The 47,118-nt window shown below is 65.9% G+C and carries 39 protein-coding genes and 1 pseudogene; 10 read left to right on the top strand and 30 right to left on the bottom strand.

Annotated elements, in window-relative coordinates; all coding sequences use genetic code 11:
• The 7 genes and pseudogenes from HWX22_RS29060 to HWX22_RS29030 all read right to left on the bottom strand — a co-directional run.
• Positions 1 to 117, bottom strand: a pseudogene (locus HWX22_RS29060) (IS5/IS1182 family transposase); the annotation flags it as partial.
• Positions 118 to 249: 132 nt separating this feature from the next.
• On the bottom strand, positions 250 to 3,534 hold the full coding sequence (locus tag HWX22_RS29055) for a UvrD-helicase domain-containing protein (RefSeq protein WP_175916885.1): 3,285 nt from the start codon (positions 3,532 to 3,534) through the stop codon (positions 250 to 252).
• Positions 3,535 to 3,557: 23 nt separating this feature from the next.
• Positions 3,558 to 4,205, bottom strand: coding sequence for a hypothetical protein (locus tag HWX22_RS29050; RefSeq protein WP_175916884.1), 648 nt, complete (start codon positions 4,203 to 4,205; stop codon positions 3,558 to 3,560).
• Entirely contained in the window at positions 4,198 to 4,935 is a 738-nt protein-coding gene (locus HWX22_RS29045) for a sigma-70 family RNA polymerase sigma factor (protein WP_175916883.1), read from the bottom strand. The genes HWX22_RS29050 and HWX22_RS29045 overlap by 8 nt, the downstream gene beginning before the upstream one ends.
• Before the next feature lie 674 nt (positions 4,936 to 5,609).
• Positions 5,610 to 6,965: an integrase family protein gene (locus tag HWX22_RS29040; protein ID WP_175916882.1), complete on the bottom strand. Its 1,356-nt coding sequence runs from the start codon at positions 6,963 to 6,965 to the stop codon at positions 5,610 to 5,612.
• Between the two features lie 294 nt (positions 6,966 to 7,259).
• On the bottom strand, positions 7,260 to 8,657 hold the full coding sequence (locus tag HWX22_RS29035) for an enolase C-terminal domain-like protein (RefSeq protein WP_059816664.1): 1,398 nt from the start codon (positions 8,655 to 8,657) through the stop codon (positions 7,260 to 7,262).
• A 62-nt stretch (positions 8,658 to 8,719) separates the two neighbouring features.
• The gene (locus HWX22_RS29030) at positions 8,720 to 10,060 is read right to left on the bottom strand and encodes an MFS transporter (RefSeq protein ID WP_175907708.1); all 1,341 of its coding nucleotides are present in this window, start codon (positions 10,058 to 10,060) and stop codon (positions 8,720 to 8,722) included.
• A 293-nt stretch (positions 10,061 to 10,353) separates the two neighbouring features.
• On the opposite strand from HWX22_RS29030, the gene HWX22_RS29025 reads away from it, so the two are divergent.
• Positions 10,354 to 10,980 carry a DUF2239 family protein gene (locus tag HWX22_RS29025; RefSeq protein WP_175907706.1) on the top strand — a complete coding sequence of 209 codons (627 nt, stop codon included), beginning with the start codon at positions 10,354 to 10,356 and terminating at the stop codon, positions 10,978 to 10,980.
• A 16-nt stretch (positions 10,981 to 10,996) separates the two neighbouring features.
• On the top strand, positions 10,997 to 12,334 hold the full coding sequence (locus tag HWX22_RS29020; RefSeq protein ID WP_175916881.1) for a carotenoid oxygenase family protein: 1,338 nt from the start codon (positions 10,997 to 10,999) through the stop codon (positions 12,332 to 12,334).
• A gap of 13 nt (positions 12,335 to 12,347) precedes the next feature.
• Here the strand turns inward: HWX22_RS29020 and HWX22_RS29015 are convergent, their stop codons facing one another.
• The 4 genes from HWX22_RS29015 to HWX22_RS29000 are packed head-to-tail and all read right to left on the bottom strand — an operon-like array spanning position 12,348 to position 16,606.
• Positions 12,348 to 13,514, bottom strand: coding sequence for an ABC transporter permease (locus tag HWX22_RS29015; protein WP_059533414.1), 1,167 nt, complete (start codon positions 13,512 to 13,514; stop codon positions 12,348 to 12,350).
• A 4-nt stretch (positions 13,515 to 13,518) separates the two neighbouring features.
• Complete coding sequence (locus HWX22_RS29010; RefSeq protein WP_059816601.1) at positions 13,519 to 14,673, bottom strand: ABC transporter permease; 1,155 nt, start codon at positions 14,671 to 14,673, stop codon at positions 13,519 to 13,521.
• 18 nt (positions 14,674 to 14,691) lie between these two features.
• Positions 14,692 to 15,390, bottom strand: a complete 699-nt coding sequence (locus tag HWX22_RS29005) for an ABC transporter ATP-binding protein (protein ID WP_059816669.1) — start codon at positions 15,388 to 15,390, stop codon at positions 14,692 to 14,694.
• Positions 15,391 to 15,400: 10 nt separating this feature from the next.
• The gene (locus tag HWX22_RS29000; protein WP_175916880.1) at positions 15,401 to 16,606 is read right to left on the bottom strand and encodes an efflux RND transporter periplasmic adaptor subunit; all 1,206 of its coding nucleotides are present in this window, start codon (positions 16,604 to 16,606) and stop codon (positions 15,401 to 15,403) included.
• Between the two features lie 367 nt (positions 16,607 to 16,973).
• Here HWX22_RS29000 and HWX22_RS28995 point away from each other — a divergent pair, with 367 nt between their 5' ends.
• On the top strand, positions 16,974 to 17,207 hold the full coding sequence (locus HWX22_RS28995) for a hypothetical protein (protein ID WP_175907699.1): 234 nt from the start codon (positions 16,974 to 16,976) through the stop codon (positions 17,205 to 17,207).
• Positions 17,208 to 17,286: 79 nt separating this feature from the next.
• On the opposite strand, the gene HWX22_RS28990 is transcribed toward HWX22_RS28995, so the two are convergent.
• Positions 17,287 to 18,054 carry a Mut7-C RNAse domain-containing protein gene (locus HWX22_RS28990; RefSeq protein WP_059816609.1) on the bottom strand — a complete coding sequence of 256 codons (768 nt, stop codon included), beginning with the start codon at positions 18,052 to 18,054 and terminating at the stop codon, positions 17,287 to 17,289.
• Positions 18,055 to 18,157: 103 nt separating this feature from the next.
• Here HWX22_RS28990 and HWX22_RS28985 point away from each other — a divergent pair, with 103 nt between their 5' ends.
• Together HWX22_RS28985 and HWX22_RS28980 are read left to right on the top strand one after the other, a co-directional pair.
• On the top strand, positions 18,158 to 19,027 hold the full coding sequence (locus HWX22_RS28985) for an NAD(P)-dependent oxidoreductase (RefSeq protein WP_059682869.1): 870 nt from the start codon (positions 18,158 to 18,160) through the stop codon (positions 19,025 to 19,027).
• Positions 19,028 to 19,098: 71 nt separating this feature from the next.
• The gene (locus tag HWX22_RS28980) at positions 19,099 to 19,740 is read left to right on the top strand and encodes a LysE family translocator (RefSeq protein WP_059816613.1); all 642 of its coding nucleotides are present in this window, start codon (positions 19,099 to 19,101) and stop codon (positions 19,738 to 19,740) included.
• Between the two features lie 73 nt (positions 19,741 to 19,813).
• Here HWX22_RS28980 and HWX22_RS28975 read toward each other — a convergent pair whose 3' ends face one another.
• Positions 19,814 to 21,091, bottom strand: coding sequence for an MFS transporter (locus HWX22_RS28975; RefSeq protein ID WP_175916879.1), 1,278 nt, complete (start codon positions 21,089 to 21,091; stop codon positions 19,814 to 19,816).
• Positions 21,092 to 21,188: 97 nt separating this feature from the next.
• Here HWX22_RS28975 and HWX22_RS28970 point away from each other — a divergent pair, with 97 nt between their 5' ends.
• Positions 21,189 to 22,109 (top strand): LysR family transcriptional regulator, encoded by a 921-nt coding sequence (locus HWX22_RS28970; RefSeq protein WP_059533398.1) that lies wholly within the window; start codon positions 21,189 to 21,191, stop codon positions 22,107 to 22,109.
• A 204-nt stretch (positions 22,110 to 22,313) separates the two neighbouring features.
• Here the strand turns inward: HWX22_RS28970 and HWX22_RS28965 are convergent, their stop codons facing one another.
• The 7 genes from HWX22_RS28965 to HWX22_RS28935 all read right to left on the bottom strand — a co-directional run bounded on the left by HWX22_RS28965 (position 22,314) and on the right by HWX22_RS28935 (position 29,875).
• On the bottom strand, positions 22,314 to 23,147 hold the full coding sequence (locus tag HWX22_RS28965; RefSeq protein ID WP_059533397.1) for an OmpW family outer membrane protein: 834 nt from the start codon (positions 23,145 to 23,147) through the stop codon (positions 22,314 to 22,316).
• A 16-nt stretch (positions 23,148 to 23,163) separates the two neighbouring features.
• On the bottom strand, positions 23,164 to 24,405 hold the full coding sequence (locus tag HWX22_RS28960) for a DUF2957 domain-containing protein (protein WP_059691563.1): 1,242 nt from the start codon (positions 24,403 to 24,405) through the stop codon (positions 23,164 to 23,166).
• 155 nt (positions 24,406 to 24,560) lie between these two features.
• Positions 24,561 to 25,979, bottom strand: coding sequence for a DUF2957 domain-containing protein (locus HWX22_RS28955; protein ID WP_175916878.1), 1,419 nt, complete (start codon positions 25,977 to 25,979; stop codon positions 24,561 to 24,563).
• 427 nt (positions 25,980 to 26,406) lie between these two features.
• Complete coding sequence (gene argC, locus HWX22_RS28950; RefSeq protein WP_175916877.1) at positions 26,407 to 27,357, bottom strand: N-acetyl-gamma-glutamyl-phosphate reductase; 951 nt, start codon at positions 27,355 to 27,357, stop codon at positions 26,407 to 26,409.
• Positions 27,358 to 27,544: 187 nt separating this feature from the next.
• Positions 27,545 to 28,117: a flavodoxin family protein gene (locus HWX22_RS28945; RefSeq protein WP_059533389.1), complete on the bottom strand. Its 573-nt coding sequence runs from the start codon at positions 28,115 to 28,117 to the stop codon at positions 27,545 to 27,547.
• A gap of 229 nt (positions 28,118 to 28,346) precedes the next feature.
• Complete coding sequence (locus tag HWX22_RS28940; protein WP_175916876.1) at positions 28,347 to 28,949, bottom strand: YbhB/YbcL family Raf kinase inhibitor-like protein; 603 nt, start codon at positions 28,947 to 28,949, stop codon at positions 28,347 to 28,349.
• A 239-nt stretch (positions 28,950 to 29,188) separates the two neighbouring features.
• Positions 29,189 to 29,875: an orotate phosphoribosyltransferase gene (locus HWX22_RS28935; RefSeq protein ID WP_006752465.1), complete on the bottom strand. Its 687-nt coding sequence runs from the start codon at positions 29,873 to 29,875 to the stop codon at positions 29,189 to 29,191.
• A gap of 460 nt (positions 29,876 to 30,335) precedes the next feature.
• Here HWX22_RS28935 and HWX22_RS28930 point away from each other — a divergent pair, with 460 nt between their 5' ends.
• Complete coding sequence (locus HWX22_RS28930) at positions 30,336 to 32,606, top strand: NADP-dependent malic enzyme (protein ID WP_175916875.1); 2,271 nt, start codon at positions 30,336 to 30,338, stop codon at positions 32,604 to 32,606.
• 136 nt (positions 32,607 to 32,742) lie between these two features.
• On the opposite strand, the gene HWX22_RS28925 is transcribed toward HWX22_RS28930, so the two are convergent.
• Positions 32,743 to 36,333: an indolepyruvate ferredoxin oxidoreductase family protein gene (locus HWX22_RS28925; protein ID WP_175916874.1), complete on the bottom strand. Its 3,591-nt coding sequence runs from the start codon at positions 36,331 to 36,333 to the stop codon at positions 32,743 to 32,745.
• Positions 36,334 to 36,652: 319 nt separating this feature from the next.
• Between HWX22_RS28925 and HWX22_RS28920 the strand changes: the two genes are divergently transcribed.
• Positions 36,653 to 36,847, top strand: coding sequence for a hypothetical protein (locus tag HWX22_RS28920; RefSeq protein WP_059533382.1), 195 nt, complete (start codon positions 36,653 to 36,655; stop codon positions 36,845 to 36,847).
• 138 nt (positions 36,848 to 36,985) lie between these two features.
• On the opposite strand, the gene hppD is transcribed toward HWX22_RS28920, so the two are convergent.
• Complete coding sequence (hppD, locus tag HWX22_RS28915; protein ID WP_175916873.1) at positions 36,986 to 38,083, bottom strand: 4-hydroxyphenylpyruvate dioxygenase; 1,098 nt, start codon at positions 38,081 to 38,083, stop codon at positions 36,986 to 36,988.
• A 213-nt stretch (positions 38,084 to 38,296) separates the two neighbouring features.
• On the opposite strand from hppD, the gene HWX22_RS28910 reads away from it, so the two are divergent.
• Entirely contained in the window at positions 38,297 to 38,821 is a 525-nt protein-coding gene (locus tag HWX22_RS28910) for an Lrp/AsnC family transcriptional regulator (RefSeq protein ID WP_059691570.1), read from the top strand.
• Between the two features lie 70 nt (positions 38,822 to 38,891).
• Here the strand turns inward: HWX22_RS28910 and HWX22_RS28905 are convergent, their stop codons facing one another.
• The 8 genes from HWX22_RS28905 to paaA form a co-directional block, all read right to left on the bottom strand.
• Positions 38,892 to 39,539 (bottom strand): GNAT family N-acetyltransferase, encoded by a 648-nt coding sequence (locus HWX22_RS28905; RefSeq protein ID WP_059533379.1) that lies wholly within the window; start codon positions 39,537 to 39,539, stop codon positions 38,892 to 38,894.
• Between the two features lie 234 nt (positions 39,540 to 39,773).
• Positions 39,774 to 40,379: a TetR/AcrR family transcriptional regulator gene (locus HWX22_RS28900; RefSeq protein WP_059533377.1), complete on the bottom strand. Its 606-nt coding sequence runs from the start codon at positions 40,377 to 40,379 to the stop codon at positions 39,774 to 39,776.
• Positions 40,380 to 40,402: 23 nt separating this feature from the next.
• Entirely contained in the window at positions 40,403 to 41,218 is an 816-nt protein-coding gene (locus HWX22_RS28895) for a DUF1835 domain-containing protein (protein ID WP_059533375.1), read from the bottom strand.
• A 129-nt stretch (positions 41,219 to 41,347) separates the two neighbouring features.
• Complete coding sequence (gene paaE, locus HWX22_RS28890; RefSeq protein ID WP_059533373.1) at positions 41,348 to 42,436, bottom strand: 1,2-phenylacetyl-CoA epoxidase subunit PaaE; 1,089 nt, start codon at positions 42,434 to 42,436, stop codon at positions 41,348 to 41,350.
• 2 nt (positions 42,437 to 42,438) lie between these two features.
• On the bottom strand, positions 42,439 to 43,002 hold the full coding sequence (paaD, locus tag HWX22_RS28885) for a 1,2-phenylacetyl-CoA epoxidase subunit PaaD (RefSeq protein ID WP_059816647.1): 564 nt from the start codon (positions 43,000 to 43,002) through the stop codon (positions 42,439 to 42,441).
• Positions 43,003 to 43,027: 25 nt separating this feature from the next.
• Positions 43,028 to 43,831 (bottom strand): 1,2-phenylacetyl-CoA epoxidase subunit PaaC, encoded by an 804-nt coding sequence (gene paaC / locus HWX22_RS28880; protein WP_059816650.1) that lies wholly within the window; start codon positions 43,829 to 43,831, stop codon positions 43,028 to 43,030.
• A gap of 10 nt (positions 43,832 to 43,841) precedes the next feature.
• Positions 43,842 to 44,126, bottom strand: coding sequence for a 1,2-phenylacetyl-CoA epoxidase subunit PaaB (gene paaB, locus HWX22_RS28875; RefSeq protein WP_006752453.1), 285 nt, complete (start codon positions 44,124 to 44,126; stop codon positions 43,842 to 43,844).
• Positions 44,127 to 44,164: 38 nt separating this feature from the next.
• Complete coding sequence (gene paaA, locus HWX22_RS28870) at positions 44,165 to 45,163, bottom strand: 1,2-phenylacetyl-CoA epoxidase subunit PaaA (protein ID WP_059816653.1); 999 nt, start codon at positions 45,161 to 45,163, stop codon at positions 44,165 to 44,167.
• A 199-nt stretch (positions 45,164 to 45,362) separates the two neighbouring features.
• Between paaA and HWX22_RS28865 the strand changes: the two genes are divergently transcribed.
• Positions 45,363 to 46,628 carry an SGNH/GDSL hydrolase family protein gene (locus HWX22_RS28865; RefSeq protein WP_175916872.1) on the top strand — a complete coding sequence of 422 codons (1,266 nt, stop codon included), beginning with the start codon at positions 45,363 to 45,365 and terminating at the stop codon, positions 46,626 to 46,628.
• Positions 46,629 to 47,118 lie beyond the last annotated feature (490 nt).

Below are 47,118 nucleotides of genomic sequence, written 5' to 3'. Positions count from 1 at the left end.
CGTCAGCAATCGCGACCACGGCACGAGCTTCTCCATCTCTTCCAGGAAACGCTGGCGCCGAGTCATGCGCTTCTTGCCCGTGCTTTCCGCTTCCGCAAAGCTCATTTGCCGTTTCATCGTCGTGGACCCGTTCCGTGAACTATCTTCTACAACGTCCTCGGCTGCGTCAGCGATGACCACAGAGCCGGATAAATCAGTGTTTCCCTAGGTCAATCGGGGTCACAAAAAAAAGCCGTAAATCACCCGCGCTCAATCTGACACGCGCTTGTTGCAGGGGAAGATGAAGGCGCAGTTGTCACAGGTTCGTTCGCTTTCCGGAGAGGCAGGGAAGTGCATCGAGCACAGGCCGATCGCGATTGTCTGGTACTTGGCGCGTGTCGGCGCCTTGATGGTGCCGACGGAAGTGGTTTCCCCGCTCGAAAGCGTTGTCACTTCAATGCTCATTTTCGTTCCGCCCGCCTGATGGTGGGCGTCCAGCAAAGCCGCCAAAGGTTGTTTCATGGACTTCAAACTGCTTTCGTGTGATCGGATGAAGCGCAGACGTTGCGTGCCGTTCGCCTGAAAGATCTGGTCGGGTTCGAGTTCGACCCGCAGCGGTCCAAGCTCCATCGGCACCTTCGCATTTGCCGCACCACCTTCCAGCAACCGGTCTCGCCCACATTTGACCCGCTGCTCCACCTTCTCCCGGATGGCGTTGGCCGAGACATGCTCATGAAGGTTGAAGTGGGCGAGGGCGGCTTGTACCTCCCCCTTCCACTTGTCCTCTAGCAGCAGCGAGGCATCGGCCGACAAGGCCGACATGGCACGGCGGGTTGCTAAATCGACGGCCTGGTACAGCTTCAGGTCGCCACGCTGCACGCGGCCCGCTCTGGCCGACATCTCATGACGTTGGGGACACTTGACGAACTGTAGGTACTCGTCGAGCGACACCGAGGTCTGCACGGACGGGGCGGGTTGCGGAGCCGTTACTTCGCGCGCTTGTTTTTCCCATGCCCCATCTAGCGGCTGCAGCAAGCCACTAAGCGCCTCGGGAAGCTCTTCGACAGCCGTTGCATATATCGTCAGATAGAGCCTCGGGCGGGAGACGGCTACATACAGCAGGTTGTGGCGTTCATTCTTTAAGATGTCTAAGGTCCTGTTGCTGTCCAGGACCGCGTTGGGCAGGAGCTTATTTGATGTAGGTTTCGGCGCTTCGTAGATGCTCTTGGTGACGGATAGGAAATGAACGGCGTCAAACTCGAGCCCTTTGCTCCCGTGTGCTGTGAGTATCCGTATCGCATCCATTCCTTCAGCTTCGGGAGGAACGGCGCGCATGCTACGGTCTTCCCCGAGCCGAATACGATCGCGAATGCGCTGCGATAGATTTTTCACGGTCGACCACCGTCCCGTACCGTCCGGTGATCGGCAGAAATGGACGAATTGCCACACTGCCATTAATGCATTGGCAGCCGCTTGCCCTGGGTGGCCGGCGAGTTCCCTAAGCCACTCGCCGTCATCGAGCAACACCGCAGCCAGGGCATCCCACGGCGACATGTTTTCTTGGAGCAAAGAGCAGAGCCGTCGCAGATTTTGCCAACAAAGGTAGTCGTGCTCGGTCAGCCCCTCGCCGGTGACATCCCGCCACCCCAATTGTTGCTGCCGTGTCTGCGCGAATATCGTATCGGCGCCACTTCTACTGAGCGCTAGGAGCGGCGAGTGCCACTCGCGTACAAGGTTCACTCCGTACGGATCTATAGCTAGCTGCAGAAGGCATATCAGATCTTTGATCTCCTGCCGCTCAAAAATGTTGCCCAGATACAGCACGGGGATACCGAGCTGCTCTAGGCCCATGGCAATATCGGCTGCTGTGGCGTTCTTATAGACAATGATCGCTTGTTCAGCCAACGGGGTATCGTCTGCTCGCAGCTCACGGATTCGCCAAGCCAGCGCGCGCAATTGCTCGTGTTCATTGGAGGTGCTCACGATACGTGGGCCGTGCCCAATATAGCCTCGTTCGGCTTCCAGCGAAACTGTCTGACGGCCTGCAGGGTTTCGACTTGCGACTTTGCCGAAGACATCGACAATTTCCTGAGAACTGCGGTGGTTCAGCAGCAGGGGAATACTTACTGCATCGGGAAAATCCGCCTGAAAATGTTCGAGGTTGCTCGACGACGCCCCCATGAATGCATAGATGGCTTGATTAGCGTCGCCCACAACCCAAAGCGTTTGCGCAGCACGCCTCAGGACCTTGACAAGTAAAGCGCTCGCTCTATTTACGTCTTGATATTCATCCACCATGACGTGGCGGATGCTCGTGAGGAACCGAGTCACGTTCGGGTCATCCGATTGCATGAGCCGGATTGATACGCACAACAGGTCCGTCAGGTCTACAGCTTTGCGGCGCGATAACAGTAGCTCGTATCGTGAAAATATCGTTGCCACATCGCGACGTTTGGCGTCAACTTCCACGTCGCCGCTTGAGGACTGATTCACTGCTGCGGCAAAGTGCTCTGCGTCAAAGACCTCATCCTTGGCCCGTCGGATGGTGTCTACGACATTTTCTAACCATGGCGACGGGTTGGAGAGTGGATCAAACGCTTCGAGGTCGACGCTTGCGACATCGGTCTCCAACATCGCGAGGGTCGCGAGCTTATCTAGTACTGGAAAGCGAGATTCCAGCGCGTGCAGGTTGCCAAATTTGCGTAGGAACTCCAGCCCGAACGCGTGAAAAGTGCCGATCCAGACACGGTCGGCTCCGGGAATGTTTCCGGCGCGAGCGCGCTCGACGAGCTCTCGAGCTGCTTTGTTCGAGAACGTCAGAATGACGATGCTGTTGGGCGATACGCCTTGTTTGATCAGGCGGCGCAAGCGTAGCAGAAGTGTCGTTGTCTTGCCTGTACCGGGGCCGGCTTCCACTAAAGTCGTCGTGGCATCGCTATTAACTGCTGGTTCCTGCGCCTTGGTAGGTCCATCGGGTAGCTTGAACGTTTTGGCCGATACTGATACACGCGGCAACAATACGGCGTCGTAGAGCTGGAGTCGAACGAGCTCTACGGGAAGACCGCGCTGTTGGGCCAAGGCCGTCGCGCCTTGTCTATCGTCTAGGAATGAAGATCGAGCGAAATCTCGTGGCAACAGGAACTCGCGGGCGAATACGTTCGCCTGTAGCTCTTCCCGCTCGCGTGCGCCATAGCTTTCCACTTCTTTGGCGCCGTTCGTCTCAGCGTCACCAGTCAATGCGCTTTGCGTGACCTCCACCGTGCCGGCTGTGGTCGGATGTAGGCGAAGATGTCCAAGCTCATGTGCAATTAGGAAGGCCTTGACCTCGTCGGACACGTCATTTCGCACGAGCGCCCACTTCCTTGCAACATTGATCGTTGCATCGGCACCCTTCAAGAGCGAGATCGATGGTTTGACTTGTTTGAGCGTTACGTCCAGCGCTTTGCAGGTTGCCTCAACAAGCTGATATCCGGTCTGGTGGAGGTCGACGCCCTTAGCTTCCAGTTCATCGCGAAGCTTGGTCGCCTCGATACGCGACGATTCGAATGGATTCACTTCGTAGGCTCCCTAGCAAGAGCTTATGAGCGACTGGACCGCTCCAATATTGATCTCTTAACTGCATCATCGGTAATGCAGTCCTCAACCGCCTGCTCCCATGTGACGGGAGGAGATTCGGCTGGCTTTCCTCTCGTGCTGAATCGCTGTAAGCCTGTAGGTTGTATTCGGGAGCCAAGGCTTGCTTGGATAACCGTTGCTGACAGACTTAGATGTGATCCGAGCTCCTCATAGAACCAATCGGGGACGTGCTGTGCCCCGGATGCTGACTCGGTGATTGACAGAAGAAGCAAATCCTCACCGTGCTCAGAAGACCCGAAGACGGCAGCAGCGACGGCTTGCGTAGCCCTTTCTCCAGAAATGGAGGCTAGCTTGCTCGAAGCTTGCTGGAGGTCCGACGCTGACGGAGCGCCCCGCAACTGCTGCATACGCTGCAACAGCTTGCTTTGTAGGGGCAACATTTCTTCGTCCGATAACGGTTCGTTTTCCACTTCGTCGGCAGTTGCGGGCACGGAGGTAAGCTGGACCTGCGCGTAGCGCTGCAGTGCCCCAGCATGCTCTGGGTACTGCTCAACGAACGTCCGCAGCACCTTTGCATCGAATTCCTGTGATGCGTTTGCGTAGTCGGCGAGAACCTCGTCCAGACTTGCAGTGCGTTTGGTGTTAGTCATTGCTCAACCTCTGCTTGATGATTTTGATGGCTTCATTGATGTATTTGGTCGCGGTCTTTTCCGTGACCCCCATCAGGCTGGTGACGGTTACCTCATCGCTCTTCTTGGATTCAATCTTCATGTGCCCAAAGAAGCGGAAAGTAAAAGCCAGCTTGGGCTTTTCCGGCAGGTCGTCCTGCACGATGCGGCGGATGTTCTCCAGCACTTGCTGATCAGCCAAGTATTCCTCGATGTCGATCAGAACCTGTTCGGGCGACTTCGGCATCGCGGGCAAGTCATCAGGATCAGTATCCTGCGTCACCACCTCGATGGTTTCGTCTTCGCCATCGAGTGACACGCCCGCGCTATGTTTTTTTGCGTATAGCTTCGCCGCCTCGTCGAGACACCGGCGATACACGTAGTTGCCGAAAGCCTGCTCCGCATGACACGGCACTGCGGTATCTCCCAATATGTTCAACACGATAGACTGGCAAAAATCTTCGGTCGCCGCTTTCGAGCCGCCCCCCAGGCTTTGCCAGCCCGGGTTCTTCCGCACATGGGCTCTAACCTGCTTGGTCACGCGGCGCAGGACTTCGCTTGCGTAAGTATTTGCGTCCTGACGGCCTGCATGCCACGCCCTGAGCATTGCCGTTACAACCACTTCGTCATCGATGTGTCCCTTTTTGTCGTAACCGATCGATAGTCGCTGGGCCCGCACCGCTGCATCAAGGGCTTCGAGCTCGGCCAACATTTCCGCCCTCGGGGACGGTTGACTCCAAGTGCCGCGTTGCGGACCATTTCCTTTCATGTTAGAAACCTCGTTCCTACGTTAGCGGGCCTGCCTCTGTACAATCGGGACCACGAGAAAAACCCGTACATTCGATCTACTGCTGTCCGATCCCCGAGCGTTTGACCGGTAGCTAGCCCTCCCGGGTAAGAGCGTCCGGGCTGCAGTCTTTCGTGTGACGATAATTGCCAATCGTAGCTCGCCGAGTCGACTTTTTCGAGGCCGCGCGCAGCGGGCAGAGCGGATAACGTGCGTCGTGCGTGCGCGATATCGGGAAGGTAATGCTTGGGGCTGCGGATAGGGCGAAACGCGTATGCCTTGCAGGGGATGAAGCGTGGGGGCATATTTTGGGGCATCTCCGTCTTCTCGTTCGGATGACGGTTATCTGTATCGTGGTCGGGAGTTCGATCCCGCGTTTGATGCAGCGCAAAAAACTGCGTCCCATTTGCAGGATGCGCATTCCTGTCCGCTTGATCGTCGAAACAGCGGCATCGAGGTGGCGGATTCGCCCAAGAGACGCTCAACCTGGGGTGAATGGGTGACGACAGTTGCGCCCAGATTCCATCAGGCGGCGCGATCGGTTTCCTATCCCCGTCGGCCGCGAGGCGAACAGGCGAACGGTTGCATCACTTCAGGGCTCATACTTGAATGATCTTCGCCTGCTCAAGCATCCACGCTTCAATCTTGTCGTGCCACATTCGTAAAAGATCGAGAGGGCGACGTCGGTAGTGTTTCTCAGCAAGGGCAGACGGTTTATGCCCTTGGATTTGGGCGACAACGCCGACGGGAACCTCGACCCACTCTGACAACGTTCCGAATGATCGGCGCAGGCCATGCAGCGAAATATGAGGTAAACCTGTCGGCGCCAGCGCTCGATTGTGCGCATGACGCGGTTCGGCAATTTTCCCGTCCGATGCCGTTTTGCTGGCGAACACCCACTCGGATGGTTCCCACTGTTCGCCCCTTTCAGCGAGACGGGCGGCTTGGCGCTTATTTGGTGGCATTTCGTTTAGACGTTGAAGATTCCGCAATAGACTTGCCAAGTACGGGGTGAGCGGAATAGTTCGGCCGCCAGTGCCTTCAACTTTGTCGTTCATGGTCAGGCTGCGCCACCGGAAGTCCACGTCCTCCCAACGCAGCGCGGCCAACTCTTCTCGACGGGCGCCGGTGATTAAGAGGCCTTGAAGGTACGCGCTAATTACTGGATTGGCGATGCCACGTACCGCGTTAAACCAAACAGATAGCTGTTCGCGCTGAAGGCAGTCGTCCTTCGCGGCGCTGCGAGGGAGAATGCCCTTGACCTTGGGCGAAGCATAGGCGTCTTGGGGAATGATGCCCGCGTACGTCTCGTGAGTGTCGCACCACCGAATGAACGCCTTGAAAAGACCGAAGGCATGGCCAGCATTCGTTGGTCCCCTGGGTATTTCGGATTCGAGCCACTCGGACATGGATGTTGCCGTGATCTCGGTCAACCTGCGCGGCATGAGCGGAGCCAGTGGTCCACGCACTTTCTCTTTCCCGCCGCGCTTTGCAATACCTCCGCCGGGCGACGAGAGGTTGATATGGTCGAGGATGTATCTCTCCGACCGCGGCTTTTTCGTTTTGGGCGAGATCTTTGTCCGCAGATGCTCCAAGTAATGCTCCCACGCTTCGCCGACAGTCACATCCTGACGGCGCTTCGCTGCCTGCCGAGCTTCGTGCGCAGCCTTCTGCTCGGCCTCTTGTTCGCGCGGATCAACGCCACCATCAATAACCGTCTGGAGACTACGGGCTCGCTCCTGAGCTTGGTCGATCGTCCAGCTTCTCGGATCGCCGATCGTAATCCGCACGGTCGAGCCATGGATCCTCCCTTGGAAAATGTAAGCCTTGGCTCCGCCAGCAGTGGCTCGCAAGCCGAGTCCGGGGGTCTTGCTGTCCCAGAGAAACGACTGCGACTTACCCTGTTCGCAGCGATGCGCCTCTACCCGAGCCGCAGTGAAGTTTACCTTCGCCACCTAGCCTCCGCATTCGTCAGCTGGCGATCCCATGTAACCGCCATGTAACCGAATTATGCGGCAATGAAGGTATGCGGATCAACATCGACCTGAAGGCGTGAAAGATAAAATCGTTTAAATACAATATGTTAATAAATTAGATCAACGCTGATCCAGCTTGAGAAACGTCGACTTGTTCGCATTCGCAATGCGAAGGTCGGGAGTTCGATCCTCCTCCGCTCCACCAACGGAATTCGAAGGGCTCGGTCGCCAGACCGAGCCCTTTTTGTTTTTCGTGTGTCCGCTCCGCCGCCGTCATCCGCGCCCAAAACTCGGCCGCTTCGGATCGTACGTCCACCCCGGCACCAGATACCGCATCGCCATCGCATCGTCGCGCGCCGTGCCGCCGACTTGCCCGTAAAGCGCATGAGCAGCCTCGACCTGCGCCATGTCGAGTTCGATCCCGAGCCCAGGGCGCTCGGGCACGGCCACCTGGCCGCCGACGATCTCCAGCGGCTCGCGCGTGAGCCGCGCGTCGCCTTCCTGCCAGATCCAGTGCGTGTCGATCGCGGTGATCGTGCCGGGCGCCGCCGCGGCCGCATGCGTGAACATCGCCAGCGACACGTCGAAGTGGTTGTTCGAGTGCGAACCCCACGTGAGCCCCCAGTCGCGGCACAGCTGCGCGAGCCGCACCGAACCCTGCATCGTCCAGAAGTGCGGATCGGCGAGCGGAATGTCGACCGCCTGCAGCCGCACCGCGTGATCCATCTGCCGCCAGTCCGTCGCGATCATGTTGGTCGCGGTCGGGATGCCGGTCGCGCGGCGGAATTCGGCCATCACCTCGCGGCCCGAGTAGCCGGCTTCCGGCCCGCACGGGTCCTCCGCATATGCGAGCAGATGACCTTGCCCGCGGCATAGCGCGACGGCTTCGTCGAGCGACCACGCGCCGTTCGGGTCGAGCGTCGCGCGCGCGTCGGGAAAGCGCGCCTTGATCGCCGCGATCGCTTCCATCTCGTCCGCGCCGGCCATCACGCCGCCCTTCAGCTTGAAATCGACGAAGCCGTAGCGCTCGACCGCGGCCTCGGCCTGCCGCGCGATCGCGGCCGGCGTGAGCGCGGCTTCGTTGCGCAGCCGGAACCACGGATCGGCCGCGTGCGTCTCGTCGCGATACGGCAGGTCGGTGCGGCGCCGCTCGCCGATGTAGAACAGGTACGCGAGCATCGGCACCGCGTCGCGCTGCTGGCCTTCGCCGAGCAGCGCCGCGACGGGCACGTCGAGATGCTGGCCGAGCAGGTCCAGCAGCGCGGCCTCGATCGCGGTGATCACGTTGTCGAGCCGCAGGTTGATCTCGTGCGGCTGGCGCAGCACGGCGGCCTCACCGGCCGACGTCACCTCGTGCCGGATCGTGCGTCCTGCCGCCGCGCCGGTGCCGGACAACGCCGCGCGCACCGCATTGAGCGTCGCCTGGTAACGCCCGATCGACTGGCCGACCACGAGATCGGTCATCCGTTCGAGCGCCTGGCGGATGCCTTCGCCGCCGGGTACTTCGCCGACGCCCGTGTGGCCGCTGCTGTCGTCGAGGATCACGAGGTTGCGCGTGAAATACGGTGCGTGCGCGCCGCACAGGTTCAGCAGCATGCTGTCGCGGCCGGCGACGGGAATCACCTGCATGCGCGTGACGCGCGGCGTGCCGGCACGGCGGGATTCGGACATCGGTTCGCTCCTGATTCCGGTCATGCGCGGGGCGCCGGACGCGCCGGCGCGGCCCGCGCCGTTCAGTTCAGCTCGACGCGACGAATTTCGCCGACGACGAACAGGTAGCAGATCACGGCGACGAGCGCGTGCGCGACGACGTACACCAGCGCGCCGTTGAACGAGCCGCTGCGGTCGACGATGTAGCCGATCGCGATCGGCGTCGTGATGCTGGAAAGATTGCCGCACGTGTTGAGCAGCGCGCCGCTCAGGCCGGCGATCTGGCGCGGCGCGGTATCGGCGTTGACGGCCCAGCCGAGCGCGCCGAGACCCTTGCCGAAGAACGACAGCGCCATGAACAGCACGACGAGCACGTGCGAATCGGTGTAGTTGCAGACGATCATCGACATCGACAGCAGCATGCCGATCACGATCGGCACCTTGCGCGCGACCGACAGCGACTGGCCCTGCTTGAGCAGCGCGTCGGACACGATGCCGCCGAGAATCCCGCCGAGGAACCCGCACACGGCCGGGATCGACGCGACGAGCCCCGCGTTGAGGATCGACATCCCGCGCGCCTGCACGAGATAGACGGGAAACCACGTGATGAAGAAGTAGGTGAGGGCGTTGATGCAATACTGCGCGACGTACACGCCGACGAGCATCCGGTTCCTCAGCAGCGCCTTCACGTGACGCATCGACGGGCCGCCGTCGCGCGCGCCGGTCGCCTGGTCGATGTTGACGAGCGCACCGCCTTCGGTGAGGTAGTCGAGCTCCGCGCCGTTGATGCGCGGGTGCGCCTTCGGGTCGTACATCGTGCGGTTCCACACCAACACGAACGCGAAGCCGAGCACGCCCATCACCGCGAACACCGACTGCCAGCCGTACGCGTGCACGAGCCAGCCCATCAGCGGTGCGAACAGGACGGTCGCCGCGTATTGCGCGGCGTTGAAGATCGCCGACGCGGTGCCGCGCTCCGCGGCCGGAAACCACGTGGACACGATCCGGCTGTTGGCCGGGAACGACGGCGCCTCGGCCGCGCCGACCAGGAAGCGCAATCCGAACAGCAGCGCGAACGCGGCCGCGCCGCCGACGAAGCCGATGCCGCCCTGAAGCAGCGTGAACAGCGACCAGAAGAAGATGCTGAACGCATAGACGACGCGCGACCCGAAGCGGTCGAGCAGCCAGCCGCCGGGCAGTTGCGCGATCACGTACGACCAGCCGAACGCCGAGAAGATGAAGCCCATCTGCACATGGCTCAGATGCATCGCGCGGGCCAGCGCCGGGCCCGCGATCGCGATAGCCGCGCGATCCGCGTAGTTGATCGTCGTGACCGCGAACAGCACGGTCAGCACGAGCCAGCGCACGCGGGTGCGCCGGGCCGTTGCCGACGCGGACGCCGGCAATGCGTGAAGCGGATTCATGACTGTCTCCTCCGAAGGGCGGAAGGTGCCGTCGAGCGGCTGCGCGTCGGTGCGCGCGTTTTTTCGTGGTCATCTTGCCGGCCGGAGGCCGGACGCCGATGCGCGGAGGCGGGCGTCCGGGTCATTCTGGCATGGCGAAAATCACGCTTTCATGCCAATTGCTGACTTGATCGATTCAGGAATTGGATCGATCCACGGCGTCGGCATGTTTTTTTTACCCGGGTGATATTGACAATCTATTTATACCCGGATAAAAATGGCGTCATTCCGATTTCTGCCCACGGGCGACCACGATGACGCTTTCCACACTTCTCCCTTCCTACACGGCGTTCGACGGCCATCGGCGCGTCGCGTCGGGCTCGCTCGCGACGGTGGCGATTGCGGTCCGGCAGGCGGACGGCGACGCGATGTCCGGCACGATCGTGATCTTCGACGACGCGACCGGCCGCTCGATCGACCTCGACCTGCGCGGCACGGCGGACGATATTCGTGCGCGTTACGCGCCCGTGCCGGGCGAGGCGTCCGCGCCCGCCGGTGAACCGGCCGGCGCGGCCGAACAACGCGGCCGTGGCCGGCCGAAGCTCGGCGTCGTGTCGCGCGAGGTCACGTTGCTGCCGCGTCACTGGGACTGGCTCGCCGCGCAGCCGGGCGGCGCGTCCGTCGCGCTGCGCAAGCTGGTCGAGGACGCGCGGCGCACGCACGCGGCGGCCGACCGGCGCCGCGACGCGCAGGCGCGCGCGTACCACTTCATGTCCGCGATCGCGGGCGACCTGCCCGGATTCGAGGAGGCCGCGCGTGCGCTCTACGCAAACGACCTCGAGCGGATGGCCGAGCTGATCGCCGGCTGGCCGGACGATGTGCGCGACCATGCGCTCGCGCTGGCGCGCGGCGATCTGCCGCCGTCGACCGAAGACTGCTGACGGAGCACGCGACGCGATGACGACATTCGATCTGAACCGCGGCGCGATCGCGCCCGTCGCCGACGAAGTCGACCTCGTCGATCTGCGCGTGACCGGCACGATCCCGCCCGAACTCGACGGCACGCTGCTGCGCAACGGCCCGAATCCGCCGGGCGGCCGTTTCGAGGGCAACGACGTGCTGTCGTGGTGGGCGGAAGCGGCGATGCTGCACGCGATCGCGTTCGAACGCGGTCGCGCGGCCGGTTACCGGAACCGCTGGGCGCGCACGCGCCGCTGGGCCGACGTGCACGCGCCGGAGCAGGCGCCGCACCTGCCCGACACGAATCCGAACGTGAACGTGCTGCAGCACGCCGGCGAATTGCTCGCACTGGCGGAAGGCGGCGCGCCGCTCGCGATCACAGCCGCGCTCGACACGCTCGGCGCGCCCGCGCGGCACGCGGCGTTCGGCGGCGCGATGACCGCGCATCCGAAGGTCGATCCGGTGACGGGCGAACTGATCCTGTTTCGCGCGGACTGGCGCGCGCCGTGGCTGCGCTATGGCGTTGCCGACGCGCAGGGCGTGCAGCGCGTCGACCTCGCCGTCGACGTGCGCGCGCCGTCGATGATGCACGACCTCGCGATCACCGAAACCCGCAGCCTGCTGCTCGACCTGAACGTCGGCTACGACTTCGCGATGCTGAAGCAGGGGCACCGGATACCGCTGCGCTGGCACGACGACCGCGACGCGCGGATCGGCGTGATGCCGCGCCACGGCGGCGACGTGCGCTGGTTCGGCATCGAGCCGTGCTTCATCCAGCACGTCGTGAACGCGTACGACTGCGATGCGTCGTGCATCGTGCTCGATGCGGTGCGCTATCCGTGGTTCCTGCGGCTCGACGCGCGCACGGGCCGCTTCGCCGACAACCCGGTCGGCGAGCTGTGGCGTTACGTGATCGATACCGCGAACGGGCTGATCGACGAGGGGCCGCTCGCCGACGGCGGCATCGAGCTGCCGCGCATCAACGAAAGCCGGACGGGGCGCCGCTACCGTTATCTGTATGCAGTCGAGCAGCCGAACAACACCGAAATGCGCGGCGTGATGCGCTTCGACCACGTGCGCGGCACGACGACGCGTTACGCGGTGCCGGCCGGCGACCAGAACGGCGAGCCGGTGTTCGTGCCGCGCCCGGGCGGCGCCGACGAGGACGACGGCTGGCTGCTGGTGGTGGTCTACCGCGCGGCGACGGATACGAGCGACGTCGTGATCCTCGATGCGCGCGCGATCGACGCGGCGCCGGTCGCGACGGTGCACCTGCCGCGCCGCGTGCCGGCCGGGTTCCACGGCGCGTGGGTGCCGCGCGAGCGTCGGGCGTGAGCGGCCGTGCGCGTCACTGCGCGCGCAACGCGTCGACGATGTTCAGCCGCGCGGCGCGCATCGCCGGCAGGAACCCGCCGACGAGCCCCATCACGAGCGAGAACAGCAGCGTCTTCACGACGATCGCGGGCGTCAGCACGAAGCGGAACGACAGGTCGGAGAAGGTCTGGAAGTTGGTCGTCGAGAACGACGCGAACTCCATCAACGATGCGCACGCGAGCCCCGCGACGCCGCCGACGAAGCCGAGCAGCAGCGCCTCCAGCAGGAACGCGGCGAGCACGTTCATGCGCTTGAAGCCGAGCGCGCGCAGCGTGCCGATCTCGGCGGTGCGGTTCGCGACCGACGCATACATCGTGATCATCGCGCCGATCATCGCGGCGATCGAGAAGATCGTCGACAGCGTGATGCCGAGGATGTTGATGAAGGTCGACAGCGCCTTCGACTGGTCGCCGTAAAACGTCTGCTCGCGTTTCGCTTCATCCGTCAGGCGCGGGTCGACGTCGATGTCGGCCTTGAAGCGCGCGAAGCCGTCGGCGCTCGGGATGCGCAGCACCATCGACGAATAGCTGGTGCGCCGGAACGACTGCATCAGCTGGTCGACGTCGCCCCAGATCTCCGAATCGAAGCCGCTGCCGCCTGCGTCGAAGATGCCGACGACGGTCCAGTCCCGTTGCGCGAAATGCAGGCTGTCGCCGAGCTGCGTGCCGCTGAAGCCTTTCGCGATCGCGCTGCCGACGACGATTTCCGACGAGCCCGGCGCGAACGCGCGGCCGGCCACGAGCTTCACGCGCGGGCGCAGCGCGAGGCCTGCCGGCGACACGCCGCGGATCACGACGTTCGACGGTTTGCCGCTCGACGTCTTCACGAGCGAGATCAGCACGACGGCTTCCTTCGACACCCGCGGCCGGCCATCGGGGCCGAGCGCCACGGCCGGATGCATCTCGAGCGCGTTGGCCTGCTGGTGGTCGATCGCGCTCTGAATCTCGGTTTCCGCGCCCTTGCGGATCACCACGACGTTGTCCGGTTCGCCGGTCGACACGAGCGTCTGCGTGAGCCCCGCGTCGAGCATCTGCACCGTCGCGAACACGAAGATCACGAGCGCCATCCCGCCCGCGGTGAGCGCGGTGGTGAGCCGCCGGGTCCACAGGTTGCGCGCGATGTAGGTCAGCGGAATCGCCATGCGCTTATCCGATCGCCCGCAGGCCTTCGACCACGCGCACGCGCGCCGCCTGCCACGCCGGCACGAGCGCGGCCGCGAGGCCGACCGCGACCGAGCACGCGGCCTGCAGCACCATCGTTTCGGTCGACACCTTGAACACCGGGAAGATGCCGCCCGCGGCCTGCTTGAAGAGGCTCGCGGCCGGCGGTGTCGCGAGCATCGCGAGCCCGCCGCCGACCACCGCGATCACGACCGATTCGCCGAACACGATCAACGCGAGAAAGCCGGGGCCGAAGCCGAGCGCCTTCAGCGTCGCGTATTCGGCGGTGCGTTCGCGCGCGCTCATCGCCATCGCGTTCGCCATCACGGCCATGATGATCAGGATCACCACGTACGACACGACGCGGATCGCCGCGATGATCTGGTTCGACATCGCGACGAAGCCGAGCTGGAACGCCTGTTCGGTCTCGGTCAGCGTCTCGGCGAGCGAGTTCTTGAACACCGCGTCGACGTTGCGCGCGATCGCGGCGCCGTCGTCCGGGTTCGCGACGCCGAGCACGAATACGCCGACCTGGTCGGCCTGCTTCGGCGTGCGCTTGCGCACCGTCTCGTTCAGGTAGTCCCAGTGAAATACCAGCTGGCGCGTGATCGTCGAGTCGTCGCGGCCGTCGAGAATGCCGCGCACGACGAAGTCCCACGTGCCCGGATAGATCGTGCCTTTCAGCGGAATCACGTCGCCGACCTTGAAGCCGAACTGCGTCGCGAGCTGGCGTCCGACGAGGCAGCCGCGGCGGTCACGGTCGTAGTCGGCGCGCTGCTGCGCCGGGAGGATGAATTCCGGATACAGGTCGAGGTAGTTCTCCGACACCGCGAAGCTCGCGAAGAAGTTCTTCGGGTCGCGGTAGATGCCGCCGAACCAGTTCGAGCGGACCACGGCGGTCACGCCGTCGACGCCGCGGATCCGGTTCTCGTAGCTGACCGGCAGCGGAAACACGAGCGAGATCGCGTTGCGCGTGACGAGCCGGCCGCTGGACGCGGCAGCCGCGCCCGCGTACCACGCGTCGACGACGGTGTGCAGCAGTCCGAACGCCAGCACCGCGATGGTCAGCCCGAGCACGGTCAGCAGCGTGCGCAGCCGGTGCCGCAGCGCATTGCGCGCGATCAGCTTCAGCACGTACATCGTGCGCGCTCCCGTCCGTCAGACGGCGTGCCCATCGATCAGCTCCCCTTTTTCCAGATGCACGAGCGAGCGCGCGGCGGCGGCCGCGTGCGCGTCGTGGGTCACCATGATGATCGTCTTGCCGAGTTCGGCGTTCATCCGCTGCAGCATCGCGAGCACGTCGGTGGCCGATGCGCGGTCGAGGTCGCCGGTCGGTTCGTCGGCGACGATCAGCACCGGATCGGTGATCAACGCGCGCGCGATCGCGACGCGCTGCTGCTGGCCGCCCGACAGCTCGGACGGGTAATGGGTCGCCCGGTCGCCGAGGTGCACCATGTCGAGCACCAGCTCGACGCGCTCGCGCCGTTCGCGGCGCGACAGGTGCGTGAGCATCAGCGGCAGCTCGACGTTCTCGAACGCGGTGAGCACGGGCATCAGGTTGTAGAACTGGAAGATGAAGCCGACGTTCGCCGCGCGCCATTCGGCCAGTTGCGCTTCCTCGAGCCGCGAGATGTCGAGGCCGCCCACGCGCAGCTCGCCGCTGTCGGGCCGGTCGATGCCGGCGACGAGATTGAGCAGCGTGCTCTTGCCGGAACCCGACGGCCCCATCAGCGCGACGAAGTCGCCTTCGCCGATGTCGAGCGTGATGTCGGTCAGCACCGGCACGACCTGGTTGCCGCGCCGGTACGACTTCGCGACGTGGCTGATCTCGACGAGCGGCGGCGCGGCGTCGTTCACGCGCGCCACGCTACTTCTTGGCGACGGTCACTTTCGCGCCGTCGTTCAGCTTCGCGCCCGGCGCGAGCACGACCGTGTCGCCGGGCTTCACGCCGCGGATCGCGACGAGTTCGCCGATCCGCGCGCCCTTGGTCACCGCCGCCGCATGCACGGTGTCGTCCTTCACGACGAACACGACCGGCCGGCCGTCGCGCTCGACCACCGCGCTCGCCTGCACGGCCGTCACCGGCTGCCGGTCCTGCGGCGACGCGGGCTTCGACAGGAACGCGATCTTCGCGCTCATGTCGGGCAGCACGCGCTCGTCGCGGTCGACGAAACGCACCTTCACGAGCACCGTCGCCTTCGAGCGGTCGACGGTCGGCACGATGCGCGACACGCGGCCCGCGAAGCGCATGTCGGGCAGCGCGTCGAGCTGGATCTCGCACGGCTGCTCCGCGCGGATCTTCGCGATGTTCGATTCGGCGACGTCGGCCTCGACCTCGAGCGTGTCCATGTCGGCGATCGTCACGACCGCGCCCTTGCTGTCCGACGCGGACGAGAACGGCGTGATGTTGTCGCCGACGTTCGCGTGTTTTGCCAGCACGATGCCGTCGAACGGCGCGCGGATCACGGTCTGATCGACCGCGACCTGCGCGGCCTGCGCATTGGCTTCGGCGGACGCGATCGCGGCCTCGTCGCTGTTGACCGACGCGCGCGCCTTGTTCACGCGGGCCGTGTCGATGTCGAGCTGCGCGGCCGGCACCGCGCCCTTCGGCGCGAGCGCGGCGGTGCGGCGCAGCGCGATCTGCGCGTCCTTCAGCTCCGCCTGAGCGACGCCGAGGTTGGCGCGGGAGACTTGCGCCTGCGCGCGGGCCTGCGCCAGCGACGCCTGCACGTCGCGGCTTTCGAGCCGCGCGATGATCTCGTCCTTCTTCACGCGCGTGCCTTCGAGCACGCCGAGCCATTCGACGCGCCCCTGGCCCTTCGACGCGACCGCGGCCTTGCGCTGCGGCACGACGTAGCCGGTCGCGTTGAGCTGGGTGTCGTTCTGGTACGGGTAGGCGGATGTGACGGCGGTCGTGTCGACCGTCGGGCGGCCGGTGAGCGCCAGCGCGACGACGATCGCGACGATGACGAGCGCGGCGGCGACCGCATAGCGGACCCACCGGCGCCGGCGTGGCGCGGCTGCGACAGGACGCCGGTCGATTTTCAGTTTGTCCAGATTGTGATCGGGCAATTTGGGCGCCTCGCGACGGCGGCGGTCTCGCGACCGGCCGCGTCCGGTTGGGACGGAAGGAGGCCAGTATAGCGTCGCCGCCGCGGGCGCGAGAGACGGTTTGTCGGACGATTGATGCACGTGCCGCGGCGCGTCGCGTGGGCCCGAAACCGGCGCCTACGGGGAAACCCGAAGGAGGCAAGCTGCATGTCAACTCGTCGCGCGGGCGACGCGTTATGGAGCCAGTGCATCAGAATTTGTCGAGGCGGAAAGGCAGGAGCCGACCCGCCCGGCGGCGACCGGCAGCCCGGCGCGACTGATGTTCCGATGCGGATGCCTCGCATCTCTTACCGGTACGTTTGACTTTTTCTCCGCTAAAGGAAGAACAATGAAGAAGACGCTCGCTTCGATCATGACCGCAGCATTCGCTCTCGCATCGGTTTCGGCATTCGCACAGGCGTCGGCGCCGGCAGCCGACACGATGGCTCCCGCTTCCGCACCGATGAAGAAGGATCACAGCAAGCCGAAGCACCAGCTGAAGCAACACGGTTCGGCGAAGGGCAAGGCGAAGGCCGCAGCCGCTTCGGCCGCCGGCACGAACGATTCGGGCGCGGCAAACTAAGCCCGCTTCGTCGGGGCCGGCGCTGCCGGCCGCCCGTCGCGAAACCCCGCACGCTTCGGCCTGCGGGGTTTTGTTTTTTTCAGGCGTCCGCCACGTCCGGAACGTCGAGGGCAGCGGGCGGCGGCGTGCGCATCGCGTCGACCACCGCGCGCATGCGCCGCCAGTGCGACCCTTCCCAGAACACCCGCCGGCACACGTCGCACGCGGCAAAGCGCCGGTGCCGCTGCCGGACGCCGTCCGGCACGCGCGGCGCGGCGTCCGCCGCATCGAGCGCGTGCAGCGGCGCGTTGCAGCGCAGGCACAGCCGGAACGGCCGCATGTGCGGCGCGAGGTCGAGCCGCGCGAACAGCTCGCGCAACTGCGCGTCCGGCTGCTGCGCGTGCAGGTAGCAGCCGCGTGCGACCGCGCGGCGCTTCAGCAGCTCGCGGTCGCGGGTCAGCACGATCCGGCCTTCGCGCGAGGCGAGCGCGACGAGCTCGTCGTCGCGGTAGTGGTTGTCGTAGCAGGTGTCGAAGCCGGCGAGGCGCAGCAGCTGCGCAAGGCCGCCGAGGTGCGCGTCGGCGACGAAGCGCCAATGGTCCGGTTGCGGCAGCGGCGATGCGGCCGCCGGCTGCGCGCGCTCCGGATGGATGTCGACGCGGTCGCCGTCGCCGAGCGGCCGGTCGAGGCCGGACGGTGCACCGTTCACGCAGAGCCGGCCGATTTCCGTATGCGGGACGCCGAGCGCCTCGATCGCATGCTTGACCGTCGCGTCGCGGGCAAACGCGTGCGCGAACGCGCGCTCGCGCTGGGCGCGAGCGAGAAACGCGTTCAGTTCGCCGTGGAAGCGGAAGGTCGCGGTCGCCATCCGGGCAGTATCGCACCGCGCGCCGCCCGTCGCCCGTCGCCGGGGCTGCAGGTCACCGCCATCTGTGTTTAACTCCACGCTTCACGAGTCGAAGGAGCGGGAAATGGATCTCGGATTTATCGGGCTGGGCGAAATGGGGCAGGCGATCGCGACGAACTTGCTGAAGGCAGGGCATGCCGTGCGGGTCTGGAACCGGTCGCGCGAGCGTGCCGAGCCGCTCGCCGCGCTCGGCGCGCAGATCGTCGCGACGCCGGCCGACGCGTTTCGCGGCGATGCCGTGTTCTCGATGCTTGCCGACGATGCCGCGGCGCGCGAAGTATTCGACGACGCACTGCTCGCGCAGGCACCGCGTGGCCTGATTCACGTGAACATGGCCACGGTGTCGGTCGCGCTCGCCGAGTCGCTCGCGCACGCGCATGCGTCGCGCGGTCTCGCATACGTCGCCGCGCCCGTGATGGGGCGCCCGGACGTCGCGGCCGCCGCGCGCCTGACGATCATGGCCGGCGGCCCGGCCGAGGCAATCGACCGCGTGCAGCCGCTGTTCGACGCGATCGGCCAGAAGACCTGGCGCTTCGGTTCGCTGCCGCAGCATGCGAACGTCGCGAAGATCGCGGCGAATTTCACGCTCGCGTCGGCGATCGAGACGCTCGGCGAGGCGTCCGCGCTGCTCGGCGCGCACGGCGTCGCGATGCGCGACTTCCTCGACGTGATCACGAACAGTGTGTTTCCGGGGCCGGTCTACGAAGGCTACGGCGGGATGATCGCCGAGCGCAGCTACGAACCCGCGCGTTTCAAGGCGCGCCTCGGGCTGAAGGACGTGCGCCTCGCGCTGCAGGCCGGCGACGCTGCGTCGGTCCCGCTGCCGGTGGCGAGCGTCGTGCGCGACAGCCTGCTCGATGCGCTCGCGCACGGCGGCGGCGAACAGGACTTCGCGGTGCTCGGCGAAGTCGCGCTGCGCCGCGCGGGCCGCTGAGCCGACGCGGGACAGACACGCCGCGCGCGCGGCATAATCGACATTTCGTTTCTCTTTCGATCGGGGTGGGCATGAACCTGCATACGTGGTGGCTTTTCGTGGCGACGGTGTTCGTCGTGTCGGCGATTCCGGGTCCGAACATGCTGCTCGTGATGACGCACGGCGCGCGGCACGGGCTGCGGCGTTCGGCGTGGACGATGGCCGGTTGCCTCACCGCGCTGGTGCTGATGCTGTCGGTGTCGGCGGCGGGCCTCGGCGCCGTGCTCGAGGCATGGCCGGCGATGTTCAACACGTTGCGCTTTGCAGGCGCGGCCTACCTGATCTATCTCGGCGTGAAGGCGTGGCGCGCGCGCGTCGACGACGAGCAGCCCGCCTCCGATATCGAAACCGTGTCGCGCCAGATCGCGTCGGCATCGCGCTGGGTGCTGTTCCGCAACGGTTTCCTGGTCGCGGGCAGCAACCCGAAGGCGATCCTGTTCGCGGCCGCGCTGCTGCCGCAGTTCATCAACGCATCCGAGCCGACGCTGCCGCAGTTCGGCATCCTCGTCGTCACGTTCGCGGTGATCGAGGTCAGCTGGTATCTCGTCTACGCGTCGTTCGGCACGCGCATCGGCGCGACGCTGAAGAGCCAGAGCGTCGCGAAGGTCTTCAACCGGCTGACGGGCGGCCTCTTCGTCGGCTTCGGCGCGATGATGGCGCTGGTTCGTCACTGAATTCGGCCCGCGCGTTCCGCCGGACGCCCCGCACCTCGTCAGAGGGCGGGGCGTTTTCCTGTCCGGGCCCGCATCACGCGCGCGGCCACGCGGCGGCGCCGGCCCGGCGGCCGGCCGACAAGCCGAATGCCGCGGCCGCGCCCGCGAATGCGAAGCCGACGCCGCACACGGCGCTCCATCCGCCCCACGCCCATGCGCTGCCCGCGAGCGCCGCGCCGAGCGCCCCGCCGACGAAGAACAACCCGACGAACAGCCCGTTCAGACGTCCGCGCGCGGCCGGATTCAGCAGGTTGATTTCGCGGCGGCCGATCGTCTGGTCGACGATCACGCCCGCATCGAGCAGCGCCGCGCCGCTGGCCAGCAGCGCCAGCGCGAGCCCGCGGTGCGCCGACGCATCGAAGCCGAACCAGCCGGCGCCGGCGATGCCGAGCACGGTGAGCGCGACGAGCATCGTCACGTGCGCGATGCGCTGCGCGGCCGGGCCGTGGCCGCGATCGCCGGCGTGGCCGGCCAGCGGCGTGACGATCGCACCGCTCGCGCCGGCGAACGCGAACAGCGCGATTCCGTGCAGGTCGAGGCCGAACGGGGGCTGCGCCAGCCGCAGCCCGACGGCGGTCCAGAACGCGCTGAACGCGGCCATCGCGAGCGCGGCCGACAGCGCATGTCGGCGCAGCACGGGTTCGTCGGCCAGCAGGCGGCCCATCGACGCGAGCAGCGCGCGATAGCCGGCCGTCACCGGCGGCACGCGCGGCGGCAAGCGTAGTGCGAGCACCGCGGCGATCCCCGCGTTCGCGAGCGCGGCCAGCGCATAGAACGCACGCCAGCCGGCCGTGCCTGCGATCAGGCTGGCGAGTGGCCGCGACAGCAGGATGCCGAGCATCAATCCGCTCATCACGTTGCCGACCGCTCGCCCGCGCTGCGCTTCGGGCGCCATCGACGCGGCCATCGGCACCAGCATCTGGATCACGCTCGACGCAGCGCCCGCGGCCAGCGTCGCCAGCAGGAAGACGGTGCCGGACCGCGTGAACGCCGGCAGTGCGAGCGCGGCCGCGCACGCGACGAGCGTCGCGACGATTAGACGGCGGTTCTCGAGCAGGTCGACGAGCGGCACCAGCAGCACGAGGCCCGCTGCGTAACCGAGCTGCGGCAGCATCGCGACGAGGCCCGCGAGGCCGGACGGCAGCCGCAGGTCCGCGCTGATCGGGCCGGTCAACGGCTGCGCGGCGAACAGGTCCATCACGATCACGCCGACCGTCGCGGCGAAGAAGAGCGTCATGCCCGCACTGAGCGCGGGCGGTGCGCCGCGCGCGGGGTGGCCGGCGGGCGAGCAGGAATCGGCAGGGCAGTTCATCGGAAGCCTGGGGTTTCGAGCGAAGGAATCCCCATCGTAGGTGCCTGATGTTTATGCGACAATTGAAATATGTCTAACATGATTATGCGAGTTTGTTTTGAATACGCGTGATCTCCAGGCGTTCGTCGCGGTGGTCGACAGCGGGTCGATGGTCGCCGCCGCCGCGAAGCTTCATCTGACGCAGCCGGGCCTCACGCGACGCGTGCAGAACCTCGAAACGCTGCTGGGCATGCCGCTGCTCGAGCGGCAGAGCAAGCCGCTGAAGCCGACGGCCGCCGGGCGCGACGTCTATGCGCTCGCGCGCAACGTGCTGGGTGCGGTCGACGAATTGATGGCCGCTGGCGCGCCCGACAGCGAGCCGTCCGGCGAACTGCGCATCGGCGTGCCGCCGTTCCTGTCCGAGCTGGCGCTCGAGCGGCCGATCGACCGGCTGCGCGACACGTTTCCGCGGCTGACGCTGCGCGTGACGGCCGGCTGGTCGCCGGCGCTGGTGCAGGGCATCGAGCGCGGCACGCTCGACGTGGCGACGGTCATGGTGCCGGCCAGCGCGGCGTTACCCGACACGCTGACGGCCACGCTGCTCGGCACGCAGCCGACCGTGCTCGTCGCCGCACGCGACTTCCCGCTGCCCGACGGCCCGCTGTCGCTCGACGTGCTGTCGGGTTTTCCGTGGGTGCTGAGCCAGGACGGTTGCGGGATGCGATCGGCGCTGAGCCGCGCGCTCGGCGCGGCCGGGCTGCCGTTCGACGTCGCGGTCGAGGCGTTCGGTTCGGAGTTGCAGCTGTCGCTCGTCGCGCGCGGTGCGGGCATCGGGATCGCGTCGCCGAATGCGCTGGCGCGCAGTGCGCATCGCGATGCACTGAGGGTGGTGGAAACGGCGGGGCTGGAGACGCGGATCAACGTATGGATTGTGCACGGCGCACTGCCGGGCCGCCTGACGCGGCCGGTCGCGCTGCTGCGCGATGCGCTGGGCGAGGTGCTCGACCGGGAGAACGAGAAGGGGTCAGGTGCGAACTAGCGCGCTAGAGTGCGCATTCGAGGGAAAATCCTGATTTTCTCTACGGAAATGTTGCAATGCAGAAATCGATTCGCTATAGTTACACCTGTCTCCTCCATGTCTCCTCTGATATGGATTCAGCCCGCCTCTTAGGCGGGCTTTTTTTTGCCCGCGTTTTTTGCACGGGCTATCCATTCGTCCTCTGTCCGTCCTCCGTCGCCGGCGTCAGAACTTGTAGGTCATCCCGACGTAGCTGATGATCGGGTCGGCCTTCAGGTCCGATTTCGACTCGGCGAGCACCGTGCCGTCGGCCGCCTTGATCGTCACCGTTGATGTCGTCTTCAGCGGGATATACGTCACCGACGCCACCAGCCCGAAATGCTCCGTCATGTTGTACTGCAGGCCCGCGTTGAACACCGGCTGCCATGACGACGACGCCTTCGCTTCCACCGATGTCGTACCCGGCTTGCCCGCGCCCGCCGCGAGGATCGCGCCGAGGTTGTCCTGCGTCTGCTTGATGAAGTTCGTGTTGAGCTGCAGGTCGCTGAACCAGTTGTACGACACGCCGAGGCCGAGGAACGGCCGGAATTTCGCGTTCGCCGCCCCGAAGTAGTACTGCAGGATCGCCGCCGGGCTCCACTGCCGCACGCTCTTCACGATCGGATTGACCGAGGCCAGCCCGATGTTCTGCGTGCCGAGCGCGCCGGCAGGGCCGGGCGGCTTGATCGTGCCCTGGCCCGACACCTTGAACACCGGCGGCACGCCGGCCACCGACGTGACCGCGATGTGGTCGGTCAGGAAGTGGCTGACCGTCAGGCCGACCGTGTCGGCACCGCTCGTTCGCAGCCCGGTGCCCGGCGACGTGAACGACGGCGGCAGCCGCAGCGGCGTGTTGATCGGCGTCGGTGCGACGTTGGTCGTCATCGGCGTGCTGCTTTGCTGCGGCATCACGTGGAACCAGCCCAGCGTGACGACGTTGCTGCCGGCGCTTTGCGCGTGCGCCGCGAGCGGCGCCAGGGCGGCGGCGCCGGCCGCCGCGCAAAGAAGGGTCTTCTTCATCACGGCTTGCCTCCGCTTACTGGACGAACGCGCCGATCGTGAAATACGGCGTCGAACCCGCGTTGTCGAGGAAACCGAACACGCCACCCGTGAAGATGAACTTGCCGGTCGGCGACGTGCTGCCCGAACCCGTGTGGATCGTCGTGACCGTGCCCGGCACCTTCTGCGTGTAGTCCAGGTCGAGCGCGGTCGCGAGCGATGCCTGCGACGGCTGGAACGGATCGAGCAGCGTCGCCTGCTTGTCGATCAGCGCGGTGGTCCGGTAGTCGAACTGGCTGTCGACGCCGATGTATTCGCCGTTCTGCGAGCCGGCGGCGATCGCGGTCTGCGGCGAGAGGATCGAGATGCTCGATTCGTCGTCGGCGGTCAGGCCCGGCACGCCGTTGCTGTCGGGCGTCGGGTTCGGGTTCGCGACGCCCGTGCGCACGAGGATCGGCACCAGCTGGTTGCGCAGCTTGCCGACGATCATGAAGCCCTTGCCCTGCGGCGTCGCCGACAGCGTCGGCTTCAGCTGGCTCTGGTAGTTGTTGCTCTGGAACGCGCCGCTGCCGTCGGCCGACTGCACGAAGTTCGTGCCCTGCTGCACGCACGCGCCGCCGGCGAACTGACCGGTCGTGTCGCACTTGGTCCACGTGCCGTCCGCGTTGATCGTCACCTTCGCGTCGATCGACGCCGGCGCGAATTTCTGCGACGGCACTTCGCCGAAGCCGATGTGGCTGTACGTGCCCGCGACCTTCGTGATGTCGGTTTCGATCGACGAGAAGCCGATGAACGGGTAGTACGGGAATTTCGTGTCGGGCACCGCGGCCTGGCCGAGCACGCCGTCGAACTGGATCTCCTTGCCGGGAATCGTGCCGCCCGCGACACCGAAGCCGACGAAGATGCGCGCCGGGCGCGATGCGTCGAGGCTCGCGCCGTTCAGCCGGAATGCGCACTGGTTCAGCTTGTTGGTCGGCAGCAGCGTTTCCTGCGTGAGCGTGCCGCTGTCGACGGTGCCCGCACGGGTCGGCGTGACGGTGCCGGTCTTTTGCGGAACCGCCGATTCGACGTAGGTGACCTGCCAGGTCATCTTGGTCGTATCGAGCTGGACCTTGGCCAGTTCGCCGCTGCCCGCGCCGCCGGTAAACACGGTGCTGTAGTCGAGCGTCGCGGGGCAGAGCCGGTCTTCGACGAGCGGGGGCGGATTGTCGCTGCCGCCGCCGCATGCGGAAAGAAGGGGGGCGGCAAGGGCCGCCGCCAGAACGAGGTTGCGCTTCATGTTGCTCCTCCAGATTTGTCTTGTCAGGCGGCCGGCTCCCTGTCGACCGCTTCTGTTGCTTGTGCTCGTGCTGCGTGCGCCGTGCCGGGCGCCGTCGTTTCGTGCCTTCCCTGCATCCCGCGGCGGCGCACCGGCCGCCGCCGCGTCCCCGATCGTTATTTGCTGATCTGTGCGCCCACGCCGAAGTACGGTGTCGACGACGTGCTCGCGTTCGCCGACGTCGACGTGACGCCGCCGTTCACCGTGCCCTGGATGAGCGCCGCGTACAGGCCGCCCGTCGCGATCACCACGCCCGATGCGGACGGGTAGGTCGCGCCGCTCGCCGGCGTCGTCGCCGTGTTGAGCAGGCCCGGCGTTCCCTGGCCGTAGTCGAGCGTGAAGGCGTCTTCCTCTGCCTGCGTGGTCGGGTTGATGAACGACGCGTTGCCGCCGCGGATCAGTGCGGCCGTGTACTTGAAGTTCGAATCGGCGCCCGCGTAGCCGCCGTCGATCGCGCCCGACTGGATCGCGGTTGCCGCGCCGAGCACCGCGATGCCCGATTCGTCGTCGACCTGCGCGTCGGCATGCAGCGGCGGCGTGCCGAGGTTCACGTTGCCCGTGCGCACGACCACCGGCACGGTCGCGCCGTTGAGCTGACCGATCACCATGTGCGCGGTGGCCGACTTGCCGGTGGCGCCGATCAGCGGCAGCCGAGTCTGCGGCAGGATCTGCGGCGCCTTCGCGCTGTTGAGGTAGCCGCCGCTCGCGTTCGCCGTCCACGGATCGCCGGTCGTCTGGCAGCCACCGGCACTTGTCGACGTGCATGCGCCGTTCGTGTCGAACGTTTCGCTCGAATTCGCGCCCTTCGTCGCGTAGTTGCTCGACGGCACGAGGTGGTAGATCAGCGCGTTGTACGTGCCGGGCAGCTTCGTGAGGTCGGTCGTCGTGTTCGCGAAGCCGAGGAACGGATAGAAGTCGAAGTGGCGGTTCGGCACCTGGCCGACGTTCTGGATCACGCCCGGGATGATCGTCAGCCCGTCGTACTGAACTGTCGCGCCGGGGATGCCGCCGCCCGCGACGCCCATGCCGACCAGCAGCATCGGCGGGTTCGCCTGGTTGAAGTCGGCGGCCGTCGAATAGGTCGAGCCGTTCGGTGCCGTGCCCGAACCCGGCGTGAGCACGAACGCGCAGCGCGTCTGCTCCGCGGTCGGCAGCGTGCCGGTCGGCGGGTGGATGACCTTGCCGGTGATCGTGGTGCCGGCGCGGCTCGGCGTGACCGTGCCGGTCGCGAGCGGAATCGGCGATTCGAGCCACTTGAGCGTGTACGTCATCGCGACCGCGTCGATATTGACGCTGACGATCTCGCCGCTACCGGCGCCGCCGAGGTATGTGCTCTTCACGATGTCGGCGTTGGCCGGGCACAGCGCGCCGTTTATGGGCTGCGACGGCGGCGGCCCTTGCGTGCCGCAGCTCGATCCGGAACATTGGGGCGCTTCGATCGGCGCGGGCGAGCCGCCGTCCCCTCCACCACAGGCAATCAGGAAAGGGGCGATGGCAAAGGCCGTTGCCACCCCCTTCGATAAGGCGTGCGACATGCCGCTGTCTCCAATCGTTTAATTGTGCGAGCTAATGTCGCTGTCTGGATTTTTGCTGTCAATTGATGAACTCGTCTAAAAAAGGCGATTGAAACAGCGTGCACGCAATGAATCCTTGCAGAATCTGGATTTCAGTAAGAATTAAAACGCGCGGAGGGCGCTAGAATGCTGCCGAAGTGGGGCGGCTGCCACGCACGGAAGGCTCTCGAGGCCCTCACGCGTATAACGGCAGCGTTTAAAGCGGCGGTATCCGGTTTATCCCTATTCGGGATTGACTGGATAAAATAGCGTTAATTAATCAATCGGTAATCGCGCAATGGAAAGCTTGTAAATATTTGTAAATACGCGAACCGGATTTTATTGATTGCCTGATACGGGAAAATAAAAAGCCGGCCAGCGGCCGGCTTTGCATCGCATGCAAGCGGAATCAGTGCTTGAGGCCTGCATCCTCGGCGGCGCCGATGTTGAGGTTCATGCACTGGATCGCGGCGCCCGATGCGCCCTTGCCCAGGTTGTCGAGGCGCGCGACCGTGACGAAGCGCTCTTCGTTGCCGAACACGAACAGGTCGACGCGGTTCGTGTCGTTGTTCGCCTGCACGTCGAAGAAACCGCTGTCGAGGTTCGCATCCGTGTTGAACGGCGCGACGCGCACGAACGGTTCGTCCGCGTAGTACTCGGCGAACACGCGCTGCACGTCCTGCGGCGTCGCGCGCTTCGCGAGCTGTTCCGGCGAGAAGTAGGTCGTCACGGCAAGGCCCTTCAGGAACGGGCCGACGATCGGCGTGAAGATCGGCGCATGCGCGAGGCCCGTGTGCGCGGCCATTTCCGGCAGGTGCTTGTGCGCGAGCGCGAGCGCGTACGGACGCGGGCTCGCGAGCTTGCCGCCCGGCGCCGCGTTTTCGTATTCGGCGATCATCGACTTGCCGCCGCCGCTGTAGCCGGTGATCGAATAGCTGTGCGCGGCGAAGGTCGGCGCGACGATGCCGGCATCCACGAGCGGACGCATCGCGAGCACGAACGCCGAGGCATGGCAGCCCGGCACGGCGATGCGCTTCGACGTGCGAATCTTCTCGCGTTGCGCGCGCGTCAGTTCCGGCAGGCCGTATGCCCAGTCGGCGTTCGTGCGGAACGCGGTGCTCGCGTCGATCAGCGTCGTGTTCGGGTTCTCGACCAGCGATGCCGATTCGCGCGACGCGACGTCCGGCAGGCACAGGAACGTGACGTCCGATGCGTTGATCAGGCGGCGGCGCTCGTCGACGTCCTTGCGCTTCGCTTCATCGATGCGCAGGATCTCGATGTCGTTGCGCGCCGACAGGTATTCGAAGATCTTGAGGCCGGTCGTACCTTCCTGGCCGTCGACAAAAACTTTGGTGCTCATTTCGTTCTCGCTGAATGAAACGGGAGCCGCGGCGCCCTGAAACCGCCATTTTAAGACCTCATCCGGCGGGCCTGCACCGCACGGGGCGAAAAAAAGACGGCCCGCGGGCCGTCTTGTGTCCCTCGTGCGCACCTGCGCCGCATTGCCGCGTCACCGGCGGCGCGAGCGGGCGCGCGTGCCGCCGCGTTCAGCGGCCGCCGGCCAGCCAGCGGGCGGTCGCGTCGGCGACGCGCCGGCCGAACGCCTTCGCGGTCTCGAGGTCGCCGGGCAGCGGGCCCTCGTCGGGCGTCGCGTCCGCCGGCGACTGCGCGAGCAGGCCCGTGAAGCCGCCGACGTAGTTGATGTCGTTGCGGGTGGCCGCCTTCGAGTTGGCCGGCATCATGCCCGTGCCGACCCACACCATTCCATGTTGCATCGCCAGCGTGACGAAATACTGAATCGTCGAGAACTTGTCGCCGTTCATCGTCGCGGAGTTCGTGAAGCCGGCGGCGATCTTGTCCTTCCATTTCTGCGTGAACCACGGTTTCGATGTGGCATCGGCGAACTGCTTGAACTGCGCGGACGGGCCGCCCATATAGGTCGGCGCGCCGAAGACGATCGCGTCCGCCGCGTCGAGCGCGGCCCAGCCCGCGTCGTCGAGTTCGCCGACGGCGATCAGGCGTGCGGTGGCGCCGGCGTCCTGCGCGCCTGCGTGGACGGCTTCGGCCAGTTTCTGTGTGTGACCGTAGCCGCTGTGATAGACGATGACGATGTTCGACATGAAGCGTTCTCCGGAAGGGGACGACACGGCGGGCGCCGCGGCCTGCCGCGTCACGCGCCGCGGTCGGGCGGCGCGACGGATGCGCGGCGGGATGCCGCGACCGGTGCCGCCGAGTCTAGCAAGCCGAAATGACGGGAGAAAAGCACGCACGCGGCGTGGGGAAATTCGCGGGCGCGGGCGATCGCGGCCGGAGACACGCGCAATGGGGCAGACGGCGGCGCATGAGCGCTCACTGTCCGTAAGTGACCGTGAGCTGTGCGGTGCCGATCGCCAGCGTGCCGATCTCGTGCTCGAACATCGGTGCGGGGCGCCCTTGTGCGACGCGCAGGTCCGTGCCCTTCAGCGCATAGACGGTTATCACGTAGCGATGCGGCTTGCCGGGCGGCGGGCACGGGCCGCCGTAGCCGTCGACCCCGAAGTCGTTGCGCGCCTCGCTCGCGCCGATGCGGCGCAGGAAGCCCGACGCGCTCGCGTCGGCCGGCAGGCTCGTGACGCTCGCCGGGATGCCGGCGACGGCCCAGTGCCACCAGCCGTGCCCCGGCGCATCGGGATCGAAGATCGTGATCGCGTAGCCGTGCGTGCCGGGGGGCGGGTTGCGCCAGCTGAGCTGCGGCGAACGGTTGCCGCCTTTGCAGTCGCCGCGGTCGAACACGTTCGCGGCGCTGACGCGCCCGCCGGGCGTCAGGTCGTTGCTCGACACGGTGAACGGGCCTTCCGCCCGCGCGGGCAGGACGGCGAACGCGACGCACGCGGCGGCGCAGGGAAGGGCGGCGATGAACGGCGAAGGACGACCCGGGGACGCAGGCGAAGTGATCCGGCGATCCACACGCATATGGCGCTTCTCCCGTCACGTGGGCCGGGCCGATGCTCCCGGCATTGTTGGCGTTGTGCGTTGCCCGCGCAGCTGATGGCGACGATGGATCAAGTCTAGCATTAGGGTTCGATGAGCGATGCATGCCGCGGCCCGCGATTCGGTCCGCCCCGATGCGCATCGGTGGACGAAAAAAAACCGCTCGCGATCAGGCGAGCGGCTTTTTCGGCCAGGGTGCCGGCTGCGTGCCGGCCCGGCAATTACTCCTTCGGGGCCGTCGCGCCGCCGTGCGCGGCCGACCACTCGGCCGGCGCGTGCAGGAACTTCTCGACTTCGTCGAGCGTCTTGGTCTCGAAGTAGCCCGATGCCTTCGCGACGCGCAGCACGTCCCACCAGGTCGCCAGCGCGTGCAGGTCGACGTCGATGTCCTTCAGGACCGACACGCTTTCCTTGAAGATGTTGTAGTGGAACAGCACGAAGCAGTGGTTCACCGTCGCGCCCGCGGTGCGCAGCGCATTGACGAAGTTGATCTTGCTGCGGCTGTCGGTCGTCAGGTCTTCCACGAGCAGCACGCGCGAGCCTTCTTCCAGATGACCCTCGATCTGCGCGTTGCGGCCGAAACCCTTCGGCTTCTTGCGAACATACTGCATCGGCACCATCATCCGATCCGCGAGCCATGCCGCGAACGGGATGCCGGCCGTCTCGCCGCCCGCCACCGAGTCGATCTGCTCGAAACCGACGTCGCGCATGATCGTCGTTTCAGCCATTTCCATCAGCGCACGACGCACGCGCGGATACGAGATCAGCTTGCGGCAGTCGATATAGACGGGGCTTGCCCAGCCGGACGTGAAGATGAACGGTTTTTCGGCATTGAAGTGCACCGCCTGCACTTCGAGCAGGATTTTGGCGGTCGTATCCGAGATCGACTGACGATCGTAGCCTGTCATGGGCATTCCTTGGGTGATGAGCGAAGAGCGGGCGCGGGCCCGGTGGCGCAGCAAGGGGAACCTGCCCGAGGGGCCGGGGTGCGATCGGCGGGCCGACCGCATCGCTGCGCGCGTAGCCCGCTATTTTACCCGATCCAGGCCGGTTTTCGGCGGAATTCCCGCAGGTTCGGCGTGCGGCTCACCACCGGCGAAACAAACGGGGCGCGATCGCCTCGATGCCGATGCGGAGGATGCGGCGCCGCACCAACGGACGGCATTTAGGGGGTGTACACTAGGCGACCGTTAGAAATCGTTCAGTACTTTGTACTTTCCTCTTGCTACCCGCCAAGGTTCGATGGCGTGCCGACCCGGCGCGCTGCGTGCCGTCTCGCAGTCGACCACCCCTTCGATTCAAGCAGACGCGGCCCAAGGTGCTGTGTACTGAACCGTCAAAATTTCGCATGTCTCTCGCAGGTCAATCATGGACGAACAACTGAAGCAGGCCGCTCTCGCTTATCACCTGAACCCGAAACCCGGCAAGATTTCGGTCACCCCGACCAAGCCGCTGTCGAACCAGCTCGATCTGTCGCTCGCGTATTCGCCGGGCGTCGCCGCCGCGTGCGAGGCAATCCACGCTGATCCGCTCGACGCGCAGAAGTACACGTCGCGCGGCAACCTCGTCGGCGTCATCACGAACGGCACGGCCGTGCTGGGCCTCGGCAACATCGGCCCGCTGGCCGCGAAGCCGGTGATGGAAGGCAAGGGCTGCCTGTTCAAAAAGTTCGCGGGCATCGACGTGTTCGACATCGAACTCTCGGAGTCCGACCCCGACAAGCTCGTCGAGGCCATCGCGATGCTCGAGCCGACGCTCGGCGGCATCAACCTCGAGGACATCAAGGCGCCGGAATGCTTCTACATCGAGCAGAAGCTGCGCGAGCGCATGAAGATCCCCGTCTTCCACGACGATCAGCACGGCACCGCGATCATCGCGTCGGCCGCGATCCTGAACGGCCTGAAGGTGGTCGGCAAGAAGTTGTCCGAAGTGAAGCTCGTATGCTCGGGCGCGGGCGCGGCGGCGATCGCGTGTCTGGACCTGCTGGTGAACCTCGGCCTCACGAAGTCGAACATCCTCGTCGCCGACTCGAAGGGTGTGATTTACGAGGGGCGCGGCAACCTCGACCCGTCGAAGCAGCGCTATGCGGCGACCACCGACGCGCGCACGCTCGCCGACGCGATCGTCGGCGCGGACGTGTTCCTCGGCTGCTCGAGCGCGGGCGTGCTGAAGCAGGACATGGTCAAGACGATGGGTGACCGCCCGCTGATCCTGGCGCTCGCGAACCCGGAACCGGAAATCCGCCCGGAAGACGCGAAGGCCGTGCGCCCGGACGCGATCGTCGCGACCGGCCGTTCGGACTACCCGAACCAGGTCAACAACGTGCTGTGCTTCCCGTTCATCTTCCGCGGCGCGCTCGACGTCGGCGCGACGACGATCACGGAAGAAATGAAGCTCGCGTGCGTGCGCGCGATCGCCGAGCTGGCCGAGGAAACCGACCAGAGCGAGGAAGTGGCGAAGGCGTATGAAGGCCACTCGCTCGAGTTCGGGCCGGAATACCTGATTCCGAAGCCGTTCGATCCGCGCCTGATCATCAAGATCGCGCCGGCCGTCGCGCAAGCCGCGATGGATTCGGGCGTTGCCACGCGTCCGATCCAGGACATGGACGCATACCGCGAGCAGCTCGGCGCGACCGTCTACCGCACCGGCATGGTGATGCGCCCGGTGTTCGCGACCGCGAAGAAGAAGCAGGCGCGCATCGTGTTCGCCGAGGGCGAGGACGAGCGCGTGCTGCGCGCCGCGCAGTTCGTGCTGCAGGAAAAGATCGCGAAGCCGATCATCGTCGGCCGTCCGTCGGTCGTCGAGATGCGCCTCGCGAAGATCGGCTCGAAGCTGAAGGCCGGCGTCGATTTCGAGATCGTGAATCCGGAAGACGACACGCGCTACCACCGCTACTGGCAGGCGTACCACGAGATCGGCGCGCGCGACGGCGTCACGCCGGAAGTCGCGAAAGCCGCGCTGCGCAAGTTCAACACGCTGATCGGCGCGATGCTCGTGCATCTGGGCGATGCGGAAGGGATGATCTGCGGGATGATCGACACGTACCACACGCACCTGAAGTTCATCGACCAGGTGCTGGGCCGTGCGAAGGGCGCCGAGCACTTCGCGGCGATGAACCTGCTGATGCTGCCGGGCCGCAACCTGTTCCTGTGCGACACGTACGTGAACGAACTGCCGAGCGCCGAACAGCTCGCCGACATGACGATCCAGGCGGCCGCCGAGATCGAGCGCTTCGGCATCGTGCCGAAGGCCGCGCTGCTGTCGAATTCGAACTTCGGCAGCGCGCCGTCGGCGTCGTCGCGCCGCATGGCCGAAGCCCGCAAGCTGATCAGCGAGCGTGCGCCGAACCTCGAGGTCGACGGCGAAATGCACGGCGACGCGGCGCTGTCGGAAGCGGTCCGCAAGGCCGCATTCCCGGGCACGACGCTGTCGGGCGAAGCGAACCTGCTGATCATGCCGAACGTCGAAGCGGCGAACATCGCGTACAACCTGCTGAAGATGGTCGGCGGCGAAGGCGTGACGGTCGGCCCGCTCCTGCTCGGCGCGGCGAAGCCGGTCCACATCCTGACGCCGGCCGCGACCGTGCGCCGGATCATCAACATGACGGCAGTGGCCGCCGCGAACGCGAACACGAAGTAAGTTCGCGCCCGCGTGTGCCGCGCATCGCGCGCGGCGCAATGAAAAACGCCACGGAACCTCCGTTCCGTGGCGTTTTTTTATGAACCGCCACCGCGCGGTGGCGGACGTCCCGACTACGAACGCCCGCCGCGCGCCGTTACGCGACCTGCTGGCGCGACTGCCCGCCCGTCGGCGAACGCCACTTCGCGAGCAACGTGTTCCACTTCTGGCGAACCGCGCGCAGGTTGTTCTCCTTCACGTGGCCGTAGCCGCGAATGCCGTCCGGCAGCGCCGCCAGCTCGAGCGCGAGCGGGCGGTTGGCTGCGTTCAGCCTGGTCAGCACCTCGCCGATCAGCGCTTCGTACTCGCCGATCAGTGCGCGCTCGGTGCGGCGCTCCTCGGTGCGGCCGAACGGGTCGAGGCCCGTGCCGCGCAGGAACTTCGCCTTCGCCAGCAACCGGAACGCCGACAGCATCCACGGGCCGTAGGCCTTCTTCACGAGATGGCCGTGCGCGTCCGTCTTCGCGAACAGCGGCGGCGCGAGGTGGAACTTCAGTTTCCAGTCGCCTTCGAACTGCGACGACAGGCGCGCGAGGAACGCCGGATCGGACTGCAGCCGCGCGACCTCGTATTCGTCCTTGTACGCCATCAGCTTGAACAGGTTGCGCGCGACCGCTTCGGTCAGCGGCTCCTGCGCGGCGTCGCCGTCCGCCAGCGCGCGTTCGGCTGCTCGCACCGTGTCGACGAAGGCCGCATAGCGCGACGCATACGCGGCGTTCTGGTACGCAGTGAGGAACGCCACGCGCTTCGCGATCAGTGCGTCGACCGCCTTCTTCGTATGCAGCGCGATCACCGTCGCGCCTTGCGCGGGGCGGGCGTCGCCGGCCGCAGCCTGCTTCACGCTCGCGAGGTCGTGCGCGGCGCGGCGGCCCCAGTCGAACGCCGCACGGTTCTTCTCGACCGACACCGCGTTCAGCTCGATCGCGCGTTGGAGCGACGCGAGCGTGAGCGGCAGCCAGCCCTTCTGCCACGCGTAGCCGAGCACGAATGGGTTCGTGTAGATCGCGTCGCCGAGCAGCGCGACCGCGAAGCGGTTCGCGTCGATGAAGTCGACGGCTTCACCCGCCGCCGCGCGGATGTCGTTTTCCGCGGACAGGCCCGGGAACGCCCAGTTCGGGTTCTTGATGAACTCGGCGGTCGGCGTCTGCGCGCTGTTGACGACTACGCGCGTCGTGTCGTGCCGCATCCGCGACGTGCATTCGTCGCCGGCCGTGACGATCGCGTCGCAGCCGATCACGAGGTCGGCTTCGCCCATCGCGATCCGCGTCGCGTGGATGTCGGTCGGCGCGTGCGAGATCTGCACGTGGCTCATCACGGCGCCGCCCTTCTGCGCGAGACCCGTGACGTCGAGCACGGTCACGCCCTTGTTCTCCAGGTGCGCGGCCATCCCGAGCAGCGCGCCGATGGTGACGACGCCCGTGCCGCCCACGCCCGTGACGAGCACGCCGTATGCACGGTCGATCGCCGGCAGCGTCGGCTCCGGAATCGGCGGCAGCGCACCGCCGTCCACCGACACGGCCTTGGGCTTCTTCAACTGGCCGCCTTCGACCGTGACGAAGCTCGGGCAGAAGCCCTTCACGCACGAGAAGTCCTTGTTGCAGCTCGACTGGTTGATCTGGCGCTTCGTGCCGAATTCGGTTTCCAGCGGCTCGACCGACAGGCAGTTCGACTTCACCGAGCAGTCGCCGCAGCCTTCGCACACAGCGTCGTTGATCACGACGCGCTTCGCCGGATCCGGATACGTGCCGCGCTTGCGGCGGCGGCGCTTCTCGGTCGCGCAGGTCTGGTCGTAGATCAGGATCGTCGTGCCTTCGATCTCCCGCAGCTCGCGCTGCACGTCGTCGAGCTGGTCGCGGTGATGGATCGTCACGCCCGGCGCGAGCAGCGCCTTCTGGCTGTCGTACTTCTCCGGTTCGTCGGTGACGATCACGATCTTCTTCGCGCCTTCGGACGCGAGCTGGTGCGTGATCTGCGGCACCGTCAGCACGCCGTCGACCGGCTGGCCGCCCGTCATCGCGACCGCGTCGTTGTAGAGGATCTTGTAGGTGATGTTCGCCTTCGACGAGATCGCCGCGCGCACCGCCAGCAGGCCCGAGTGGAAATAGGTGCCGTCGCCGAGGTTCGCGAATACGTGCTTCTCGTCCGTGAACGGCGCCTGGCCGATCCACGGCACGCCTTCGCCGCCCATCTGGCTGAAGGTGCTCGTGTTGCGGTCCATCCAGACCGTCATGTAGTGGCAGCCGATTCCGGCGATCGCGCGCGAGCCTTCCGGCACGTTGGTTGACGTGTTGTGCGGGCAGCCCGAGCAGAACCACGGCTTGCGCTCAGTCTGCACGTGCGGCTTCGCGAGCGCCATTTCCTTCGCGTTGATCACCGCGAGCCGCGCGGCGATGCGTGCGCGCACGTCGGACGGCAGCTCGAACTTCTCGAGGCGCGTCGCGATCGCCTTCGCGATGATCGCGGGCGACAGTTCGTAGTGCGCGGGCAGCAGCCAGTTGCCCATCGGCACCGACCATTCGCCGCCGGCGCCGTCCTTCTCGTCGAACTTGCCGAACACGCGCGGGCGCTGCGCATCGGGCCAGTTGTACAGTTCTTCCTTGATCGCGTATTCGAGGATCTGGCGCTTTTCCTCGACGACGAGGATTTCGTCGAGGCCGCGCGCGAATGCCTGCGCGCCCTGCGCCTCGAGCGGCCATACGCAGCCGACCTTGTACAGGCGGATGCCGATCCGCGCGCAGGTTTCGTCGTCGAGGCCGAGGTCCGTCAGTGCCTGGCGCACGTCGAGGTACGCCTTGCCGCCCGTCATGATCCCGAAGCGCGCATTCGGCGAGTCGATCTCGATCCGGTCGAGCTTGTTCGCGCGCACGTACGCGAGCGCTGCGTACCACTTGTAGTCGAGCAGCCGCGCTTCCTGGACGAGCGGCGGGTCCGGCCAGCGGATGTTCAGGCCGCCTTCCGGCAGGATGAAGTCCGTCGGCAGCACGATCTCGGTGCGATGCGGGTCGATGTCGACCGATGCCGACGATTCAACCACGTCCGTCACGCACTTGAGCGCGACCCACAGGCCCGAGTAGCGGCTCATCGCCCAGCCGTGCAGGCCGAAGTCGAGATATTCCTGCACGTTGGACGGGAACAGCACCGGCAGCCCGCAGGCCTTGAAGATGTGTTCGGACTGGTGCGCGAGCGTCGACGATTTCGCCGCGTGGTCGTCGCCGGCGAGCACGAGCACGCCGCCGTGCTGCGACGAGCCGGCCGAGTTCGCGTGCTTGAAGACGTCGCCGGTGCGGTCGACACCCGGGCCCTTGCCGTACCACATGCCGAACACGCCGTCGTGCTTCGCGCCGGGATACAGGTTCACCTGCTGCGAGCCCCAAACGGCGGTGGCGGCGAGATCTTCGTTGAGACCGGGCTGGAAGACGATCTGGTGGGCCGCGAGGTACTGCTTGGCCTTCCAGAGCGAGAGGTCGAGGCCGCCGAGCGGCGAGCCGCGATAACCGGAGATGAAGCCGGCCGTGTTGAGGCCGGCGGCGCGGTCGCGTTCCTGCTGCAACATCGGCAGGCGCACGAGCGCCTGGATGCCGCTCATGTAAGCGCGGCCGCGTTCGAGCGTGTATTTGTCGTCAAGCGTGACGGACTTCAGCGCGGCTTCGAGCGACGCGCGTTGGCCTGCGTCTAGCGGGGCATTCATTAACTGTCTCCTCCACCCAGTTTGGGATCACCAAAGCTTCGATTGCGTCGACGTCTTGTGGACGTGTCGGCAGTGGCCGGCATATTGGCCGGTTTTGAGTGATGGTAGCACTGGGATAAACCCGCCGCCCACCGGCCGACGGGCAGCGACGCGTCGACGAAACGGCGCGCGGCGATGCGTTACATCATGTAAAAGCATGTAAAGCCGGTCCCATCTTCGTACAAATGCCGTTAATCTTGTCGGCCTGCCGGAGGTGCCCGGCCGCGTCGGCACGTTTCGACGCAACCGGGGAGGCGCCGGCAGTTTTAAAGGAGGTGCAATGAACACACGTCATATCCAGAGTTTCCTGATCGTGTCCGCGGCGTTTTTCGCGATGACCGGCCCAGTGCACGCGCAAGGCGCGAGCGCACTGGCGGCAGCCGGCGCGCAGATGCGTCAGATCGCGCCGGCGCAGGCCGCCGATGCGCAACCGGCGGCCGCGCGCGTCGTCGTGTCGAAGGCGAACGTGCGTTGATCCGTTCGCGCGGCCGTTGGGCCGCGCCGCAACGATACAAAAGACAAAAGGGCGGGAATCGAAAGATTCCCGCCCTTTTTTCATGTGCCGCCGAGGCGCGCGCGGCACCGGCTGCCGGGCGCCGCGCGGCCGTCTGCGTCAGGCCTTGTCCTGGACCACGCCGCGGCGGATCTGGTCGAGTTCGATCGATTCGAACAGCGCCTTGAAGTTGCCTTCGCCGAAGCCCTGATTGCCCTTGCGCTGGATGATCTCGAAGAAGATCGGGCCGATCTGGTTCTCGGTGAAGATCTGCAGCAGCAGGTCGTCGCGGGCGCCGTCGATCAGGATCTTGCGCTTCTTGAGTTCGTCCAGCGATTCGCCGTGGTTCGGCACGCGGCGGTCGACCAGTTCGTAATACGTGTCGATCGTGTCGAGCAGCTTCACGCCCTTGCCGCGCAGGCCGTCGACCGCGCCGTAGATGTCGTTCGTGCCGAGCGCGATGTGCTGGATGCCTTCGCCGTGGTACGCGTCGAGGTATTCCTGGATCTGGCCGGCCGTGTCCGAGCCTTCCTCGTTGATCGGGATCCGGATCTTGCCGCACGGCGACGTCATCGCCTTCGACTTCACGCCCGTCACCTTGCCTTCGATGTCGAAGTAGCGCACTTCGCGGAAGTTGAACAGGCGCTCGTAGAACTCGGCCCATTCCTGCATGCGGCCGCGATGCACGTTGTGCGTCAGGTGGTCGATGTAGGTGAGGCCATGGCCGACCGGATTCGGGTTCGCGCCGGCGATCGGCTCGAAGTCGACGTCGTAGATGCTGATGTCGCCGATCGCGCCCGGCTGCGCGCCGTTCTTGCCGCGCCAGCGGTCGACGAAATAGATCAGCGAATCGCCGATGCCCTTGATCGCCGGGATGTTCAGCTCCATCGGGCCCGTCTTGTTGTCGAAGCCCCATGCGCCGAGATCGAGCGCGTGCTTGTACGCCTTCGCGGCGTCCTGCACGCGGAACGCGATCGCGCAGATCGACGGGCCGTGCAGCCGCGCGAAGCGTTGCGCGAACGAATCGGGTTCGGCGTTGATGATGAAGTTGATGTCGCCCTGGCGGTAGACCGTCACGTCCTTGTGGCGATGGCGCGCGATCGCGGTGAAACCCATCCGTTCGAACAGTTGTCCGAGCGCTTTCGGATCCGGAGCGGTGTATTCGATGAATTCGAAGCCGTCGGTGCCGACGGGGTTGTCCCAGTTGGGGATCTGCATGTCGTGTCTCCTGTGCGGGGCGATCGGCCGGCGCGACGTGCGCGTGCGCGGCCCGGTTCGATGTCGAACGCGGCGCACGCGTCGGCGTGCGCAACGAATCGGTACGTGCGACAAAGTGTAGCGGGCGGGCGCGAGCGGAAACTTGCGAACTTAATCGTCCATGCCTACGATGGCGCAATTTCCAGTCTCTGAACAATCATTGGAGGGCAGAAGATGGCGCAAGCCGAATTGGATGCCATCGACCGGCGGATTCTCGCGATTCTTCAGGAAAACGGTCGCCTGTCGAACCAGGAGATCGCCGAGCGCGTGAACCTGTCGCCGAGCCCGTGCCTGCGGCGGATCCGTCGGCTCGAGGAGATCGGCGTGATCACCGGCTACGTCGCGCTGCTCGATCCGCAGAAGCTCGGGCTCGACCTGCTCGCGTACGTGAGCGTGCGGCTCGAGAAGCGCGGCGGCGTGGTGCCGGTCCGTGCCGACGAGACGTCGGCGCGCGCGGGCGCGACCCACGCGGAACTGTTCCGCGCGGCCGTGCAGACCTGGCCGGAAGTGGTCGCGTGCCATGCGATGACGGGTGACATGGATTACCTGCTGCGCGTGCAGGTCGAGGACATGGCGCATTTCTCCCGGTTCGTGCAGGAGCATTTGCTGCACCATCCGTCGGTGATCGACGTGAAGACGAGCTTCTCGCTCGAGTGCTTCAAGGAGACGACGGCGTTGCCGATCCGGTCGGTGCGTTAGCGCGTGGCGCCGGGCAGCAAGAAAGAGAAGGTTGGCCGGGCGCCCCGCGAGGCAACCCGGTCGGCCGATGTTACGCCGTCAGCGCGGCGGGCATCAGCGATTCGATGAACTTCGACGTGCGGTGCGCCTGGCGCTTGAGCGCGTAGTCGAATACCGCGGCCTGCTCCTGCAGCATTTCGGCGAGGATCGTCGAATGGTCGGCCGGTGGCAGCGACAGGTACGCATCGGCCTCGCCGTATGCGTATTCGATCCGCATCCCGGACTTCTTCGCGATGTGCATCATCGTCGCGTTGCGCGACAGGCAATGCATGTACAGCATCGTCACGCGGGTGTTGCGGCTGCGGATCGCCGCGCGCTCGAACAGCTTCGAGCCGACGCCGCGGCCGCGGGCGCTTTCGAGCACCGACACGCCGAATTCGGCCGTGCGCTTGTCGCCATCGGCGGGCAGGTACGCCAGGTGGCCGACGCCGATCAGCTCGAGCGCATGGTCGAACACGCCGAACACCGTGTCGCGACCGAAGTCGATCGTACGGACATAGTTCTCGATCACGTGATCGGGCACCATTTGGCCGAAGCGCAGCAGGCGGTCCTCTTCGTTGAGCGAGAGAAAGTGGGTGAGCATTTGCTCACGGTCTTTGGAAGCCAGTTCCCTGACGAGAACCGGCGCAGTACCGGCGTGGCCGACAGCATCGGCACGGCGGTTGAGTTGCGTGTTCATCGTGGGTTCCTCAGTGTGTGGCTGCACCAGTGACTTGTGCAATGCAGCGCATTTTACCTGAGCGGGGTTGGGGAAAACCCGTATTTGACGTTATTTGTGCTGAGGGTGAATTCTAAATCCGCTTAGTTAATCCTCTATCTATTTGATTTTAAACGGATTTAAAATTCATCATATGAAACGCGCGGCGGCCTGTTGCAGTGTGCCCGCCGCGCAACGCATGCTGCTGCGCGGCAATCACGCGCCGGGCGACAGTCCGTGTTCCATCAGGTCGATCACCTGTTCGGCGAAGTCGCGGTAGCCGAGGCGGCCACCCGGCTTGAGCCATGTGAACGTCCAGTTGATCATCCCGAACACCATCATCGTGACCGACGTCTGGTTTTCCTTCGAGATTCGGTCCGGATAGGCCCGCGCGAGCTGGCGCGCGAATGCCGCGACGATGTCGCGCTGGCGGTCGAGCACGATTTCGCGCTGCGCGTCCTCGAGGTACTTCACGTCGTTGAGCAGCGCGACATGGCGGCTGTGCGACGTCTCGTATTCGGCGAGAAATGCGCGCACCAGCTCGGCGAACGCGTCGCGCTCGCTGAGGCCGCGCCGCTGGCTCGCGCCTTCGACCTCGGCGATGATCAGCATCAAGCGCTTCGTGTAGCGGTCGAGCAGGTCGAACAGGATCGCTTCCTTGCTCTCGTAATAGTGATAGAGACGTGCCTTCGACGTGCCGCTCGCGGTCGCGAGATCGGACATCGACGTGCTCGGATAGCTCGTCTGCGCGAATTTCTCGGCGGCGAGATCGAGGATCTGTTCGCGCTGGGATTCGTGGTCGGGCGCTCGGGTACGGGCCATGGTCGAATGCGAAAGTTGTAGCGTTAGCGAGGCGCGGCTGCCGCGCGCACCTGCGTGGAAGAAAGGGCGGCCGGCGCGTCGTCCTGCAGCTCGAGCCGGCCGGCGGCCGCGAGTTCGCGGCAGCGCCACCAGGCGATCGAGTCGCTGACGAACAGCCCACCGCGGTCGGCCCCGGCCATGATGCCGCCGACGACGCGTCGCGCGGGCAGCCAGCCGGTTTCCGCGTGCGCGACGATCAGCGCGTCGAGGTCCGCGTAGTGGCCGCTCTTGATCGTGTTGCTGACCCAGTAACGCAGTTCGGCATTCAGGTGCTTCGCCTCCTGCCATTCGAGCGCGAGGCGCCCGATGCGCAGTACCGAGATCGGCGCGGCCGCCGGCCGTTTGCGGGCGAGTGCCGCGGGCGAGAACATCCCGGTCGAGCAGGCCTGGTCGGTACGGGTCAGCGCCGCGCGCTGCGAGGCGTCGAGGTCCGCGGCCGACAACCGCACCTCGTTCAGCCGTTGCGGCACGTTGCGCAGGTGATAGGCGACGCGGCGCAACAGCAGCTTGTCGCCGACGCTCGGTGCATGCCAGACGACCACCTGGTCGGTATCCATCGCGAGCTGGTCGAGGCGGGTGAATTCAGCTTCGATCTCCGCATGCCAGTCGGGAATCTGGTCGCCGAGCACGCGCTGCCAGAAGGCGGCGCGCGTGTCGGGCGTCTCGTCGGCGCCCTTCAGCGGCCCGACCGCGAGATCGTCGAGCAATCCGACGACGCGCTCGTCGCGTCCGGCTTGCGCGAGAGCCTCGCGCAGCGACGCGGCGGCGGTGCCGCCCTGAATCACGTGAATGGTACTCATCGGCCTGTCATCAACAAAAGAAAACCGCCGGCCGGGCGGACGTTGCGACGTCCAGCCGGCCGGCGGCCCCTAGTGTAAGCGAGATGTGTGACGACGAGAAACCGGCGCACCGCGCCGGCGCGACGTCGCTCAACGCTCGTCGAAGCTCACGACGACCTTGTCGCTGATCGGGTGGCACTGGCACGTGAGCACGAAGCCGTCCTTCACTTCGTGTTCCTCGAGCGTGTAGTTCTTCTCCATTCGGACTTCGCCTTCGACCACCTTCGCGCGGCACGTGCAGCATACGCCGCCCTTGCACGCGTACGGCAGCGCGAGGCCCGCGCGCAGGCCGACGTCGAGCAGGCTCACGCCTTCGTACGGCAGGCGCAGCTTGCGCTTCTTGCCGTCGAGCACGATTTCGAGGTCGGCGGCCGGCGTCTGGTCGGTGATCTCGACGACGGGCGCGCCCGCCTGCGGCAGCGGCGTCCCGAAACGCTCGACATGCACCTTGGCCTGCGGCACGCCGGCTGCCTTCAGCGCGGCTTCGGCCGCGTCCATCATCGGCGCGGGGCCGCAGATGAACGCTTCGTCGATCGCGTCGGCCGGCGTCAGCGTGGCGAGGAATTCCGCGCATTTCGCCTGGTCGAGCACGCCGTTGAACAGCTCGACGTCCTGCTGGTCGTCCGACAGCACGTGATACAGGACGAAGCGGTTCATGTAGCGGTTCTTCAGGTCCTCGAGCTCCTCGGCGAACATGATCGCGTCGACGCTGCGGTTGCCGTAGACCAATGTGAACGTGCTGCGCGGCTCGAGCTCGAGCGTCGTCTTCACGATCGCGAGCACCGGCGTGATGCCCGATCCGCCGGAGAACGCGACGTACTGCTTGCCGTGGTCGGCGTTCAGGTGCGTGAAGAAGCGGCCGTCCGGCGTCATCACGTCGATCGTGTGGCCGGGCTTCAGCGTGTCGAACGCGAAGTTCGAAAACCGGCCGCCGCGCACGCGCTTGATGCCGATGCGCAGTTCGCCGTCGCGGTCGTAGTCGGTCGTGCCGACGCAGATCGAGTACGAGCGGCGCGTTTCCTCGCCGTCGATGTGGGTCTTCAGCGTGACGAACTGGCCCTGCGTGAAGCGGTACGCGTCGCGCAACTCGGGCGGCACGTCGAAGGAGACGGTGACGGCGTCGGCGGTCTCGGGGCGCACGTCGCGGATACGCAGCGGGTGAAATTGCGGGGTCGCCATGGTCAATAAGGTTTGAAGTAGTCGAAGGGTTCGCGGCAGTCGACACAGCGATACAACGCCTTGCAGGCCGTGGATGCGAATTGCGCGAGACGCTCGGTGCGGGCGGAACCGCAGCGCGGGCAGACGGGCGCCGCGACGGGGCGCGGCACGAAACGTACGACGTTTTCCCGCGGCGCGGCGCTGGCGCACTGGCCGACGGGCGGCGCGATGCCGTACGCGCGCAGCTTGTCGCGCGCTTCCTGGGTGATCCAGTCGGTCGTCCACGCGGGCGCGAGCACCGTCTCGATCCGGTGCGGTGGCAGGTCGGCGGCGTGCATCGCCGCGGCGATGTCCTCGGCGATCTGCGACATCGCCGGACAGCCGGAGTAGGTCGGCGTGATCACGACTTCGAGCAGGCCGTCGTCCGCGCGACGGACGTCGCGCAGGATGCCGAGCTCGCGGATCGACACGACCGGAATCTCGGGATCGGGCACGGCTTCGAGCACGTCCCACGCGCGCGCGAGCAACGGATCGTTGCGGTGCGCGGCGGGTGCGGCGTCGGCGGGTGAGGCGGTCTGGACGGACATCGTCGGGCTCCGTTGGGTCGGCCGGTTACCAGCTCGCGCCGGGGTGCTGGCGCGCGAGGCTCTGCATTTCCGCCAGCAGGTAGCCCATGTGTTCCGAGTGCTCGCCCTGCTTGCCGGTCGTCACGTGCTGCACGGGCGCGGGCAGGGTGAGCGTCGCTTCCGCGAGCGCATCGTCCACGTCCGCGCGCCATGCGGCTTCGAGCGTGGCCGGCGCCGGGCCGATGCCCGGTGCGGAAACCGCGTCGTCGATTGCGTCGGCCGCGAAGAACTCGCGCGTGTACGGAATCAGGTAGTCGAGCGCGGCCTGTGCACGGCGATGCGATTCGTCGGTGCCGTCGCCGAGGCGCACCAGCCATTCGCGCGCATGCTGCACGTGATAGCGGGTTTCCTTCACCGATTTCGCGGCGATCGCGGCGAGTTGCGCGTCCGTCGACGTTTCGAGCGCGGTCCACACGTGCAGCATCAGCGTCGCGTAGAGGAAATTGCGCACGATGGTCACCGCGTAGTCCTTGTCGGCGTGCGCGGTGCCGGCGATCGGGCCGTAGTGCGGCAGCTCGGCGAGCGTGAAGTTCGCGAATTCGCGCTCGGTGCGGAAGTACGCGTAATCGTCTTCCGTCTTCGCCGCGCCGTTCAGTTGGCGGTCGAGGTCGGCTGCGTGCGTATACAGCATGCGAGCCTGGCCGATGAGGTCGAGGCTCATGTTGGTGAGCGCGATGTCTTCCTCGAGGATCGGGCCGTGGCCGCACCATTCGGCGTTGCGCTGACCGAGGATCAGCGCGTTGTCCGCGAGGCGCAGCACGTAGGAGAGGTGTTCGGGCGTGATCGTCATGGCGCGGGCGTTACATGTGGTTGACTTCGTCGGGCAGCGTGTAGAACGTCGGGTGACGGTAGATCTTGTCGCCCGCCGGTTCGAACAGCTCGGCCTTCTCGGCCGGATCCGACGCGGTGATCGCCGACGACGGCACCACCCAGATGCTCACGCCTTCCTGGCGGCGCGTGTAGACGTCGCGCGCCATGCGCAGCGCCATCGACGCGTCGGCAGCGTGCAGGCTGCCGCAATGCTTGTGGTCGAGGCCCTGCTTGCTGCGCACGAACACTTCCCAGATCGGCCATTCCTTGTTCATCACTCTCTCTCCTGAATCCTGTATTCGATGGTTGCCGCTCAGGCGGCGTGCTGTTCGGCGCGGGCGCGGCGCTTGGCTTCGTGCGCGAGCGCGGCTTCGCGCACCCACGCACCGTCGTCGTGCGCCTTCACGCGGGTCGCGAGGCGTTCCTTGTTGCACGGGCCGTCGCCGTTGACGACGCGCCAGAATTCATCCCAGTCGATCGCGCCGTAGTCATGGTGGCCGCGCGCCTCGTTCCATTTCAGGTCCGGGTCGGGCAGCGTCACGCCGAGCACCTTCGCCTGGTCGACCGTCGCGTCGACGAACTTCTGCCGCAGGTCGTCGTTCGAGATCCGCTTGATGCCCCATTTCGCGGACTGGTTGCTGTGGACCGAATCCGCATCGCTCGGCCCGAACATCATCAGCACCGGCCACCACCAACGATTCACCGCCTGCTGGACCATCGCGCGCTGCGCGTCGGTGCCCTTCATCATCGACAGCAGCGCATCGAAGCCCTGGCGCTGGTGGAACGACTCTTCCTTGCACACGCGGATCATCGCGCGCGCGTACGGGCCGTACGTGCAGCGGCACAGCGGGATCTGGTTCATGATCGCGGCGCCGTCGACGAGCCAGCCGATCACGCCGACGTCGGCCCAGGTCGGCGTCGGATAGTTGAAGATGCTCGAGTATTTGGCCTTGCCGGCGTGCAGCGCGTCGATCAGCGCGTCGCGCGATACGCCGAGCGTTTCGGCCGCGCTATATAGATAGAGGCCGTGGCCGGCTTCGTCCTGGACTTTCGCGAGCAGGATCGCCTTGCGCTTCAGGCTCGGCGCGCGCGAGATCCAGTTGCCTTCCGGCAGCATGCCGACGACTTCCGAGTGCGCGTGCTGCGAAATCTGGCGGACCAGCGTCTTGCGATAGGCGTCGGGCATCCAGTCCTGCGGTTCGATCTTGCCGTCCGCGGCCATGACCGCGTCGAACCGCGCCTGCTCGGGCGACTCGGCTGCGGCGTCGAGCGGTGCGACGTTGCCGGGGATGTCGAGGGATTGCGTGTACATGGCGGAGGATCTCGTCCGGTTGAATGTGTGCGAAGTATAAACCAACCGACCGGTCGGTTAATAAATTTCTTGCGGATTTGCATCGGGACTCGGGTAAACGTGGGGCGAGGGGCGCGGTCGCCGGTCGGGAAGGCGGTCCGGCGCGTGGGACGGGCGGCTTCTGCGGCACAATGCCTGCTTTCCGATGAGGATTTCGCCGATGTCATTTCGAAGCAGTTTCGTCGCGACCGTGCTGGGCGCATCCGTTTTCCTGTCGCCGCTCGCGGTCTCGGCCGCACCGGCCGGGTGGGTCGCTGCGTGGGCGACCGCGTTGCAGCCGATTCCCGACCTGGCTGCGCCGCCGCCGCTCTACCGCGCGCCCGACGTGGCTGGGCGGACCGTTCGGCAGATCGTCTACCCGACGGTTTCCGGGCATGCCGCGCGGATTCGTGTCAGCAACGCCTACGGTCGCGCGCCGCTGGTGATCGAGGCTGCCAGTCTCGCGCGCGCCGGTGACGGCGCGGCGCTTGCCGACGCGACGGGTGCTGCCGTGCGCTTCGGCGGCAAGGCGTCGGTGACGCTCGCCCCGAGCCAGGAACTCGAAAGCGACCCGGTGGCGATCGACGTGACGGCCGGGCAGCCGTATGCGATCAGTCTGCGGATGGGGGCAAACCAGCGGATGACCGTGTGGCACCGTGTGTCGAACCAGCTCAATTACGTATCGGCGCCGGGCGATCACGTGAACGATCCGGGCGCCGACGCATTCCGGACGCGCTTTACCCAGTATGCATGGGTGACCGAACTGGCCGTCGAGGCGGGGGCCGCGCGAGCGAGTGTCGTCGCGATCGGGGACTCGATCACCGACGGGCTGCGCTCGAGCCTGAATCGCAATCATCGTTGGCCGGATGCACTGGCGCGCCGGCTGACCGCGGCAGGTTCGGATTCGCTCGGCGTCGTGAATCTCGGGATCAGCGGCAATCGGCTGCTGAGCGATTCGGCATGCTACGGCACGTCGCTGGCGTCGCGGTTCGAGCGCGATGCGCTTTCGCGTGCGGGGGTGAAGGCGGCGATCGTGCTAATCGGCATCAACGACATCAACTTTGCGGCGATGCCGCCGCGTGCGGGGCTCGATTGCGACAACCCGCATACGCAGGTCACGGCCGCTTCGTTGATCGACGGCTACCGCCGGTTGATCGAGGCAGCGCATCGCCAGGGTGTGAAGGTCTTTGGCGCGACGCTCACGCCTGCGGCGTTGCCGGCCGGGCGCGAGGCGGTCCGGCTCGAGGTGAACCGGTGGATCCGGAGCGGCGGCGGATTCGATGGCGTGGTCGACTTCGACGCGGTGCTGCGCGATCCGGTTCGGCCGAGTGTGCTGCAGCGCCGGTATGACAGCGGCGACGGCATTCATCCGAGTGATGCGGGTTACACGGCCATGGCCGATGCCGTGCCGATGGAGCGGCTGCAGGCTGCAGTCGGTGGCAAGTGACGTCGCTCTATATATAAGAGCGATGAACCGCCGACTTCTTTGAGATTGCGGGCGGCACTTGGCCCCTCGAACCTGAAGCCCCCGTGCGCGGTAGCGCACGGGGGCTTTTTCAAAATATTTTCACAAAGAGGTTGCGGAGACCGGGGCGGGTGCTTAGAATCACGCCTCTTTCGCGCTAACGGAAACGCGGCGCGGAAGGAGAAAGGAAGCGGTGCGGACGAGGGTAAGTTGTCGAACCCCGGCGCACACGAAGTTGAACCCCCGCCGTCGCAGCGAAGCAGTTCAGAAAGTTGTTGACGAGCTGAAAAAGACGGTTCATAATCTCGCTTCTCTGCTGCTGAAAACGCAGCGCTGCTGGGAAACTTCAGGTTTCTCGCAGAAATGCTCTTTAAAAATTAACAGCCGATAAGTGTGGGCGCTTGATGGCCGCGAGCTGATCTTCGGATCAGAAAGCGAAAGTATCAAGAGTCTCACACTAAAGTAAGTCAGG

The sequence above is a fragment of the Burkholderia sp. BCC1638 genome, from assembly GCF_902833195.1.
Taxonomy (GTDB): Bacteria; Pseudomonadota; Gammaproteobacteria; order Burkholderiales; family Burkholderiaceae; genus Burkholderia; species Burkholderia diffusa.
The sequence above is the reverse complement of the archived record's forward strand: the minus strand, read 5'-3'. Positions and strand labels throughout refer to the sequence as shown.

Excerpts from the sequence above, each read along its gene's own strand:
- HWX22_RS29050 (WP_175916884.1), bottom strand. The coding sequence starts at position 4,205 with ATGACTAACACCAAACGCACTGCAAGTCTGGACGAGGTTCTCGCCGAC.
- HWX22_RS29045 (WP_175916883.1), bottom strand. The coding sequence starts at position 4,935 with ATGTTGGCCGAGCTCGAAGCCCTTGATGCAGCGGTGCGGGCCCAGCGA.
- HWX22_RS29035 (WP_059816664.1), bottom strand. The coding sequence starts at position 8,657 with ATGTCCGAATCCCGCCGTGCCGGCACGCCGCGCGTCACGCGCATGCAG.
- HWX22_RS29030 (WP_175907708.1), bottom strand. The coding sequence starts at position 10,060 with ATGAATCCGCTTCACGCATTGCCGGCGTCCGCGTCGGCAACGGCCCGG.
- HWX22_RS29025 (WP_175907706.1), top strand. The coding sequence starts at position 10,354 with ATGACGCTTTCCACACTTCTCCCTTCCTACACGGCGTTCGACGGCCAT.
- HWX22_RS29020 (WP_175916881.1), top strand. The coding sequence starts at position 10,997 with ATGACGACATTCGATCTGAACCGCGGCGCGATCGCGCCCGTCGCCGAC.
- HWX22_RS29015 (WP_059533414.1), bottom strand. The coding sequence starts at position 13,514 with ATGGCGATTCCGCTGACCTACATCGCGCGCAACCTGTGGACCCGGCGG.
- HWX22_RS29010 (WP_059816601.1), bottom strand. The coding sequence starts at position 14,673 with ATGTACGTGCTGAAGCTGATCGCGCGCAATGCGCTGCGGCACCGGCTG.
- HWX22_RS28995 (WP_175907699.1), top strand. The coding sequence starts at position 16,974 with ATGAAGAAGACGCTCGCTTCGATCATGACCGCAGCATTCGCTCTCGCA.
- HWX22_RS28990 (WP_059816609.1), bottom strand. The coding sequence starts at position 18,054 with ATGGCGACCGCGACCTTCCGCTTCCACGGCGAACTGAACGCGTTTCTC.
- HWX22_RS28985 (WP_059682869.1), top strand. The coding sequence starts at position 18,158 with ATGGATCTCGGATTTATCGGGCTGGGCGAAATGGGGCAGGCGATCGCG.
- HWX22_RS28980 (WP_059816613.1), top strand. The coding sequence starts at position 19,099 with ATGAACCTGCATACGTGGTGGCTTTTCGTGGCGACGGTGTTCGTCGTG.
- HWX22_RS28975 (WP_175916879.1), bottom strand. The coding sequence starts at position 21,091 with ATGAACTGCCCTGCCGATTCCTGCTCGCCCGCCGGCCACCCCGCGCGC.
- HWX22_RS28965 (WP_059533397.1), bottom strand. The coding sequence starts at position 23,147 with ATGAAGAAGACCCTTCTTTGCGCGGCGGCCGGCGCCGCCGCCCTGGCG.
- HWX22_RS28960 (WP_059691563.1), bottom strand. The coding sequence starts at position 24,405 with ATGAAGCGCAACCTCGTTCTGGCGGCGGCCCTTGCCGCCCCCCTTCTT.
- HWX22_RS28955 (WP_175916878.1), bottom strand. The coding sequence starts at position 25,979 with ATGTCGCACGCCTTATCGAAGGGGGTGGCAACGGCCTTTGCCATCGCC.
- argC (WP_175916877.1), bottom strand. The coding sequence starts at position 27,357 with ATGAGCACCAAAGTTTTTGTCGACGGCCAGGAAGGTACGACCGGCCTC.
- HWX22_RS28945 (WP_059533389.1), bottom strand. The coding sequence starts at position 28,117 with ATGTCGAACATCGTCATCGTCTATCACAGCGGCTACGGTCACACACAG.
- HWX22_RS28940 (WP_175916876.1), bottom strand. The coding sequence starts at position 28,949 with ATGCGTGTGGATCGCCGGATCACTTCGCCTGCGTCCCCGGGTCGTCCT.
- HWX22_RS28935 (WP_006752465.1), bottom strand. The coding sequence starts at position 29,875 with ATGACAGGCTACGATCGTCAGTCGATCTCGGATACGACCGCCAAAATC.
- HWX22_RS28930 (WP_175916875.1), top strand. The coding sequence starts at position 30,336 with ATGGACGAACAACTGAAGCAGGCCGCTCTCGCTTATCACCTGAACCCG.
- HWX22_RS28925 (WP_175916874.1), bottom strand. The coding sequence starts at position 36,333 with ATGAATGCCCCGCTAGACGCAGGCCAACGCGCGTCGCTCGAAGCCGCG.
- HWX22_RS28920 (WP_059533382.1), top strand. The coding sequence starts at position 36,653 with ATGAACACACGTCATATCCAGAGTTTCCTGATCGTGTCCGCGGCGTTT.
- hppD (WP_175916873.1), bottom strand. The coding sequence starts at position 38,083 with ATGCAGATCCCCAACTGGGACAACCCCGTCGGCACCGACGGCTTCGAA.
- HWX22_RS28910 (WP_059691570.1), top strand. The coding sequence starts at position 38,297 with ATGGCGCAAGCCGAATTGGATGCCATCGACCGGCGGATTCTCGCGATT.
- HWX22_RS28905 (WP_059533379.1), bottom strand. The coding sequence starts at position 39,539 with ATGAACACGCAACTCAACCGCCGTGCCGATGCTGTCGGCCACGCCGGT.
- HWX22_RS28900 (WP_059533377.1), bottom strand. The coding sequence starts at position 40,379 with ATGGCCCGTACCCGAGCGCCCGACCACGAATCCCAGCGCGAACAGATC.
- HWX22_RS28895 (WP_059533375.1), bottom strand. The coding sequence starts at position 41,218 with ATGAGTACCATTCACGTGATTCAGGGCGGCACCGCCGCCGCGTCGCTG.
- paaE (WP_059533373.1), bottom strand. The coding sequence starts at position 42,436 with ATGGCGACCCCGCAATTTCACCCGCTGCGTATCCGCGACGTGCGCCCC.
- paaD (WP_059816647.1), bottom strand. The coding sequence starts at position 43,002 with ATGTCCGTCCAGACCGCCTCACCCGCCGACGCCGCACCCGCCGCGCAC.
- paaC (WP_059816650.1), bottom strand. The coding sequence starts at position 43,831 with ATGACGATCACGCCCGAACACCTCTCCTACGTGCTGCGCCTCGCGGAC.
- paaB (WP_006752453.1), bottom strand. The coding sequence starts at position 44,126 with ATGAACAAGGAATGGCCGATCTGGGAAGTGTTCGTGCGCAGCAAGCAG.
- paaA (WP_059816653.1), bottom strand. The coding sequence starts at position 45,163 with ATGTACACGCAATCCCTCGACATCCCCGGCAACGTCGCACCGCTCGAC.
- HWX22_RS28865 (WP_175916872.1), top strand. The coding sequence starts at position 45,363 with ATGTCATTTCGAAGCAGTTTCGTCGCGACCGTGCTGGGCGCATCCGTT.